This is a genomic window from Gaetbulibacter saemankumensis DSM 17032 (assembly GCF_000425645.1).
GTDB lineage: Bacteria > Bacteroidota > Bacteroidia > Flavobacteriales > Flavobacteriaceae > Gaetbulibacter > Gaetbulibacter saemankumensis.
This window is the reverse complement of sequence record NZ_KE384430.1, coordinates 1,326,442-1,384,112: the sequence shown is the minus strand read 5'-3', so window position 1 is coordinate 1,384,112 and position 57,671 is coordinate 1,326,442. Positions and strand designations below refer to the sequence as shown.

Below are 57,671 nucleotides of genomic sequence, written 5' to 3'. Positions count from 1 at the left end.
GCCAGCTATATGCAATATAATTCTCTTCTTCTCTATTAAAATAAAGTCCTGAAACTCTTAATTGTTTTGAAGCTTTAAACTCAATACCACCCTCTATGGTTCGGTCATCTTCAGGTTTTAAATCTGGATTTGGTCCCCATCGCCCGAATAACTGAGTTAACGAAGGTGTAATAAAAGATGTTGCATAAGAACCAAATATTTTACTGTATGAACCATTATCGTATTTCATAACATACGAAGGGTTTACGTTATAAATTACATGGTTACCATATTCACTATGATTGTTTAACCTAGCTCCGGCATTTATATTTAATCCGAAATCCGACACATATACCGCATTGATGTATGGGTCAATATTGGTATAACTCTCTACCTCATCAAAATCAACTCTATTTTCAATAGCATTCACCCCTATAATCGTATAAAATGTTTCATTAAAAACATACTTATTATATATATCGAATACTAAACTTTTAGATTTTGATTCTGAAGGAAAACTTGATATATACTCCCTATCAAATTCTGTATAAGCCGCATTTAAATTAATGCTTCCTTGATTATAGTTAAATTTTGATGACAACCCTATACGATCTTGTTTTGAAATAAATTCGTCATCTGTATCGATCATCCCAAAACTATCATCATAACCAGATTCGATATTAATGGAATTAGCAAATACATTTAAAGTAAACGTCTTTGAAAAAGCATACCCTAAATTAACATCTAAACCGTATTTTGAAAACGGATCTTTTTCGTCTGTACCAACCAGCGCAGACATCCCATTAGTAAACTGTTGACTAAACCCGGCTCTGTAAGTAAACTTTTCTAATGTTCCACCAAAAGCAACATTATTATGAAAATCGGAAATATTATATTTTTGATCGTCCTGTGTTTGATTTGTTCCTAGACTTGAAGCAAAGGTTCCACTGATTTTTTCGGAACTTGCCTTTTTTGTTCTGATACTGATAACTGCCGTTGCCGCACCACTTCCATAAAGTGTACTTGAAGCACCTTTTATAATTTCGATAGATTCAATTTGACTTAAATTTAATAATCGTAAATCGTAATCACCACTTATAAATGACGGATCAGCCATCTGTACTCCATCAATAATAACTAATACTTGACGATTGTTACCTCCACGAACATAAGTACCCAGATTTTGTCCGGCATTACTTCTACTACCATTGATTTCAATACCTGATTTTGTATTAATTAAATCGGCAACCGTTCGTCCTTGGTTTTTTTCTATCTCTTCGCGAGAGATGTTAATAACAGTTTTCCCTGAATTTTCACGTTTTAATTCAAATCTGGAATCCGTTATTACAACTTCATCTAACTCTTCCAGTTTTACTTCGCTTTTCTCTTGAGAAAATCCAAATAATGATACTCCTAAGCATAGAATACCTAATACTCTTGTTCTTTTTTTCATTTCTAATGAATAATAAATCGGAATCGTATGGTTTATCATACGCAAACTTTTATCCCGAAAGTTTAACTTAATTTGTTTGAATTTGGCAGGTCTCCTGACTTGCGTCTTCATGTTGGTCTTCCCAAAGAATATTCTTCAGTGACTAGAAGTGTTACATGAAGCTTTATAGCTTACAGTTGCGGGAACAGCTCTGGATTTCCACCAGATTCCCTTTTAATCCTTTCGATTTAAAACCGATTAGAACCTAAATTCGCTGCAAATGTACTACCTATTTTTATTCTAAAAACATTTTTTAGAAGTTATTTATTTAAAAAAGAATTAAGCTTTTAAAACGACGTTGGCAAAATTGTAATTACTCATTTCGGCCACGCCTTGCATTTCAACCGATACCTTCGCCTTAAAAAAAGGTGCATTAACCACGAGCGTATGAAACTCGCCATTTTCACCACAGGCATCGATGCCCATATGTTCTAATTCATCCACTAATTCACGAGTAATTGATCGTCCTAAAAAATCAGGTCCCAAAGCCTGATTACAAGAAACAATGATGGCTTCGATTCGTGCATCAATTATTTCTAAAACCAAAGCCTTTCGATCGCCTTGCCATAATGGTAAAACGGCTTCGAGATTAGCTGCCTGTGACACTTTTTCTTCCCAAGCTCGATGCGATTCAATATCAATATCACCAAAAACCGTATGACTTATTGGGTATTTTGTTACCAATGTTTGTAGTTGCTTTATATATTTACTTTCGTAATCTGCCCAAGTACTACTAAAAAAATGAATGGGTAAATTCAATGCCTTTGCTTGTGCTTCAAGGACTTCTTTTGTTATGCCGTGTGAACGAGAGCGATCGCCAAACTCATTCATAACATTTAATAAAACCGTTGGTCGATAGCCCAATTTCATGGCCTTATAAAATGCATAGCAACTGTCTTTACCGCCACTCCAAGAACACAAAAACTTCATTTATTCTTAATTTATCTACCAAAAGTAACCTTATGACCTCGGTATTACAAAAAAAATAAAGACCTTTGTCCCTCAATTTCATCACATGCATCGTATTGTTTTATTTTCAATTAGTCTACTCTTTTTTATGTCTTGTAGAGAGTCAAAAAAGGAACATAGTGCATTAGAATCGAAAATATTAAGGTCGGAAAACATTAAATATGCTACTGGATTTTCTATTAACTATTATGAGAATCATAAAGAAATCATTGTCACGTCTCCCTGGCCGAAAAGCACTGATACATTTCGATATATTAAACCTACAAGCAAACTATATTTCAAAGAAAACCAAGAAGGTAGTGTCATTATCAAGCACCCTATAAAAAACCTCGTAGTTATGTCCACCACAAATATTCCTGCATTAGAATATCTTAGTGTGGATAACAAACTGGTAGGGTTTCCTGGTACTAAATATATCTCTTCAGAAAAAACAAGATCCAGAATTGAACAAGGCGACATCAGAGATTTAAACAACGACCTGGAAATGAATATGGAAGTTCTACTTGATTTAAAACCAGATCTAATTATTGGCTATACAGTTAATGGCAATAATAAGTCTTTAAATCAAATTGAAAAATTCAATATTCCGGTTGTACTAGATGGTTCCTGGACAGAACAGCATCCGCTTGGTCGTGCAGAATGGATTAAATTTATTGCCGCTTTTTTTGATAAAAATGACATAGCTGATAGCATTTTCAATGAGATAGAATCCAACTACAATAACGCCAAACAATTAGCTTTAAAAACAAAAAAGCACCCCACGGTATTATCGGGTTCCATGTTTAAAGATGTCTGGCATGTACCCGGAGGAAATAGTTTTATAGCGCAATATTTTAAAGATGCCAGGACCAATTATATTTGGAAAGACGATAGTTCGACCGGAAGTCTACAATTAAATCTTGAAAATATGTTAGAGAAAGGGCAAACTGCAGATTTATGGATAGGTGCCGGATCCTACGAAAGTAAAAGGCACATGCTTTCTCAACATAAAGGATATGGTTATTTTACTGCCTTCAAGAACAACAACATTTACACTTACACGAATAAAATGGGATCTGAAGGTGGATTGCTTTTTTATGAGTTAGGTCCATTAAGACCCGATTACATTTTAAAAGACATTATTAACATTGCCCACCCTGAAGTATTACCAAATTATACGAACTTCTTTTTTAAACGATTAGAATAATTGCAATATCAAAATAAATATACGGTCACTTTAATAGCTCTGGGCATCCTGCTTATCCTGTGCTTTTTTGTAAATATTAGCCTTGGCTCTGTTTCTATTCCTAAAAGTGATATTTTTAACACCTTGTTTGGATCGACGGAAAACACGTCTTTGAAATATATTATCGTAGATTATCGCTTACCAAAAGCATTTACTGCTATGATTGTGGGTTCAGGTTTAGGCATTTCAGGACTAATGATGCAAACCTTATTTCGAAATCCATTGGCAGGTCCCTTTGTACTAGGCATTACTTCTGGAGCCAGTTTAGGTGTGGCTATTGTTACCTTAGGCGCTTCACTTTTTAGTGGTATTTTATTAGTCATGTTTACGACAAAATGGACTTTGGTTATCGCCGCTACCTTGGGTAGTTTCTTAGTTTTACTAACCGTACTTATTGTTTCCACAAAGGTTCGAGATGCTATGGCTATCTTAATTATTGGTCTTATGTTTGGAAGCATTTCTGCAGCCGTAGTTAGCGTGCTTTCTTATTTTAGTTCAGCCGAAGAATTACAACAATTTGTGTTTTGGGGCTTCGGAAGTTTAGGTAGTTTATCATGGCAGGAACTCTTCATTTTATTTATAATATATAGTTTCGGAATTATACTAAGTTTGGGCACTATAAAGAGCCTAAATTCCTTGCTACTTGGTGAAAACTATGCTAAAAGTTTAGGTCTCAACATTAAAAAAAGCCGTTTAATTATTATAATATCTACCAGTTTACTGGCTGGAACAATTACGGCCTTTGTAGGCCCCATCGCTTTTATTGGATTAGCCATTCCACATATTACCAGACAATTGTTTCATACTTCAAATCACAAAATTTTATTACCAGCTGTATTTCTACTTGGCGCTATAATTATGCTCATTTGTGATAGCATTGCCCAATTACCATCTAGTGATTACACCCTACCTATAAATGCTATTACCTCATTAATAGGCGCACCTGTTGTTATTTGGTTATTAGTAAGAAAACGAAAAATGATGTTCTAATGGAAGTTACAAACAAACATATCGTTTTAAACACCGAAAATTTAAGTATTGGTTATACATCTAAAAAAGAACAAACTATTATTGCCTCTGATATTAATATTAAGCTAGGGCAAGGCGAATTAGTAGGATTGGTTGGTGCTAATGGTATAGGTAAATCGACACTGCTTCGAACTCTCACCAAAGTACAAGACCCTATAAAAGGTCAAGTTTTTATTAATAGTATTCCTTTAGAAAAACAGAATGCTCTCGATTTAGCAAAAACTTTAAGTTTGGTGTTAACCGAAAAACTTATCTCTAAAAATTTAACGGTTTTTGAGCTTATTGCTTTAGGTAGACAGCCCTACACCAATTGGCTAGGAAGTTTTTCAAAAACAGATATCGATATGGTTTATAGGGCCATACGACTGATTAATATCGAATCTTTGAAAGACAAAAAATGCTTTGAATTAAGCGATGGGCAACTTCAAAAAGTCATGATTGCAAGAGCCTTATCTCAAGATACTGACTTAATTATTCTGGATGAGCCTACCACACATCTGGATATGTATCACAAAGCTTATATTTTAAAATTATTACAAAAATTGGCTAAGGAAACCAATAAAACCATCCTGTTCTCTTCACATGAAATCGACTTAGCAATTCAATTATGTGATAAAATGATTGTGATGACCGAGAGCCAGGTCGTTTCAGATGAGCCTTGTAATTTAATTTCCAATGGGCATTTCGAAAATCTGTTTCCTAAAGATTTAATTGCTTTCGACGAAAAAACTGGTAGTTTTAGAGTAAAAAAATAATTCTGAAAAAGTTATTCATTATTTTAAACTCTTTCAGAATTATTAGATTGAATCAATTTTTATGTTAGAAATTTAATTACTCAACAATATCTAAAGGTTTAGTTGTTTTCCATTCGCCACGAGTAAAATCTGGGAACCTCTGAGAGTCTCCATGTGACTTCACTGAAGCTTCGCTCAATGGACCTACAGCACTCCAAAAACAACCTTCATAAACATTTTGGTCCAATGGCTGACCTTTAAGTAGACATTCCACAATACGATAAAGCATCATGAAATCCATTCCTCCGTGACCTCCCATTTTCTGAGAAACTTCACCTAAACGTTTATATAACGGATGCTCATATTTTTCATAAATAGCATCCAATCCATCACCCTGAGCCCATTGATGATGATTATCGGTTACACCTTCAACACCTCCCTCTAAAGCAATTCGTGTTGGGAACCCTGCTAATGTTCCATTAGTTCCTTGAATTAAGTTATGTCTTGAATATGGTCTTGGACTAGTTTCATCCCATTGTACCATAATGGTACGTCCTAAACTTGTTTTAATAATAGAGGTATTGATATCTCCACCTATGAAATCTAATTGATTCCATTTATGATTATTATCGAAATGCTTCTTAGCATACAAATCCCTTCCCTTTGAAGGAGATGAAAATGAATTAATACGCTCGAAGTTATCTTCTCCTCTGGCTAAATTCATATACTGCGCAACAGGTCCTAACCCATGTGTTGGATATAAATTACCATTTCTTCTGGCATACTCATATGTCCTCCAAGAGCCTGTACCACGATCGGCTTGATTCATCTGTCCTCGTAATTCATGAATATATGCTGCTTCACCATGAAGCAATTCGCCTATAACACCTTGTCTACACATATTTAGGTATAACAACTCTTCGCGTCCATAATTCACATTTTCCATCATCATACAGTGCTTTTGTGTTTTCTCGGCTGTTTTCACAATATCCCACATTTCATTTATGGTTACTGCTATAGGCACCTCTACAAAGGCATGAGCTCCAGACTCCATGGATTGAATCGCCATTGGTGCATGCATACTCCATGGTGTAGCAATAACAACCATATCTGGTTTAACAGTGTCCAACATCTTTTTCCACTCATCTTCACCTCCAAAAAAAGTTTTCACATCCTTATGGCGTTGTCCTGCTCCAATTGCTTTACACTTATCTGCTGATTTTTTCGCCAGATCTTCATATAAATCACAAATTGCAACCATTTCAGTACCTTCTATAGTTGCTAATTGTCTAGCATGACCAGAACCTCGTGCTCCAACTCCTATAACAGCACACCGTACAACATCTAATTTAGGAGCTGCAAAACCTCCCATATAATTTTCTTTAAATGCATTAAAGGTCTCTTTATTATCTGCATTTAAAAGGTTAGGTAAAAATGCTAAACCTACTCCAGCCATTGATGATTTTTTTAAAAAATCCCTTCTATTAGTACTCATATGCTTTTATTTTTAATTATGCCCTAAATATACATACCATAACCGCACAAATAGGTGAGCAAATGGGTGAACAAATTTATTTTTTGACTAAAATATTTTTTTATCAAGTGCAATTTCTTTTATAAAATCCTGATATTCCACCATATATAGTTCTCCGTAAAGTAATTCATAATTTTTAGAAAAAGTTAAATAGGCGTCTTGGGCGAGTCCATGTTTTCCTAAAGAAATCCACTCACGTACTAAAATTTGCAAGGCATTTTCATTCAAACTATCAAATAAAAGAATCGTTTTTCCTATTATAATGCACAATTCTTTAGGTAAATTATTAGCTTGTCTAGCATATATTTCCGTTAATAAACTTTCAATTTCATTTGATAACTTAGCCTTAAAATAGTCAATCCATTCGTTATGGATACTTTGTAAAACATTCCCCTTTTTAATTAATTCAAGAAATATTTCCAAATCACCTATAGACACATCATCTTTTGATAACCCAATTTCCAAAATAGACCTTAAACGTAAATATTCAAAAACATCTATCTGAAAAGAATCATCATATACAACACTCCATTTATTTTCATTGAAAACCACTTCAATTCCCTCAACTTTAGATAATACCATTCGTAATTTACGTATGTTACCACTTCGGTTTTCTTTTGCCTTCGCTTTGGATACTCCCGGCCAAAACGTTTCGGTTAACTTATTTGTTGTCACCCCTGTACTATCTTCAAGCATAGAAAGAATTAAAAAAGACATTATTTGTTTATGGAGTGGTGAAAAAGAAGGAGCCTCAGTATTCTTTAATTCCAAGTAAAAATTTCCAAACAGACAAAGCTTATTTTGCTTTACCTGTTTCTGTTCTTGGTTTAATTTATACGCTGCTGATTTCGTTTTTAAAAACTTTATTCTTTTGTTTGTCCTTGATTTATTTCTGTAAATCAAAACTAGCATTCCCAAAACAACAAGCCCTCCAATTCCTAATGAAATTCCGATAAAATTAAAACTTCTATTGGATGAATTATCCGTAAATAATAGCTTTACTTCATTCGGAGCTAAACCACGATTCCAAACTTTTAAGTCATCTATAGCCCCAAAAAACTGCTCACCCCAAATATTATTCCCTACCACAAGAGATTTCTCTGATGGATTAATATCCAATGCCTCCACATCACCAATTTTATCTCCATTTAGATAAAACACTATTGAAGCTCTAGGATTATAAACAATCACTAAATGTTGCCACACTCCCACTTCAAGCGGATGAGCTACAACATGATCCTTTATGGTAGCCATAGTAAAATCCGGATTACCTTTTTTCAGCTTTACCGAAAATGCTAATCCAAACCCTAAGATCCCCATATATGAAGTATGCTTTTCAGGCTTAAGCCAAACCGAAATACTTATTGGTGTTTCAAAATTTAAATTATTCGCTTTAAAATAATCTATAAATGAATCTTCTTTATTTAAATATAAAACCGAACCGCGATTATCATCTTCTATAAAAGAAATATCCTTTTTAATAACTCTATCCCAATCTTTTTCCTGCGTATTTACAACATCATTATCAAAAGAAAAATCGTATTTCAGTTCATCTTCTATGGATACATTATAAGCCAGAAACATTCTTGGAGCATCTGATTGCCCTGTGTGATGAATCATTTCTGCGGGTGTAATTCTAAATCCATTTTTATATGGCGCAAGGACTTGTTGATTTGTTGTTAATGGAAATGAAAACTTGGCTGAAGTAATAACATTTGGTAAATTATTCCAGTAAATTTCATTTAGAAGCTCTCCTCCATACCTCATAACCCCTCGAAAGCGTCTTGTTCTATTCAAAGAGTCGGCTACGTGTTTTATTCTTTCAGTTTTTATATGATCGGCCAAAATGAAATTTGGAGATTTCCCTGTAGTTTTCCAAAACTCAAAAACCTCTCTAAATAATAAGCTGTCCGATGTCGCATTGCTCTTAAAAACTACAAATTTATCTAACGGATTTACAGTGAATCTATCCAAATATTTTCTTTTCTTTTGAATTCGTCCAATTGAAGATTCAGTTAGATCTTGATTAAAAACTACAATTAATCGTTTATCAATTTCCTTTAGTTTCTCAATATTAACATCCTTATTTTCAGTTACAAAAAAAACATCATTGGAATACTCAAAACTTAGATCATGCATTAATTGAGTTTTATCTAAATCACCTCTTAAAACAATAGCAACAACCTCGTCCTTGTTATCATTTAAAAAATTCTGAAGAGTGTCTAAAACTGATTTTAAAGAGCTCTTTTCTTTTGAATTTAAAACGGTATAATGAGATTGATTCTTAACTATTTCCAAAAAGAAAGCTCTAGTACCTTGTTGTAAATTATTAATGGAATCAATAGAGTATTCACTAGCGAAGACATAATCTATTGTTGTTAAATAGTTTTGCCCTAACATCTCAATATTTATAAACAAAACCACAAATATTACCCACAAAAGATTATGGCATATTATTCCACGAAATCTATCTAAAACAAATATTAACAATCCCATTTCCAATAAAGTCTCAATTAAAATCTCAAAAACATAATTTATCTTACAAAATCATTGCTTCAAAAGTCATTTCTAAACAACCCATAAGATATAAACATTTAGTAAAGAAATGTAAAGACTACGGAATACCAAACTCTAAAAGCCAGAATTTACTATTTTTACCCAAATTGAATAAATAACATGAACGACAACCTAATTCTTATTCTGGCCATTATCCTTTCGGCTGGTATTGGCGCCTATGTAGGGATGCTTATTAACAAATTAAAATCTAAAGGCGAAAAAAGCACCTTAGAAGAACGTAATAACAACTTACAGCAACAGATTACGGAATTAAAACAATTATCTGAATTGGAGCAAAGAAAACAATCTGAAAATTTCAATCAGCAATCAGATAACTTTAAAGAAACCATTTCTAAAATTGAAAAGGAACGTGAAGACATACGTCGTGAAAAGGAGTTTTTAAATTCTGAACTCGCGCGAAGAAACGCCGATTTTGAAAATCTGACACAGAAAAATCAGGAGCAAAAAGCAGAAGTCGAAAAGCTTCAGGAAAAATTCACCAAAGAATTTGAAAATCTGGCTAACAAAATATTAGACGAGAAATCTGAAAAATTCACGCTTCAGAATAAGGAAAACATCAAAAACATTTTAAACCCGTTACAGGAAAAGATAAAAACCTTCGAGGAAAAAGTCGATACTACTCAAAAAGAAAGCATCAGTATGCATTCGGCATTAAAAACCCAATTAGAAGGTTTAAAAGAACTCAATCAGCAAATCACCAAAGAAGCCACCAACCTAACCAGAGCCCTTAAAGGCGATAGTAAAATGCAAGGAAACTGGGGTGAATTGGTATTGGAACGCGTATTAGAAAAGTCGGGATTAGCTAAAGACAGAGAGTATTTTGTTCAGCAAAGTTTTACCCGAGACGATGGATCTCGTGTTCTGCCTGATGTTGTTTTACATCTGCCTGATAGTAAAAAAATGATTATCGATTCGAAAGTTTCTCTAGTGGATTACGAACGTATGGTTAACGCCGACGACGATGAAAAATCAACGTATTTAAAATCACATATCAATTCTATTAAAAAACATATCGATCAGTTATCTGAGAAAAATTATCAGAATTTATATAACATTGATTCGCCGGATTTCGTGCTCATGTTTATCCCTATTGAACCTGCATTTGCCGTGGTTGTAAATGAAGATAACAGCATTTATAATAAAGCCTTCGAGAAAAACATTGTTATTGTTACGCCTTCCACACTTTTAGCTACGTTAAGAACTGTAGACTCTATGTGGACAAATGAAAAACAGCAACAAAATGCTATTGAAATTGCCACTCAAGCAGGACGATTATACGATTCTTTTGTAAATCTTACCGAGGAATTAATTAAAGTTGGAAATCAAATCACTACCGTTCAAAGGTCGTATGAAAGTGCGATGGTAAAACTTACCGGTAAAGGTAATCTGGTAAAACGTGTTGAAAATCTAAAAAAACTGGGAGCTAAAGCTACTAAAAGTCAAAATGAAAAGCTTTTAAAGCGTGCCGAGGAAGAGTAATACTTTAAAACACTTTCAACAATTGTTTCTAAATTAGAACTGTACTGTTTATTTAACCATTACATTTTTTTCAAGGCAGCTGGCCTTTATTATTAATTACTTTTTTATAAGCCAGTTAATTTAGAAACTCCCTAAAAACAAAATGGCCTTTATGCCACTGAAAAATATATAAGTATATTCGAATAAACTAACAGAATTTAAAATCAACAACATACTAAATATTACTATTACCAATGTTTAAAACTATAGAAGAATCGCAAGTAACCATCACCCAACTTATGCTACCATCACACTCAAATTTTAGTGGTAAAATACATGGAGGGTATATACTAAGTTTAATGGATCAGATTGCATTTGCCTGCGCCTCGAAACATTCAAACAATTATTGTGTAACAGCATCTGTGAATAAGGTAGATTTTTTAATTCCGGTAGAAGTAGGTGAACTATTAACATTAAAAGCATCTGTTAATTTTACTGGAAAAACCTCAATGGTAATTGGAGTTCGGGTAGAATCTGAAAACATTCAAACGGGCGAACGCAAACATTGCAACTCCTCATATTTTACTATGGTGGCCAAAAACGACGAGGGTAAAAATGTACCTGTACCAGGAATTATTTTAAAAACTCGCGATAGTGTCCGCCGGTTTGCAAGAAGTATTGAGCGCCAACAACAAGCTAAACGTCGCTCGACAAAATATAATTCATCAGAATTTAAGTTAGAAGATTACATCGATATTGTGAAGGAACAGAATGTGAAGGTTGAGCTGTAGTTAATTAATAACCAAAAGGTCACGTAACACAAATCTTTTAGTTAAGGTATTGTTGATATTTTTAAAATTAGGGATAGGAATTTTAAGATGTAACTTGTTATATTAGCATAGCATTTAAAATAAACCCAAAATCTAAAAAAAATGAATTTTAAAAATTTAAAGACCTACTTATTCATTGGTATTTCAATCATTTCATTAACATTTTTACAAAGTTGCAGTGACAACGATGGAGAAAACACATCTCGTGTTCAATTAAAATTAGTCGATGCTCCTGGCGATTACGAGGAGGTTAATGTTGTTATTACAGATATTCAATACAATACCACTTCCAATGAAAATGGCTGGCAAAGTTTCGCTGCTGCGGAAGCTTATCCTATTGAAGTTGATTTAACAGAACTTATTGCAGGTAATAGTCTTTTATTAACAGATCAATTGATCCCATCTGGAATGATGAAACAAATCAGACTGGTTTTAGGAGATGGTAATACCCTTAAAATAGAAGGAAATGAAACCATGATTCCTTTAAACACTCCAAGCGCACTGCAGTCTGGATTAAAACTAAACCTAAATACTGAATTGGAAGGCGGTTTTACCTATACTTTCATTCTTGACTGGATTGTTAGTGAATCTATCGTTGAATCTGGTAGCACAGGCTCGTATAACCTTAAACCTGTTATTAAAGTTAATGCAGAAGTAAACTCTGGTTCTGTTAGCGGAATTGTAGTTGAAAACATTGAAGAAGTTGTAACGGCACTTGAAAACGTTATTGTAGAAATTTACAATAGCGAAGAGGTTAAAGTTACAGATACTCTAACCGATGTAAACGGTAACTTTTTATTCCAAGGACTGGCAGCAGGAACCTACAAAATAAAAATTACAAGAGAAGGATACAATGAGTATAGTGCAGAAACAAATATAACTGTTGGTGAAGTAACCGAAGCTGGAACCATTGTTTTAACTAAAGTTACCCCATAAAATTTATATAAATTTACAACTCTTATAAAGGCTTTTAAGTTAGTATACATTAATATTATTCTTAAAAGCCTTTATCTATTATGTATCTTAATTTAAAGTGACAGTTGATACGTAAGATTCCATTTTTTTTGAATGTTATTTTTTTTTCGCTATATTTAATAGAAAAATGCAAAGAAGGTATTATATATATATTCTTGCCTTATTCATTTTAGGACTCTATTTTGGTTACAATTATGTATACCAGGATCACAGAAATATTGAAACAGAATCTGCCGATTTTGTGATTGAAGCTACTGCGTTTAGTGAAGCATTTATACTTTCCCCAGATCAATCAGAGCTTAAATATATTAACAAAACCATTGAAGTTTCGGGTATTATAACCGACTTAAATCAGTCGGACATGACATTAAATAACAATGTCTTTTGTCAGTTTAAAAAAGACATTCAACCTCCCCAAAAAACAAATACAATTGTCAAAATTAAAGGACGTTGTATTGGTTACGACGATTTATTAGAACAGGTAAAACTGGATCAGTGTAGTGTAATTGAAGATTAATTTAAACAACTACCGCATGAAAACATTTCTACTACTTTTTGCATTAACCTTTTGGGGAACACAATCACAAACCATCCACGATCTTAATTGGGACATATCAGTTGGTTCTAACCTGAATAGAACTGTTAAAGTTGGAGAATCTGTTAGATGGACTTGGACTGACGATTTGCCACATTCTGTGATTAGTAAATTCGGAAGTACACAAGCATTTGCTAGTGATATACTTACAGGAAATGGAAACACCTATATATTTACATTCACTCAGGTAGGCACTAATCCTTATGTTTGTGGTGTACATTCTAACATGGGAGGAACCATCACAGTTGAAGAAGCCTTAAGTAATGAAAAGTTTGCAATAAAAAACATCTCCTTATTTCCCAATCCTGCCGAAGATATTTTGACACTTACCATACCCAATGGTGTAAATTTAAAAGCGATTTCTATTTACAATATTCTTGGCAAAGAGGTTATTAATAAACCGTATTTGGGTAATAAGATTAATATTTCTAATTTAACCACAGGGATGTATTTATTGAAACTAAGCACGTCCAATTCAGATATAACCAAACGCTTTTATAAGCATTAAACTTTAAAACTTAATTACTAAACTACTTTATGTATGAAACACCTACTTATTTTTCTTTTTTGTATTCCCTTGCTAGCACAAGCTCAAGAAGATTTATTAGCTGAAATAGATAACGATTCTATGCAACAGCAGGAAATTCAGGCTGCGTTTAAAGGATTAAAAATTGTTAACTTCGAATCTACTAAATTAGTTGCAAAAGGAGATTTTACCTTTGTGGTAGCGCACCGCTTTGGAAGCTTAAAGAATGGTTTTGATAGCTTTTTTGGTTTGGATGATGCTGTAACCCGATTGAATTTTATTTTTGGTATTACCGATGGATTTAACATTGGTATCTCAAGAAGTTCCTTTCAAAAAATATATGAAGCATCAGCAAAATACCGTTTTATAAGTCAAAAAAATAATGGGTTCCCTTTAACCTTAGTTGGTTACAATTCCGTGCTCATAAACACAGCTCTGGAAAAAGACAATCTGCCTTTATTGGAATTTAAACACCGTGTAGGATATACGGCACAATTGCTAATATCAAGAAAATTTAATTCAAAGCTATCCTTAGAGCTAGCTCCTACATTCTTCCATGATAACTACGTAGCCATTAACGAACAAGAGAACTCTCAGTTTGCCTTAGGACTTGGAGGTCGTTATAAATTAAGTAAGCGTATGTCTCTGAATATTGACTATGGCTGGCATCTCAATCGAGCAGACACCTCTCCTTTCAGGAATCCCTTATCGATAGGGGTTGATATTGAAACCGGCGGCCACGTTTTTCAAATGCATTTCACAAATGCACAAGGCATGAATACCAATTCTTTTCTCGGACAAAGTACTGGAGATTGGAGCGATGGAGATATTTATTTCGGATTTAATTTAAGTCGTGTATTTTAAACCCCTATACTATGAAACTCAAACTTTTATTTATTGTAATAACTACCATTTTACTGTTCAACTGTGCTAACGACAGCGAAGATGATTTAATAGACCCAACTCCAATACCAGCGGTTGTAACCTATGATGCTGATATTAAAAGCATCATCGATATCAATTGTATAAGCTGTCATTCCGATCCTGCAACTAGTGGTGCTAGTATACCTTTAACAACATATAACCAGGTTAAATCTGCTGTTGAAAACAATAACTTAATAGGTAGAATTAATGGTGATGGTCCAGGAGGGATAATGCCACAAGGTGGCCCTAAATTACCACAAAACACTATTGACCTCATCGAAAAATGGCAAACAGATGGCCTATTAAAAAATTAATTAACTTAAAACAACAACACTATGAAAACGAAACTGTTTATCCTTCTATTTACCGTGTGTGCACTAGCTTTTAACTGTTCAAGCAGCAGTGACGATGATAACTCTGGAACTCCAAACCCCAATCCTGATCCAGATCCACAGCCTAATGAAAAAGTTACTTATGATGCCGATATTAAAAGCATTTTAACTAGTAATTGTATTTCTTGCCACGGTAGTACACCTACCCAAAATGCCCCCATGTCTTTAACGACCTACAGCCAAGCAAAAAATTACATTGATGGAATTATAGATCGAATTAATAGAACGGGGGCAGGCAAAATGCCTCCTTCAGGTCAATTATCAACAGCACAGAAACAAGCTTTTGAACAATGGAAAACCGACGGTCTACTGGAAAACTGATCATGGCTATCCTAGTCATATTTTCTAATTAAATAAAAAATTCATAAAATGAAACACCTACTATATTTTATTGCTTTTTTAAGTCTTAATATCTACTCCCAAGAAAAGTATTTAACCCGTTCTGGCAAGGTTAATTTTGAAGCTTCGGTACCCTCTTTCGAAGAGGTTAAGGCCGAAAATAATTCAACTACCGCTATTTTGAATACTGCAAACGGAGAATTTGCTGCCTTGGTATTAGTTAAGGGTTTTAGATTTAAAAATGCCTTAATGGAAGAACATTTTAATGAAAATTATGCCGAGTCTGATAAATTTCCAAAGGCCTCTTTTAAAGGAACAATAATCAATTTTTCGGTAGATAAATTAAATAATGAAAAGACCTTTAAAATCAATGGGGAATTAACCTTTCATGGTAAGACCAAAATGTTTGAAAACATAGCGGTCGATTTAAAAAAAGATGGTGAAATGATTAACATGACAGGGAACTTCAAGACAGAAGCTTCAGAATTTGATATAAAAATTCCGAAAATAGTTAGTAAAAAAATTGCCGAAACCATTGATGTACAATTCGATTTTAATCTGAAGAAAAAATAAATCTAGTTTTGCTATCTTTAGGAATAAAATCATTAACATGAAAAAATTCCTTTTTAAAGCTTTAGCTATAATAATAGTTATATTAATCGGTTATTTCTGTTTTATCTACTTTGTTCCGTATAGTGAAGGCGTACGCTCTGGTGATCTAATTAAATTTAGTAAGAAGGGTGTTATTTTTAAAACCTGGGAAGGTGAATTAAGTCAAGGAGTTTCCGAAGAAAGCAGATTTGTATTCTCGGTTCACAAACATGATATAGACATTATAGAGGCACTTGAAGATTTACAAGGTAGATTTGTTAAACTCAGTTATGTTGAAAAATACCGTTCGTTCTTCTGGATGGGCGATACAAAATACTTTATAACAGGGGTTGAAGAAGATAAAGATCGACAGACCCTTTTTAGTCAATAAAAAAAAGCCGCTTTAAAAGCGGCTTTTTTAGTCATTTATTATTTACTCAAATACATGGTACGTCTTGAGTATAAATCGTAAAATTCATCGTCTTTAAGACTATCAATAAACAAGATACTTTCTCCTGTACTTTTCATTTCAGGTCCTAATTTCTTGTTTACGTTAGGGAATTTATTAAAAGAGAAGACTGGCTGCTTAATTGCATAACCTTCTAATTGTGGATTAAAGTTAAAATCTTTCACTTTCTTATCTCCTAACATCACTTTCGTTGCATAATTTACATATGGCTCTCCATAAGCCTTCGCTATAAACGGTACCGTTCTGGATGCTCTTGGATTCGCTTCAATAATATATACTTTATCGTCTTTTATAGCAAACTGAATGTTTATTAAACCAACGGTATTTAATGCTAATGCAATTTTCTTAGTGTGGTCTTTAATTTGCTGCATTACTAAATCACCAAGATTAAATGGCGGTAATGTAGCGTTACTATCACCTGAGTGAATTCCACAAGGCTCGATGTGTTCCATAATACCTATGATGTAAACATCTTCGCCATCACAAATAGCATCTGCCTCTGCTTCAATCGCACCATCTAAGTAGTGGTCTAATAATAGTTTATTATTAGGGATGCTTCTTAATAAATCAACCACGTGCTTTTCAAGCTCTTGTTTGTTAATTACAATCTTCATTCCTTGTCCTCCTAATACGTACGACGGTCTTACAAGGATTGGGAAATCTAATTTATCGGCAACTTTTAAAGCTTCTTCAGCAGACTCCGCCGTATCGAACTCCGGATAAGGAATGTTATTCTCTTTCAATAAAGTCGAGAAACTTCCTCTGTCTTCTGCTAAATCTAAAGCTTTATAGCTTGTTCCTATAATTTTTATACCATAACGGTCTAATTTCTCAGCAAGTTTTAACGCGGTTTGACCACCTAACTGAACAATAACACCTTCAGGTTTTTCATGCTTAATGATATCGTAGATATGTTCCCAGAATACAGGCTCGAAATATAATTTATCGGCGGTATCGAAATCGGTCGAAACCGTTTCGGGGTTACAGTTAATCATGATGGTTTCATAACCAGCTTCAGAAGCAGCCAGTACGCCATGCACACAACAATAATCAAACTCGATTCCTTGACCAATTCGGTTAGGACCAGAACCTAATACAATAATTTTCTTCTTATCAGAAACAACACTTTCATTATCGGCATAACGCTTACCATCTGTTGTTTCCATATCACTTTCAAATGTCGAGTAATAATATGGTGTTTTCGCTTTAAACTCGGCTGCACAGGTATCTACTAGCTTGTAAACACGGTTAATACCTAATTCTTCACGTTTATTGTATACCTGACTTTCTAGACATCCTAACATGTGAGCAATCTGTCTGTCGCCGTAACCTTTTTGCTTAGCCTCCAGCAAAAGCTCTTTATTTAAATTGTCTATCGTATAAGTAGATATCTCCTTCTGAAGTAAGAATAACTCTTCGTATTGCTTTAAGAACCACATATCAATCTTAGTGATTTCGTGGATTCTACTTAAAGGAATACCCATAGCAATAGCGTCATAAATCGTGAATACACGATCCCACGAAGCATATTGAAGTTTTTCTAAGATTTGATCATAGTTTTTATTCTCTTTACCATCGGCACCTAAACCATTACGCTTAATTTCTAATGATTGTGTAGCTTTATGAAGTGCTTCCTGGAATGAACGACCAATACCCATAACCTCACCTACAGACTTCATTTGAAGCCCTAAAGTTCTGTCTGATCCTTCAAACTTATCAAAGTTCCAACGAGGTATTTTAACAATTACGTAGTCTAATGTAGGCTCGAATAACGCCGAAGTAGATTTTGTAATCTGGTTTTGTAACTCATCAAGGTTATAACCAATCGCTAATTTTGCAGCTATTTTTGCAATAGGATAACCTGTTGCTTTACTTGCCAAAGCCGAAGAACGCGATACACGTGGGTTAATTTCAATAGCGATAATGTCCTCTTGATCATCTGGGGACACGGCAAATTGCACGTTACAACCTCCAGCAAAATCACCAATACTACGCATCATAAGGATAGCCATATCACGCATTTTCTGGAAAGTTCTATCACTTAAAGTCATAGCCGGAGCTACTGTAATAGAATCTCCTGTATGGATTCCCATTGGATCCATATTTTCAATAGAACAGATAATAACTACGTTATCATTAGCATCTCGTAAAAGCTCTAATTCGTACTCTTTCCAGCCCATCATGGCTTTATCAATCATTACTTCATGGATTGGAGAAATTTCTAATCCGCGAGTTAACAATTCATCAAAATCCTTCTCTTCATATACAATCGCAGCTCCTGCCCCACCTAAAGTAAAGGAAGAACGAATACATAATGGAAAACCAAATTCTTGAGCTATCGTTTTTCCTTCTAAATATGAAGTTGCTGTTGCCTGAGGAGCCATTTTAACTCCAATTTTCTCCATCAACTCACGAAACTGCTCTCTATCTTCAGTGATATTAATAGCATCGATATCAACCCCTATAATTTCAACATCAAAATCTTTCCAGATACCCTTTTCATCAGCTTCAATACATAAATTTAATGCTGTTTGTCCTCCCATTGTTGGCAATACAGCATCAATTTGAGGGTGTTCTTTTAAAATCTTAACTATCGACTTCGTTGTTAGTGGAAGTAAATACACATGATCAGCCATTGAAGGGTCTGTCATGATGGTCGCTGGATTCGAATTAATTAATATGGTTTCAATACCATCCTCTCTTAATGAACGCAGCGCTTGAGTACCTGAATAATCAAATTCACACGCTTGTCCAATAACAATAGGTCCTGAACCAATTATTAAAATAGATTTAAGTTTTGAATTTTTTGGCATTTCTAAATTATGTATTGAATTTTAATAAGTTACAAAATTAATAAGTAAGTAGCCATAAAAAAAGGCGTTACACCTAAGTAACACCTTTATTTATTAACAATTATTAATCATTATTTTTTATGTCTTGCTTCAGTTGATACAGACAATTTCTTTCTTCCCTTAGCTCTTCTACGAGCAAGTACTTTTCTTCCATTAGCAGAAGCCATTCTCTCTCTAAAGCCATGCTTGTTTCTTCTTTTTCTTTTTGATGGCTGAAACGTTCTTTTACTCATTGTCTTATATCTTTAAAAACTGAATTGTACTTTATCTTTATTTTACTCTTTGGGTTCCTCCAAAACTGAGCGCAAATATACGAAGAGTTTTTACTTTGACAAATCATATGATAAAAATATTTAAAATTATTTTACGTGAGATTTAAAAAATAGAATGAGGCTTTATTTAATAGGGGAAACGCCTACTTTTTGTTTATTAGGTATAACTTAATTTTGACAAAATTTTAGTTTCTTTGCAATCTAATTTAAACCAAGCTAAATAAAAAAATAGCGCACAAACAATTCAAATACACCTATAATGTATAATAAAATTATAAAACTTATAATTGCCATTGGTATTTTTGGCTATGCCATTTATCAATTTGTAGAAGGAAATATTGGTAATGGTATCATGTTTATTCTACTTTCTTTAATATTTGTGTTTTTATACTTTAAAAATGAATTTATCCTTTTAGCCTTTTTAAGATTACGTAAACAAGATTTTGAAGGTGCTAAGAAATGGTTAGATAAAATTAAAAATCCTGAATCGGCCTTAGTAAGAAAACAACAAGGATATTACAACTACTTACATGGTTTAATGGTTTCTCAGTCGAATATGAATGATGCCGAAAAATATTTCAAAAAAGCCATTTCTTTAGGGTTGTCTATGGACCATGATTTAGCCATGGCAAAACTAAATTTATCTGGAATTGCCTTTTCTAAAAGGAGAAAACAAGAAGCTCAACGTTTATTATCGGAAGCTCAAAAATTAGACAAGCAAGGGATGCTTACCGATCAAATCAAAATGATGAAAGAAAATATGAAACGAGCACAGATGCCCAATCAACATTTTGGCACTGGTGGTTCTGTAAGACAACAAAAAAGAAGGAGCAAATAACTCCTTCTTTTTTTTATCATATTTTTCAGCAAAACGATTTAATTAATATTGTAATAACCATCCTTTGGTATTTCAATCTCATATTGCTTTCTTGACTTATTATTAAGTTTTGGCTCTCTTAACCAGGGGTTGTGCAGTTTTAATATCTTATAATTAATTCCAAAGTTCTCAGCAAACTTAGTAAAATCGGTAACTGCGGTATCTACTTTTACCTTATAGGTAGGCACATTACTATATAAATCTTTTTCTCTGAAGTTAAACCCATACTTACTAGGATGTGATAGTATCTCTTTTAAAGCCACTATCCGAAATACATAACGTCCAGTTTCTTCACCTAATAATAAATCATAATAATCGGTGACGTTTTGTTCCGCCAATCGTCTTGACACTCCTGAAACTCCGGCATTATATGCCGCTGCAGCCAAAGTCCAAGTACCTAATTCTTCCTTAGACTTTAATAAATACTTACAAGCTACTTCGGTAGCCATTTCTAAATTATAACGTTCATCAACATTATCATTAACTTCTAAGCCATTCTCTCTAGCCGTCGCTGGCATAATTTGCCACACGCCACGCGCTCCTGCAGGAGAAACCGCATTCGTTAATCCACTCTCAATAACAGCTAAATATTTAAAATCGTCTGGTACGCCATACTTTGCCAAAATAGGCTCAATGATTGGAAAATATTTTTTCGCTCGTTTAAACATAAGTAGTCCGTTAGATTGCCAATAAGTATTTACTAACAACTCCCTATCCATACGCTCTAAAATATCAGGATTATTTAAAGGTAATGGTTCTCCTGAAAAATTTAAATTATCAGGTATTTGAAGCGCATAAACGTTATAATCGTTTATAAGTTTCTTCTCGAAATTCTCATCGGTTGGTGCATCTTGGAGGGCATAAATAAATATTGCACATAAACTTAATAACCCTACAAACGCCAAGGCTTTTTCTATAATCTTCATCGCTAATAAGTTTTAGGATAAAATTACTTAATTTCAAGAGGTTTCTGAAATAATACGAGGCAAATTTTCATTAAACCACTTATATTTATTTATTATCATGATATGGGTACCTCCTTTTAACACCATACAATCTTTAATATGCTTTATCGGGAAGACTTCATCTTTATCACCATGAATATGAATTAACCCAGAATCGGGAACATCCTGATTCCAGCAAACCATCTGTTCTATGGCCCAACTTAAATACCTGCTATCATTGACAGAAAGGTACATTTTATAAAGTTCAAGCCGCTTTCTAACATTAGCTCCAAAGGCATAGTCGGCGATAACATCTAATTTGCTTACTAACTGTGTTGGCACCAACTTATATGCCCTGGTTACCTTTGCTATTCGCATTTTCGTTGGCAATTCATCTTTCGATTTTACACTTGAAACAATAATAAGCTTCTTAACCTGCACTATTTTTGCCATTTCCTGAACCAGAACACCTCCAAATGACACGCCTAGTAATACAATATTATCGTGTATAATAAATTCACACATACGATGGGCATACGCTTCTAGCGATTCTTCATTTTTTGGAATGATCCATGATAAATAATGAATTTCAAACTTATCCTCAGGTAATTTTATATATTCAAAAATCTTAGGATTGGCTGCCATTCCAGGCATTAAGTAAACATGTAACAGGTCTTCTCTCATTAGTCAAACTCAATCTAAAACATTATCACAGAAATATAACCATTTATTTATTAAGGATTTATAAAAGCCTTAAAACCTCTTTCACGATTATTTTTTGTATCTTTGCAAAACAAATTTATACAAATAGTCCTCACTATTTTCAAGTTTCTATAGAAATAAAACAAGATAAACATGGTTGATGCAGCAGAACTAATAGACAACGATTTTTTACGCCAATTTGAACTAAAAATTGATAATCACTTAGCAAAAATTGAATATTCACTGCAGGAGCGAAAAATCTTTTTAACTAAACTTGTTATCCCTGATGAAATAAAAGAAGAAAATTTTAGTAAGGAGTTTTTAGCAGCAGTTTTTGAAAAAATTCATGAGCGAAACTTAAGTGTTGTCCCAACAAGCCCCGACATTGCAAAGTTTGTTAGAAGTAATAGAAAATATAAACGAATGCTACCCGTAGGAGTTAGAATTTAAACCTTTACAAAAAAAGCAAAACCCCGTAACCTTTGGTTACGGGGTTTTGCTTTTTAATATCATGGCTATCACATTTTAGTATACTCTAATCGTAAATCCTTTTCAAACAATACCCGTGAATAATTCGCATTATAAATTTTAACAGCTCCTTTAAAAACACGAACTAATTGATTTCCCTCTAAAGTAGCCATTGTTTCATCAATCATTATATTGTTTCCTGACACAGCGTAATTTGCCGCCATCCCAACAATGCCTTCCGCACATTCTACTGAATAGCTAAAAGAATTTAAAACTTCATCGGTTAAAGCTATTTTAATTTCGGAATGAAACGTATTATCAGATTCAACAACACCTTGATTATTGAATATTAAAACCTCATGGGTATCACAAGGAACCTCTTCTAAGATATTTACACTTGAAACACCATCATTATTATAATCAACAGGAATACCAACAGACCAGGAAGTTAATTTCCATGAGCCCTCAACAGAAAAAGTTTCTTCATCTGATGAACAGCTTGTTAAAAAAATAAGTAGTACACTTATTTTTAATATTGAGGTTAAGAGTTTCATACAATTTGGGAATTATACTTTGTAAATGTATCGTTACCTAAGTCAACACCGTAAAAAACCGGCTAAGATGTATAAAATTCGGATGAAATTTTAAAAAATGAGATTTTAAGATACTAATTCAGGCTCAAAATCGAATCGCACCAACCCATCTTCATCAATATCAGTAAGTTTTACAACATGTAATGTATTGACTAATTCCGGATTCCATGGTGCCTTTACCTTTACATAATTCTCTGTAAACCCATGTATATAACCTTCCTTATTCTCACTTTCAAACAATACCGTTCTACTTGATCCTATTTGACTCTCATAAAAGGCTCGGCGCTTTTTTACCGATAAACCACGTAGCATTTTACTACGCTTACTTCGTATTTTTTGAGGGACAATACCATCCATTTCAGCAGCTTCCGTATTATCCCTTTCAGAATAAGTAAACACATGGAGATAGGAAATATCTAATTCATTTAAAAAATTATAGGTTTCTAAAAAATGTTCATCGGTTTCCCCAGGAAACCCAACAATAACATCCACTCCAATGCAAGCGTGTGGCATGACTTCACGAATTTTTTCAACGCGATCGACATACAACTCACGCAAATAGCGACGCTTCATTTTTTTAAGTATATCGTTACTTCCACTTTGAAGTGGTATATGAAAATGCGGAACGAAGGCTCTGGATTTAGAAACCAGGTCAATAGTTTCATTCTTCAACAAATTAGGCTCAATAGATGAAATTCTAAGGCGCTCTATGCCTTCCACTTTATCTAATTCGGTTACCAAATCTAAAAAGGTGTGTTCGTGTTTTTTATTTCCAAACTCCCCTTTACCATAATCTCCAATATTAACACCCGTTAAAACAATTTCCTTAATGTTTTGAGCCGAAATTTCCCGAGCATTTTTTAACACACTATCCATAGTATCACTTCGTGATATACCACGAGCTAACGGAATAGTACAGTAGGTACATTTGTAATCGCATCCATCCTGTACTTTTAAAAAGGCCCGCGTTCTATCTCCAATAGAATACGACCCTACATAAAAATCGGCCTCTTCAATTTCACAGGAATGCACTTCTCCAAAATCATTCTTAGAAAGATCGTTTAAATAATCTGTTATTTTAAACTTTTCGGTAGCCCCCAATACTAAATCTACCCCATCCACATCTGCCAATTCCTGAGGTTTCAACTGCGCATAACACCCTATTGCTGCTACAAAGGCATCCGAATTAGCTCTTTGCGCCTGCTTTACGATACTTTTAAAACGTTTATCGGCATTTTCTGTTACCGAACAGGTGTTTATTACGTATATATCGGCTTTTTCGGAAAACTCTACTCGATCGAAGCCTTCGGTTAAAAAGCTTCTAGAAATTGTAGAAGTTTCAGAAAAATTAAGCTTACAGCCCAGGGTATAAAATGCAACTTTCTTTCTCATTTATGCTTTTGTCATTTCCGCAAAGAGGTAAATCTGATTATATTTACTTCTTTTGTTTAAAAGAGTGCAAATTTACAACTTATTAGCAACATGTTAAAACCAATTACCAAACATTTAATATTCTATTTATCAATATGTTGCATTGTTAGTTTTTATACTTCTTGCACAAAAAACAAATCAAACGTAAAAGATCATCTTGTTTTTCGATATAATGAACACAAAAATATTGGCTCCTTAGACCCTGTATTCTCAAAGGATATTGCAGATATCTGGGCCACGAATCAGTTGTTTAATGGACTGGTTCAAATGGACGAACAACTTCATGTTCAACCGTGCATAGCAAAAAACTGGAATATTTCAGAAGACGGACTTACCTATAATTTCAATTTACGTAGCGATGTGTTTTTTCATAAGCACGAATTATTTGGTAAAGATTCTACCCGCACCGTAATCGCTAAAGATTTTGAATACAGTTTAAATCGCTTATTAGATAAGTCGGTAGCCTCCCCTGGAAGTTGGGTATTAAATAAAGTAAAATCTTTTAAAGCTATAAATGACAGCATTTTTCAAATTCATTTAAAACAACCTTTCCCGGCATTTCTAGGATTACTAACCATGAAATACTGCTCGGTTGTTCCGAAAGAAATTGTAGAACATTACAAAACCGACTTTCGTTCGAATCCTATTGGTACGGGACCATTTAAATTTAAACGCTGGGAAGAAAACATAAAACTTGTTTTTAGAAAGAACAAACTTTATTTCGAACGGGATTTTGAAAACAAACAACTCCCCTACCTTGAAGCCATAGCCATTACTTTTTTACCAGATAAGCAAAGTGAATTTTTACAGTTCACTCAGGGCAATATTGATTTTGTTTCCGGATTGGATGCTTCTTATAAAGATGAGATACTCACGGCTGATGGACAACTGAGATCACAATACCAGCCCCATGTAAATATGATTCGTGGTCCTTATTTAAATACGGAATATCTGGCATTTTATTTGGATTCTGACATTCCTGAAATTCAATCGGAACTTATCCGTCAGGCTATAAACTATGGCTTTGACAGAAAAAAGATGATGATTTACCTACGAAACGGCATTGGTATTCCGGCAAATGGTGGGTTCATACCCAAAGGATTACCCGGATATAACAACTCGATTGGATATAGCTATCAACCGGAAAAAGCAAAAGCCTTGATTACGCAATTTAAAAATGACAGTAGAAATAACACGCCCGAAATAACCATAACAACTACCAGTAATTATTTAAGTTTTTGTGAATACATCCAGCGAGAATTGCAAAAAACAGGATTAATAGTAAATGTTGATGTTATTCCACCAGCCAGTTTAAAAGATGCTAAAGCTCATGGTAAATTAAATTTATTTAGAGCCAGTTGGGTAGCAGATTACCCGGATGCCGAAAACTATTTATCGCTTTACTACAGCAAAAATTTCGCGCCGAATGGCCCTAATTACACCCATTTTAAAAATGAGTTATTCGATGCATGGTATGAGCAAGCATTTAAAGAAACTCATCCTAAAAAGCGTGAATTATTGTACACTAAAATGGACTCTTTAATATTATCTGAAACGCCCATCGTTCCACTATTTTATGACGAAGTCGTTCGATTTACAAGAAAACATATAAATGGTTTAGGTATTAACCCCATTAATTTGTTAGACCTAAAAAGGGTGAAAAAACAATAATTTAGAAACAAAAAAAGAGTTCCCATAAAATGAAAACTCTTTCTTGTAATTGTGGTATAAGACTAAAAATTAATTCTTAATCACTTTTATAGTTTTAGTATTATTATTTTCTGATACCAATTTTACTAAATATACACCCCTAGCCTGAGAAGCTAAGTTTATAGTGCTTTCCATAGCATTTGGAGATACATTATATACTTCCTGACCTACCACATTGTATACCACTACATTTTTTATAACTACTGGAGCCTGTACATGTAATACATCTTTTACTGGGTTTGGATAAAACTTGAATTTACCCTCCTCAAAATCAATAGATGAAAGAGTCCCTATAGTAACACTAGCTTGAAAAGTGTCAAAAACAGTTGTAATAGGAGGAATAGGAGGCAATATAAACTCACTTGTAACAAATGTAAAATTGTACTCACCTGACTCAGAAGGATTAGTAATCAAACCTTTTACCTGTACTTCAAATTCTGAACCTGCAGGATAATCTTCGGAAAGCATAGTAACATAAATTTCATTAGAATTTACATATCCATTATAATCTGTACCAGAAATCAAATCAACCCCATTTAATTTTACGACCAGGTTTTCTATCGGTAAAGCACTTGTAATATCACTAGGCCAAGCAATATATTTACCCGCTGGTGTTATATTAGCACGCTTTAATTCAAATAGCCTCTTCCCAGCACTTAGCTGTAATTCTGTTTCTGTAGTATAATGGAATGTATAATCTGTTAAAGCTCCTAATGTAGGGTCTGCGACAGTTACCGTCGGGGCTTTTACTATCATAACAGTACCTGCAAAACTTTCTATATCATAATATTTAAAATCACTGAAACTTAAATATGCCGTTCCAAAATTAAATGTGTAATCTCCACTAATTGCAGGATTAACTATAGCCTGTTTAATCTCAACTTCAAATTTAGTACCTACAGGCAGAAGTTGTTTTTTAGTATTAACTCCAATTTGATCAGAATTATTACTAATCGCAGTAGTATAATCTTCATTATTCACCAAAGGAACACCATTAACTTTTACATTAATCTCGTAATTAGTTTTATCAAAATTTGGATAATTAGCTGGTGCAATATCATCTAAATAAATATTAAAAAGACGAATATTTGCAACAGGAGACACTTCAGTTGTGATCTGATATTTAAATGTGTAATCTGCCATTACGTCCGTCGATGCATCTGAAACCTCTACAATACTTCCAACATATACTGCATCTTGAAAAGCGTCAATTGGCGTTTCACTAGAGGTACTTGTCTGAAAAGAAACGTTATACTCCCCAACATTTGATGGATTTGTAATTAATTGCTTTAATTCCACCTTCAATATAGAACCTGCCGGTACATCGATTAACGCATCAATATAAATCTGTGATGCAGAAACATTGGCATCATAATCAGTTCCAGCAGTTAATTCAGCTCCGTTTAACGTAACAACTACGTTTGTTGCCGTTAAAGGGTTCCCTGGTGTCTGAAAATCTGCATACACTGCAGGCGCAATATCATCTTTGTTTAAAGAAAACAAGCGATCTCCATTTGCCGTAACCACGTCAGATACCGTGGTATACAAAAACGTATAATCCGTTAAAGCATCTACAGTCGTATCAGCCATATAAACTGTGTTAGTTGCATTTACAAATGTAGCTTGAAAGCTGTCTATAGTATTTTCTCCCGCCAAGGTAAGACTATAGGTTCTAAAATCAAATGTATACGCTCCAAGACCTATAGGGTTGCTATAGGCACCACTAATTTCAACCTGTAACTCATCTCCAGCAACAAGATCTACATTGGTCTGTATTCTAACTCTTGAGAAATCACTATCGGTATTAGTACTTAGACTCACAGTATAATCTGTAGCATTTGTTAGCAAAACCCCATTTCTCCATACTTTAAAATTACTACTGGTTAACCCTAATTCTTGAGGCAATGCGGTTGGATAACCTCCAACAGGAGCAGTATCTGCAAAAACAAAGTCAAATAAATAATTAAACCCTGTAGGTGGAGCGATGCCAGGCAAATCAGTTGCTAAAGTATAGTTAAACGTATAATCTGCTGGAGCACCAGGTGTAGGATCCGACACAGTTACAGTTTGTGCATTGGATAATTGAAAAAATAGGATGCATAACAAAGTGGCTACCCATCCATACATAGTGGAATTTTGTTTCATAATGAAAAATTTAATTAGTTAATTACAACACCTCCTTGAGAGGTATTTACAGGTAGTACTTAAAAAAATGTTAAATGGGTGGAAAAAAAATTATTTTTTTTAATTATTTTTTAATTATTTATACCAGCCCCCATAAATAAAGCAATAGAACACCATTATTATATTAAATAATACAATATTTCACATAGTTTCAAGCTTTTTAAGCAAAATCCATCAAAAAATAAGTCATTAACATTTCATTAGGAAAACATCTTCAAAAGGAAAGAATACTATTCAAATAAAATCTTAACCTCTGCGGTACTTTTTAGTTTCCTCGAAGACATGCTCTAAGATAGCTTTATCAACATCGGTTAAGGCTTCTTCACGTCTAGACAACACCAATTCCGCCACTTCAAAAGCTTTTTTTGTTACATAGGTAGTAAATCCTGAATGACCACCCCAGGAAAAGCTGGGTACAAAATTTCTTGGGAATCCACTCCCAAAAATATTCGAGCTAACCCCAACAACGGTTCCCGTATTAAACATGGTACTAATACCACACTTACTATGATCACCCATCATAAGTCCACAAAACTGCAGACCTGTTCTAGCAAAACTTTCTGTTTCGTAGTTCCAGAGCCTAACTTCGGCATAATTATTTTTAAGATTCGAATTATTGGTATCAGCACCTAAATTACACCACTCCCCGATAACGGAATTCCCCAAATAGCCGTCATGACCTTTACTGGAATTTGCAAATAATACAGCATTATTAACTTCTCCTCCAACTTTACATTGCACACCAATAGTAGTCGGCCCATAAATTTTCGCTCCCATTTTAACAACAGCACCTTCACAAATAGCCAATGGACCACGCACCATAGAGCCTTCCATTATCAAACTATCCTTACCTATATAAATAGGTCCTTTCGTAGCATTTAATATGGCACATTCTACCGCAGCCCCTTCTTCGATAAATATATGTTCTGCTCCCATCACATTATTACTGCCAGGGATTGGAATAGAAGTACGACCTTTGGTTAACAGATTAAAATCTTCCTGAATAGCTTCAGCATTTTTTGAAAATATATCCCAGGTATATTCAATTTTAATTACCTCATCATTATACTCTAATGCTTCATAAGTATCAAAATCAATATCCTCTTGTGTATCCTTTGTATAAAATGCAATAACATCTTCATCCTTAAAAATAGCTTGATTCTCTTTAAGATCCTTAACCATTTCTATCAATTCCAAATTTGGCAAATACGATGCATTAATCATAACATTAGCATCCATTTCAACCATAGGAAATTTATCCGACAAATAGTCTTCTGTTATTGTAGTGGTAGTGGTATCCAAATAAGCTTCCCATTTTTCTCGAATCGTTAAAATGCCAATTCTTATATCAGCTACTGGTCTTGTAAAAGTGAAGGGTAGTAAGTTATTACGTGACGGACCATCAAAAAGGATGTAATTCATACTCAAAAAAAATAGGTTAAATTCAATATATAGAGCAACTTACTCTAATCCTGAATTCGGTTACACAGCATATCAAAAGTAGGTTAAATGTAGAATATAAAAAAGCCTTCAATATTAAAAATACCGAAGGCTTTCATTATATGGTAACTAAGATTATTTTTTAAACTTAGCGTATTTGTTTTTGAATTTATCAATACGACCAGCAGTATCTACTAATTTAGATTTACCAGTGTAGTATGGGTGCGATGTTCTTGAAATCTCCATTTTGACAAGTGGATACTCAACACCTTCAACCTCAATAGTTTCGTTAGTGTTTGCAGTAGATTTTGTTAAAAACACATCGTCGTTAGACATATCTTTAAATGCTACAATTCTATAATTCTCTGGATGTATACCTTTTTTCATCGCTTAAAGCTTTAATTCTTTTCAATTTTGGAAGTGCAAAAATAAGTAATTTTTATAATTTTGCAATGCTTTTCTATATTTTTTTATTATTCTATTTCATAGAACACATTAATAATGAGAAAGGCTTACTTTTATACTCACAAAATAAACTTATTTTCATGGAAAAATCAACTAAATCCTCAGCAATTAATTTCGGCCTGTATTTAGGTGCCTTATTAGCTTTATTAACGGTTTTAGCCTATGCCATTAACCTAGATTGGTTAACCAATATGTGGTTTGGCTTATTTATAATATTTGCTATTATTACTTTAGGAATTATTTCTGTAGCAAAAGTAAAGCAACTTCAAAATGGCTTTGCCACGTTTAAAGAAGTTTTCACAGCATATTTTATTACCATAATTATTGGATTAACGATAAGCACGTTTGTTTCCTATTTACTTTTTAATTTCATTGACACAGAAGCAGCCGATGTTTTAAAACAAAAAACCATTGAAAAAACAGTAGACATGCTAAAAGGATTTAACACGCCTGCTGAAGCGATTGCCCAATCTGTTGAACAAATTGAAACGCAAGATCAATATTCATTAGGAAGCATATTAAAAGGACTTGCAGGATATACCGTATTTTTTAGCATCATCGGACTAATTGTTGCGGCAGCCATGAAAAAAAATCAACCGGAGACCGAATAAATTCTGTAATTTTGAAGCTCTAACATTTTGAAAGTCTCTAAATGAATATATCAGTAGTCATACCACTACTTAACGAACAAGACTCTTTAACAGAATTACACGATTGGATTGCAAAAGTCATGCAATCCAATCATTTTTCATATGAAATCATCTTTATTGATGATGGCAGCACCGATAAATCCTGGCAAACCATACAGGATTTAGCATCGAAAAATCCTGCTGTAAAAGGCATTCGTTTTTTAAAGAATTTTGGTAAGTCGCAAGCCTTACATGCCGGCTTTGATAAAGCAGAAGGTGATGTGGTCATTACCATGGATGCCGATTTACAAGATAACCCAGATGAAATTCCGGAACTATATGCCATGATAGCACAGGGTAATTTTGATTTGGTTTCTGGCTGGAAGAAAAAACGTTACGATTCTGTTATCGCTAAAAATTTACCATCCAAGCTATTTAATTGGGCGGCTAGAAAAACCTCAGGCGTAAAACTCAATGATTTTAATTGCGGATTGAAGGCTTATAACATTGTTGTAGTAAAAAATATTGATGTTAATGGTGAAATGCACCGTTATATACCAGTGTTAGCTAAAAATGCCGGTTTTACCAATATTGGCGAAAAAGTAGTACGGCACCAAGCCAGAAAATATGGCGTTACCAAATTTGGCATGAACCGCTTTATAAATGGTTTTCTAGATTTAATTACCATTTGGTTTATTTCTCGTTTTGGAAAACAACCCATGCACTTATTTGGTGCCTTAGGTGTACTCATGTTTATAATTGGTTTCGCCTTTGCTATATATCTGGGGATTGATAAATTATTTCTTAATCCTACAGGTCGACTTATTACAGAAAGACCCCAATTTTTCCTATCACTTTCAACTATGATTATCGGAACCCAGTTCTTTGTTGCAGGCTTTCTAGGAGAAATTATATTACGAACCAAACAAGACAAAAAACGCTATTTGATTAAAGATGAATTGAATTTAAATTAATAACTTTAACCCTTCAATTCTCATCAAACCAACAGATTAATATTTTACAAAAATTTACATTTATTACATATCATGATACATATCGAACCAAAAATTTTAGAACGTATAAACACTTGGTTAACCCCTACTTTCGATAATGAAACTCAAGAGATTATTAAGGATAGTATAGCTAATAATCCAAAAGACATCCAAGAGAGTTTTTATAAAGATCTAGAATTCGGCACGGGTGGTATGCGAGGTATCATGGGGGTTGGCACCAACCGCATTAATAAGTATACGCTTGGAAAAAGCACACAAGGACTAAGTGATTATTTGAACAAATTGTTTCCAAATGAAACTCCTAAAGCCGTAATTGCTTACGATTGCAGACACAATAGTAAGTCATTAGCCAAAGTAGTAGCCGATGTATTCTCGGCAAACGGCATTGAAGTTTATTTATTTGAAGACTTGCGTCCAACACCAGAATTATCCTTCGCTGTAAGACATTTAAATTGTCATTGTGGTATTGTATTAACGGCTTCTCATAATCCACCTGAATATAATGGTTACAAAGTTTACTGGCAAGATGGTGGACAGTTGGTACCGCCTCAGGATGGTGAAATTATTAGTGTGATTAACGATCTGCAATACAGTGATATTAAATTTGAAGCCAATGAGAATCTTATAACTTTCATTGGAAAAGATGTGGACGATGCCTTTATTAACGAATCTGTAAAACAAGGAAGTGTTGCAGCTTCACAAGAAGCCAAAGATAACTTATCGATCGTTTTCACTTCCCTTCATGGAACTTCAATCACAGCAGTCCCTGAAACACTAAAACGTGCAGGGTTTAAAAATATTCATATTGTAAAAGAGCAGGAAGTTCCTAATGGAGATTTTCCAACAGTAAAATCGCCTAACCCAGAAGAACCGGCAGCTCTAAAAATGGCTCTAGAACTCGCTGAAAAAGTTAATGCCGATATTGTTATAGGAACCGATCCTGATTGTGACCGACTAGGCGTTGCCGTAAGAAATTCTAATAACGAATTACAATTACTTAATGGAAATCAAACCATGCTCATGATGACTGATTTCTTATTAAAACAATGGAAAAAGGATGGTAAAATAGAAGGTAAAGAGTTTATCGCTTCAACCATCGTATCAACACCAATGCTTAATACACTTGCTAAGGCTTATGGTGTAGATAGCAAAATTGTATTAACAGGATTTAAGTGGATTGCTAAACTTATTAAAGATTTCCCTGAATTAAACTTTATTGGTGGTGGTGAAGAAAGTTTTGGATTTATGGTTGGTGATTTTGTACGCGACAAAGATGCTGTTACATCAACATTATTAGCATGCGACATTGCGGCCTATGCGAAATCTCAGAACAGCTCGTTCTTTAACGAATTAATTAAACTTTATTTAGAGCACGGCTTCTACAAAGAAAAATTAGTCTCGTTAACGAAGAAAGGTATTGAGGGTGCTGAAGAAATTAAACAAATGATGGTTGACGCTCGTGAAAATCCATTTACCGAAATCAACGGATCTAAAGTGACAAAAATTGAAGACTACCAGTCATCGACTTCCAAAGATATGATTACAGGAGCCATTACTCCAATAGACATCCCAAAGTCCAATGTACTTATATATTATACCGAAGATGGAAGCCAGGTAGCCTTAAGACCAAGTGGAACAGAACCTAAAATCAAGTTCTATGTAAGCGTAAATACCACTTTGGATTCTGCTGAAAATTTCAACGCTACCGAAGGGGATTTAGACACCAAAGCAGAAGCTATTTTAAAAGACATGAAATTAATTTAATAAGCCATATCTTTGCAAAATCTACATGCTTTTATGATTTTCATAAAAGCATGTTTTATAAATAAACATTTCTTTTTTAATGAATCAATTTATTAATATCCTAAAGTATGCCAAACCATACAAGAGTTTTGCTTTAGGACACATTATTTCGAACGTTTTATATGCCTTGTTTGGAGCCTTATCTTTTATAGCCCTGATTCCAATGTTAGATATATTGTTCGAAAAGAAAGACCCTGCTAACATTATTACTGAACCAGTTTATACGGGTATTTCTGATTTAAAAGATTATTACAAAGATTATCTGGCATATCAGGTAAGTTTACATGCCGATAATGAACCTCAGAAAGCACTTCTGTTAGTTGTAAGTTTAATTATCGTACTGTTTTTAGCTAAAAACATCTTTGGCTATTTAGCAAATTATTTCATGGTCTTTTTAAGAAATGGTGTTGTACGTGATTTAAGAAATGCCGTATACTCTAAAACCGTAGACCTGCCTCTATCCTATTTTTCAGAACAAAAGAAAGGAGATATCATGGCACGTGTTACTAACGATGTGGCTACATTACAATATTCTATGCTACCTGTTTTAGAGCTTATCGCCAGGGAGCCACTTATGATTCTTTTCACCATTATCATGATGCTTCTTATTAGCACAAAACTCACCTTATTTGTTTTTGTATTTATTCCGCTATCTGGTATAATTATTTCAAGAATAGGAAAAAGCTTAAAGCGAAAATCAGATCGTGTTCAACAGGAACAAGGTGTTATTTTATCTACATTAGAAGAGACATTAACCGGATTACGTATAATAAAAGGATTTAATGGAGAAAATAAATTCATCAAGCGATTTGAAGATTCTACATCAAGATTTTATCATTTTTCAAACAAATTATTAAACCGTCAGAATCTGGCTTCCCCTACTAGTGAATTTTTAGGAATTCTGGTGATATCGATTCTACTGTGGTATGGCGGACAATTAGTTTTAGTAGAAGGCACGTTAGATGGTAGTTCATTTATCGCTTATATGGGATTAGCCTATAATATTATGGTGCCAGCTAAAGCCATTTCAAGAGGATTATACAATATAAAACAAGGTAATGCGGCTGCAGAGCGTATTCAGGAAATCATTGATTCACCTAACCCTTTAAAAGATAAAGAAAATGCCCTTATTAAAACTGGATTTGATTCTGATATTAAATTTGACAACATCTCGTTTAAATATCAAAATGAATATGTTTTAAAGAACTTCTCTTTAAATATTAAAAAAGGAGAAACTGTCGCTCTTGTCGGGCAATCTGGCAGTGGAAAATCGACCATTGCCAACTTAATTACCCGTTTTTATGATGTTAATAAAGGTGCTATTTTAATTGATGGCACAGACATTCGTGATTTAAAAACAACATCACTTAGGCAACAATTAGGTATTGTAACACAAGATGCTATTTTATTTAACGACAGCATCAAAAACAACCTGAAATTAGGTAAAGACGATGCTACAGATGAAGAGGTTATCGATGCTTTAAAAGTGGCCAATGCCTGGGAATTTGTTAAGACCTTACCAGATGGAATAGAAACAAATATTGGTGATGCAGGAAACAAACTTTCTGGCGGACAAAAACAACGATTAAGTATTGCTCGTGCTGTTTTAAAAAGTCCTCCAATCATGGTTTTAGATGAAGCTACTTCAGCATTAGATACGGAAAGCGAACGACTAGTTCAACTAGCACTAGAGAATATGATGAAAAACAGAACCTCTATTGTTATAGCACACCGCTTATCTACCATTCAAAATGCCGATAAAATTATCGTATTAAACAAAGGTGAAATTGTAGAACAAGGACAGCACAGTGAATTAATTGCACAAAAAGGTGTTTATCAAAAATTAGTTGAAATGCAAAGTTTTGAATAATAACATAAACATTTACAAAACAAAAAAGGATAGAGATTTGGGTTTCTATCCTTTTTTTGTTCTTTGTCAGACTTGGGGACATCTAACATCATAAGTAGGTTTCTGATACAAACATAAAACAAAAAAACAGTTCCCACAAGAAAAAACTGTATTTTATCGTTATTTTTTGGCTTTAATCGGTTAGTTTGTTTTTTTTTATAATAAATAGATTACAAATATTTCCTTTTGAATAAATTAAATTTCCTTTAAACTTTTAGTATTTTTATTAGTCTAACATCCAAAGCATTTTTGTGATTGACGAGTTGCAACTAGTAGAACAATTAAAATCGGATACCGATAGAGAGCAAGCTTTTAGAGAATTAATAAGACTCTATAAAGAACGTTTGTATTGGCACATTCGGAATATTGTAAAATCTCATGACGATACCGATGATGTGCTACAAAACACTTTTATAAAAGTTTACAAAAACATCGATAACTTTAAAGGCGAAAGCCAACTATTTTCATGGATGTATCGTATTGCAACCAATGAATCCATTACTTTTATAAATAAACAAGCCAAAAGACTTCAAACCACAAATGAAGAAGCACAATTATTAGCCATTAATAATTTAAAAGCTGATGAATATTTCGAAGGTGATGACATTCAATTTAAATTACAAAAAGCCATAGCCACACTACCCCAAAAACAACAACTAGTTTTTAACATGAAATATTTTGATGATTTAAAATTTAAAGAAATATCAGAAATTTTAGAGACCAGTGAAGGTGCTCTAAAAGCAAGCTATCATATAGCTGTAAAGAAAATACAAGGCTATCTTACCAAAGATTAAACCTTTAGAAAAAAAAGAAGTCTTATATAAAGATGAAAGAAAAAGATTTACATAGCATAAAAAGGACTGGTTTTAAAGTACCCGAAAATTATTTCGACACCCTTGAAGATTATCTTGTTGATGAAATAAAACTAAAAACCCAAACCACAAACCAAGGCTTTAAAGTACCAGATAATTATTTTGATACTTTAGAAGATTCGATTTTGACTCAAATAACCAAAACAAAGAAAACCAGGGTAATTTCAATTATAAATAAAAAACAATTAGCCTACCTTTCTGGTATTGCTGCAGCTATTGTAATATTATTTAGCATAACATTCAATAATAAAAACACTGTATGGAGTAATTTAGATATTGATACTGTAGAAAACTATTTAATTAATGAAAATATTGTTGATTCGTACGAAATAGCATCTCTATTATCAGACGATGATATTGATGATTTCTCCCCTGTGAACCTTGAAATTGATTCTGAAGATTTACAGGATTTTATTTTTGAGAATATAGACCTTGAAGATATCATATCGAATTAATATCTTAATATTTAAAATTATGAAAAAGATATTCACCCTAGCCATTATAATAGCATTATCCTTCAGCTCATTTGGACAAAATCACCATGAGCGCATAAAAACGTTAAAAATAGCATACATAACAGAACAACTTAATCTATCTGAAAAAGAAGCCCAAGAATTCTGGCCAGTCTACAATACGTTTGAACATGAGTTTTTCAAATTAAGAGAGGAATTAAACAGAATAAGAAGAACCTTTAACCCAGATAAACTCACCGAAGCTGAAGCTAAATCAATTTTAAACGATATTAAAGTAATAGAAGACAAAAAACACATCCTGCGAATTAAAAATCTTGAAAATCTATCAAATATAATTCCGGCCAAAAAAGTCTTACTACTTAAAAAAGCAGAAGACGAATTTAAACACAAAATGTTTGAACAATATCGAAAACGAATGGGGCAACCTAGAAAATAAAAAAAGGAGCTATTTAGCTCTTTTTTATTCCCTAAAAGTCACTTTAGAAATCCTTCCAGAACCGGCAACATAAGCTTCTTTGTTATTTATAAACCGTATAGTATAATAACTTTCATCACTTAAATGTTTCCAGGTTAAACCGCCATCATTACTATAATCTATACCCTTAAATCCAACTGCTACCAATTCCTTTCCTTCCCCTTTAGGAATATACTGCACACAACTTCTGTATCCCGGGTTTTTATTGGCTGCCACCAATTCCCAGGTCTTGCCCCCATCTACTGTAAGCATTTTATTAGCACTATCAATCTCAGGGTTCATGTAATCGCCACCAATAGCAAAACCAATATGCTCATTATAAAAATCAATAGAATAAATACCTTCAGTATCCCCAGCCTTAACTATAGGTGTTTTAATAAGCTTCCAAGACTTCCCTTTATCTTCAGAATAATAAATATTACCATGGGTCGTACCAATCCATGCCTTATTACCCAAAACTTTTATGTTGGTATTACTCGCTGCAAAGGCCCCTTCACCTGCTTCTGCACCAGGTAATTCTGAACAACTTATTTTCATCCATGTGGCTCCTCCATCACGTGTAATAATTATTGATAAACATCCATTTACATAATCTCCAACAGCTATTCCTTCTCGATTATTCCAAAAAGTCATCGCATCGTAAAACACTCCTTGTCCTTGTTCTTCATAAACCAAAGTCATTTTACCAGAATCTCCTGTCTTATACAACAATGCAGGATTTTCAATACTCAACATAAAAAAATCCGTCGCAGTATGTGCCACCGCTCTAAAATGTAAATTCAAACTATCGTGCCTCTGGATGTTAGTTTGAAACATTTTTGTTTTAGGGCTGTATAGTCCATAAGCCCCGTTATTGGCAGCAAAAGACAAGCTTCCATCGTTTAAAATATCAATCGCACGTACACTTAATAAAGAATCTTCCAGTAAGGTAACAAACTCGACACCATTGAATGTTCGTGGTTTAAATTTATCTTCCGATTTACATGAAACTATGAATAAACAACCAATAAACGTATATAAAAAAGCTCTCATTAAATTTAATTTGGTTTAAAAATAGTAAAGCATTCCTAATTATCGGTTAACAGATTTAACAAATCGACTTTTTAAGTGTAACTTTGCAGCCTTATTTATACAAGATGCGATTACACAGAAATTTATGTTTTGCCGTTATAGACGGATTGACTTTAATTTTTAACGAAGGAAAATATGCCGATAAGGTGATTCAACAGCTCTTAAAACGTGATAAGCGTTGGGGCGCTAGAGATCGTGCCTTTGTAGCGGAAACAACCTACGACATAGTACGTTGGAAACGTTTATATGCTGAAATCGCAGAAGTTAAAGAGCCGTTCGACCGAGATAATATTTGGCGTATGTTTGCCGTTTGGGCAACACTTAAAGGTATTAAACTACCGGATTGGAAATATTTTGAAAACACCCCAACTCGCAAAATAAAAGGACGTTTTGACGAACTATCTAAAATTAGAAAATTCAAAGAATCAATTCCTGATTGGATTGACGAATTAGGTGAAAAAGAATTAGGAACCAAAGTTTGGACTAAAGAAATTGCCGCTTTAAATGAACAAGCCGATGTTGTGCTTCGTGTTAATACCTTAAAAACAACTAAGGAAAAATTACAGTCCGAATTATTCGATGTAAATATTGAAACAGAGTTTCTTGAAGATTATCCAGACGCTTTAAAACTTAAAGAGCGGGCAAATGTATTCTCAACCGAAGCATTTAAAAATGGTTTTTTTGAAGTTCAAGATGCGTCATCCCAGTTGGTTGCTCCTCTATTAGGCATAAAACCTGGTATGCGCGTTGTAGACACATGTGCTGGCGCGGGAGGCAAAACCTTGCACATTGCTTCAATTATGGAAAACAAAGGGCAGGTTATTGCTATGGATATCTATGGTAATAAACTGAATGAATTAAAACGTCGTGCAAAACGCAACGGAGCCCATAATATTGAAACACGTGCGATCGAATCGACAAAAGTGATAAAAAAACTTTACGATAAAGCCGATAGAGTTCTTATCGACGCCCCATGTTCTGGTTTAGGTGTGCTACGTAGAAACCCTGATGCCAAGTGGAAATTGCAGCCTGATTTCATTGACAAGATTAAAAAAACCCAACAAGAAATTCTTCAGCAATACTCAAGAATGGTAAAACCCGGCGGCCAATTAGTATATGCGACTTGTTCTATATTACCATCTGAAAATCAGCAACAAGTTGATGATTTCTTAAAATCTGATTCCGGAAAAGATTTTATATTTGTTAAAGACAAGAAAGTATTGTCTCACAAATCTGGATACGATGGCTTCTATATGGCATTACTAGAGAAGAAAAAGTAATTTAGGCTTACTAGTAAGTTATTCCATCCATACCCTAATGAAAAACAGGATTTGGATGAAACAACTTTATACTATTATTTTCACCTTTATTTCTGCTTTTGTTTTTAGGCAACAAGCCTATTACAACAGTATAGACTTTAGTAAAACCGGTTTAGCTTTAAAACAGGATTTAGCAGACCTAATTACAACCACGCATACCAACATACTTTCCTATGGGTGGGATGCCACGAAGGCTACAGACATTAACCCTAGCAACAGCACTAAAGTACTTTTAGTATATGGATGGGAAAATGGCAGTGATATTGATTGCACCAACGATTTAGAAAGAGACATTAACAGTAACGGTGGGAATTCCTGTGACTACAACCGAGAACATGTTTACGCCAAATCTTTAGCAACTCCCGTTATGGATAATTCCGGTCCGGGTGCAGATGGTCATCATATTAGAGCTTCTGATGTTCAAAGAAATGGCACTAGAGGAAATCAAAAATTCGCTTCAGGATCTGGTAATTTAGGTAATGTAACAGGCGGATGGTATCCCGGTGATGAGTGGAAAGGTGATGTAGCAAGAATCATCATGTACATGTATTTACGTTATGGCGACCAATGTTTACCCATTAATGTTGGAGTTGGAAGTGCCGTGAGTACACCTGATAGTATGATTGATTTATTCCTACAATGGAATTCAGAAGATGAAGTTTCTAATTACGAAATACAGCGTAATGAGTTTCACGAAAATACTTTAAACACTTATGCTCAAGGCAACAGAAATCCTTTTATTGACAATCCAGCTTTAGCAACGGCAATTTGGGGAGGACCAGAAGCTACCGACACTTGGGGGAACATTCTTAGCACCGAAAGTTTCTTTGTGAATACTATTAAAATTTACCCAAACCCTAATCAGGAAAATTATCTAAACATACAAACAAAACAACCCACACAGGTAGAATTCTATAATGCAATAGGTCAGTTATTAAGTAAAACAAATATAAGTACCAACAATTCAAAAATTAACATTACTCATTTGAAAACTGGAATTTATCTAGTAAAACTAACAACAGAATCTGGCACATTAACCAAAAAACTTGTTAAACGCTAAAAAAATAATTCTAAGCTTCCTTTTACTTAAAGGACCGTTTTTTTTTAATTTCAAATTATGGACGCCAATTTCAAAACCTATCTTTCAAATATTTTAAATACTCAAATAGAGGGTCTTCAACCAATTTCTGGCGGTGATATTTCTTCGGCTTTTGTTATTTCAACAATTAACCACTCCTATTTTTTAAAAATAAATTCCTCAGAAAATGCTTTGCAGTTATTTCAATCGGAAGTAAACGGACTAAAATCAATACAAAGCACCAACACGATTAGCACACCAAAGGTTTTCCATTGTGACATCTACCATGATTACGCGTTCTTAGTTTTGGAATACATAGAAACAAAATCAGCTACAAATTCAGATTTTGAACTTTTAGGAACCCAACTAGCAGATTTACACAACTCCTTTACTGAAGATTTCGGACTAGACCAAAATAACTTTATTGGTAATTTACCACAATCAAACGCAACACATGAAACTTGGGTTGAATTTTACATTAAAGAGCGCCTAAAACCTCAACTGGACTTAGCTGTTAAAAAAAACCTATTAAAACCATCAGAATACCCTTCAGAAAATCGAATCTTTGAGACTTTAGAATTATTATTAAATAACTTGAAACCCTCATTACTACATGGCGATTTATGGAGTGGTAATTATTTAATATCAAAAGATGGCATACCTTATCTCATAGATCCTGCTGTATATTATGGCCATAATGAAGTTGATATTGCCATGACTAAACTTTTCGGGGGTTTTGGAAACAGTTTTTACCAAGCTTATTACTCTATTCATCCCACGAATGAATATTCTAATGCACGCATGGACATTTACCAGCTTTACTATCTATTGGTGCATCTAAATTTATTTGGGAGTTCATATCACGCTTCTGTTATAAACATTCTAAAAAAACACTTTTAATTCCCTTGTTTAATACCTTGTTAATAATAGTCTAGGCTTTCCTAAAAAAAGCAGATTTAAATGACTAAAAAAGTGTATTTTTGCAATTTAAAATTTCAACCATAACATATCTAAAATGATTCATTTCTTTGGAAACGTAACCGGCAAAGTATTTGCCGTTCAAACAACAAAAGAATTATCTACCGAGAGTATCTCCAAATTAAACTGGCTTTTTGGCAATCAACCTAAAATAAATCAAACATCTTTAGATGCATATTTTGTAGGTCCAAGAGCTGCTATGATAACGCCTTGGAGTACCAATGCTGTTGAAATCACTCAAAACATGGGGATTTCAGATATTATAAGAATTGAGGAGTTTGAAGCTGTAAGTGAAGATTTCAAGGATTACGACCCTATGATTTCAGAAAAGTTTAATGGCTTAAACCAAGAATCTTTTACTATAAATATCGAGCCAGAACCTATTTTAGATATCGAAGACATTGCAGCTTACAACATTCAGGAAGGACTTTCTTTAAGTGATGAGGAAGTAGAATATTTAGAGAATGTTTCTAAAAAAATTGGACGTCCATTAACCGATTCTGAAGTTTTTGGATTCTCTCAAGTGAATAGTGAGCATTGTCGCCATAAAATATTTAACGGTACGTTTATTATAGATGGTGAAGAAAAGCCAACTTCTTTATTTAAATTAATTAGAAAAACATCTGAAACAAATCCGAACACCATAGTTTCGGCTTATAAAGATAACGTTGCTTTTATTGAAGGTCCAAAAGTTGAGCAATTTGCTCCTAAACGTGCAGATATTCCTGATTTTTATACCATTAAAGAATTCGATTCTGTTATTTCATTAAAAGCAGAAACTCATAACTTCCCAACTACTGTAGAGCCTTTTAATGGTGCAGCAACTGGTTCTGGAGGTGAAATTCGTGATAGACTAGCAGGAGGAAAAGGCTCTTTACCTTTAGCTGGAACCGCGGTATACATGACGTCTTACTCACGTTTAGAAGAAAACCGACCATGGGAAAAAGCTGTAGAAGAACGTGATTGGCTATACCAAACACCCATGGATATTTTAATTAAAGCATCGAATGGAGCTTCTGACTTCGGAAACAAATTCGGGCAACCATTAATCTGTGGTTCTGTATTAACTTTCGAACATGAAGAAGATGCGCGTAAACTTGGTTTCGACAAGGTTATCATGCAAGCTGGTGGTATTGGTTATGGCAAAAAAGATCAAGCTTTAAAAGACACCCCTCAAACAGGTGATAAAATAGTTATACTTGGTGGTGAAAACTACCGTATTGGTATGGGCGGTGCGGCTGTATCAAGCGCCGATACAGGAGAATTTGCTTCAGGCATCGAATTAAACGCTGTGCAACGTTCTAATCCGGAGATGCAAAAGCGTGCTGCAAATGCCGTTCGAGGTATGGTTGAAAGCGAAGAAAACTTTATCGTATCTATACACGATCACGGAGCTGGTGGTCACTTAAACTGTCTATCTGAGTTAGTAGAAGACACCGGTGGAAAAATCGACTTAGATGCGCTTCCTGTGGGAGACCCAACGCTATCAGATAAAGAAATTATTGGTAACGAATCTCAAGAACGTATGGGACTAGTTATTGGCGAAAAACATATTGACACCCTTCAACGTATCGCCGAGCGTGAGCGTTCTCCAATGTATACCGTTGGTGATGTAACTGGCGACGATCGATTTACTTTCGAATCGAAATCAAACGGTCGCAAACCTATGGACTTAGGCATGGAAGATATGTTTGGTAGTTCACCAAAAACAACTATTACCGATTCAACTATTAACAGAAATTATAGCGACGTTAACTATACTTCAAATAAATTCTATGATTATTTAGATCAGGTTTTACAATTAGAAGCTGTAGCTTGTAAAGACTGGTTAACAAATAAAGTAGACCGCTGTGTAGGTGGTAAAGTAGCTAAACAACAATGTGTTGGACCTTTACAAATCCCACTTAACAACGTTGGTGTAATGGCCTTAGATTTTAAAGGCAAAGAAGGTATTGCAACCTCAATAGGACACTCTCCTATTTCAGGTTTAATTAACCCGGTTGCAGGTAGTAGAAACTCTATAACTGAGTCTTTAACTAATATCATCTGGGCACCATTAAAAGATGGTTTACAATCGGTTTCTCTTTCAGCAAACTGGATGTGGCCCTGTAAAAATGAAGGTGAAGATGCTCGACTGTATGAAGCTGTTGAGGCCGTTTCAGAATTCGCGATCGATTTAGGAATTAACGTACCAACCGGTAAAGATTCCTTATCGATGAAACAAAAATACCCTAACGAAGATGTTATTGCTCCTGGTACCGTTATTATTTCGGCTGCAGGTAGCTGTAACGATATTAATAAAGTGGTAGAGCCTGTATTTAAAAAGAATGCAGGTAACATTTACTATATTAACATCTCTCAAGACAGCTTTAAACTTGGTGGTAGCTCGTTTGCGCAAGTTGTTAATAAAATAGGGAAAGACACCCCTAATGTTAAAGATGCTGCATATGTTAAAAATGTATTTAACACGGTTCAAAATTTAATAAAAGAAGAACAAATTGTAGCTGGACACGACGTTGCTTCCGGAGGTTTAGTGACTACTTTATTAGAAATGTGTTTTGCCGACACGCATATTGGAGCCGAATTAGATGTCACCGCTTTAGCTGAAAAAGATTCATTCAAAATATTGTTTGCTGAAAATGCAGGTATTGTAATTCAGGCTAAAGACGATTCGATTGAAAGCGTTTTATCTGAAGCAAACATAGCATTCTTTAATATTGGTAAAGTTACAGTATCGGACACTTTAAGTGTTATTAATGGTACAGACGTGTTTACTATGACTGTATCTCGTTTACGCGATGTTTGGTATAAAACGTCTTATTTATTAGACCAAAAACAAACGGCCAATGGATTAGCTCAAGATCGTTTTGATAATTATAAAAATCAACCACTTAAATACACTTTCCCTAAACATTTTACAGGAAAATTACCTGAATTAAACGGGAACAGACCAAAGGCTGCTATATTACGAGAAAAAGGTAGTAACTCGGAACGCGAAATGGCAAATGCTATGTACCTTGCTGGTTTTGATGTAAAAGATGTTCACATGACTGATTTAATTTCTGGTCGTGAAACGCTCGAAGACATTCAGTTCTTAGGAGCTGTTGGGGGCTTCTCTAACTCTGATGTTCTTGGATCGGCAAAAGGTTGGGCAGGCGCGATTAAATACAACGAAAAAGCAAATAAAGCGATTCAGAACTTCTTTAATCGGGAAGATACATTATCTGTTGGTATTTGTAACGGATGTCAATTATTTATGGAGTTAGAAGAGATTAACCCAGACCATGAGATTCATGGTAAAATGGTTCATAACAATTCTCATAAACACGAAAGCTCTTTTACCTCTGTAAAAATCCAAGAGAACAATTCTATCATGCTATCAACTTTAGCTGGTACTACTTTAGGAGTTTGGATTTCTCATGGTGAAGGTAAATTTAGCTTACCTTATAGCGAAGATAAATATCATATCGTTGCTAAATACGGATATGAAGGTTATCCACACAATCCAAATGGTTCTGACTTTAACACGGCCATGATGTGTGATAAAACAGGGCGCCATCTAGTTACCATGCCTCATATTGAACGCTCAACGTTCCAATGGAACTGGGCTAATTACCCTGATGGCAGACGAGATGAAGTTACACCTTGGCTAGAAGCTTTTGTAAATGCAAGACTATGGATTGAAAACCATTAGTTCTTAACCATTATAAACTAAAAAGCCTGAGATTATCGTATAATCTCAGGCTTTTTTGATTAATTACGAATTAGTCATCGAGAATTATAATGTTGCTTTTATAGCGGCCTGCGCTGAAACTAATCGGGCAATTGGCACACGGTATGGCGAACAACTTACGTAATCCATACCGGTATGGTAACAGAATTCTACAGAACTAGGTTCTCCACCATGTTCACCACAGATACCAACTTTTAAGTTTGGTTTTGTACTTCTACCTCTTTCAGTTCCAATTTTAACTAATTGTCCAACGCCTTCCTGATCGAGTACTTCAAACGGATCAACTTTTAAAATACCTTTTTCGATGTATATTGGCAAGAACTTACCGGCATCATCACGGGAATATCCAAAAGTCATTTGAGTTAAATCATTAGTTCCGAAAGAAAAGAAGTCTGCTTTTTCAGCAATTAAATCGGCCATTAAAGCGGCACGAGGAATTTCAATCATAGTTCCAACCAAATACTCAATTTTATCATTTCTTTCTTCAAAAATAGTATCAGCTGTATTTCTAATTATAGATTCCTGTTCTTCAAATTCTTTAACAGTTCCAACTAATGGCACCATTATCTCAGGCTTACAAATAATACCACGCTCTTTTAAATTAAGCGCTGCTTCAATAATGGCACGTGTTTGCATCTCAGTAATTTCCGGATAGGTATTACCCAAACGACAACCTCTATGCCCTAACATCGGATTAAACTCTTCTAATTCGGCTACTTTATTTTTTACCGCTTGAAGCGAGATATGCATTTCTTCGGCCAATTCTTTTTGAGTTGCTAACTGATGCGGCACAAACTCGTGTAATGGGGGGTCTAACAATCGAATGGTTACCGCCAAACCTTCCATAGCTTCAAAAATACCTTCAAAATCTTCACGCTGCATAGGCAATAATTCTTCTAAAGCTTGCTTACGTCCTTTTACGGTATCAGCCAAAATCATTTCACGCATAGCCTTGATACGGTCCACTTCAAAAAACATATGTTCAGTTCTAGTAAGACCTATACCCTGAGCTCCAAACCCTCGAGCCACTTTAGCATCATTAGGTGTATCGGCATTGGTACGTACTTTCATAACCCCATACTTATCTGCGAGCTCCATAAGTTCGGCAAATTCGCCACTTAATTCTGGTTCTTTGGTTGCTACTTTACCTTCAATAATATTACCAGTAGAACCATTTAATGAAATCCAATCACCTTCGTGATACTCATGATCTCCAACTGTAAGGGTTCTGGTTTTGTAATTTATTTTTAAAGCACCTGCTCCAGAAATACAGCATTTACCCATACCACGTGCTACCACGGCGGCATGTGAAGTCATGCCTCCTCTTGCAGTTAAAATACCTTTGGCAATATTCATACCCTCTAAATCTTCTGGCGAGGTTTCTATTCGAACTAAAATGCTACTTTTAAATTTGCTCGCTTCATCTGCGAAAAAGACTATTTTACCAGTTGCTGCTCCTGGTGAAGCTGGCAACCCCTGAGCTATAATATTAGCTCGTTTTAGAGCTTTAGGATCGAATACCGGGTGTAATAATTCATCCAACTTATTTGGTTCCACTAATAACAAAGCCTCTTTTTCATCAATCATACCCTCTTTAAGTAAATCCATCGCAATTTTTACCATGGCCGCTCCGGTTCGCTTACCATTTCTGGTTTGTAGAATCCACAATTTTCCTTCCTGTATAGTGAACTCCATATCCTGCATATCACGATAATGTTTTTCTAAAATATCCTGATACTCATTTAACTCCTTAAAAATGCCAGGCATCAATTCTTCCAGAGAAGGATAATTTTCCGCACGATCTTCTTCTTCTATTTTAGCTAATTCTGCCCAACGCTGAGAACCTAATTTCGTAATTTGTTGTGGCGTACGAACACCCGCAACCACATCTTCTCCTTGTGCATTGATTAAATACTCACCATTAAAGACATTTTCTCCGGTACCGGCATCACGTGTAAAACAAACACCTGTTCCAGAATGATCACCCATATTTCCGTAAACCATGGCCTGAACATTTACAGCAGTACCCCAGTCAGCAGGATATCCGTGCATATTTCTATAATATACTGCACGATCGCCATTCCAACTATTAAACACAGCAATAACAGCTCCCCACAATTGATCCCAAGGATTTGTTGGAAAATCATGTCCTGTGCGCTTTTTAACCGCGTCTTTGAAGTCGTAAACCAAATCCTGTAAATCCTGAATAGAAAATTCAGTATCTAATACTATACCGCGTTTTTCTTTTAGATGCTCCATGATTTCTTCGAATGGATCGATATCTTCTTTCGATTCAGGTTTCATACCTAAAACAACACCTCCGTACATTTGGATAAATCGACGGTAAGAATCCCAGGCAAATTTTTCGTTATTTGTTTTCTTAGCCAATCCAAGAACTACTTCATCATTCATTCCTAAATTTAAAACCGTATCCATCATCCCTGGCATGGAAACACGGGCTCCAGATCTTACTGAAATAAGCAACGGATTATCTTTATCTCCGAACTCACTTCCCATAGCCGATTCTATATTAGCAATAGCTTCTTCGACTTCATCTTTTATCATTTCGAAAACCGCTTCCTTTCCTAACAAGTTATATTCTGTGCAAACCTCTGTTGTAATGGTGAATCCAGGTGGCACCGGAATCCCTATAGCACTCATTTCAGCTAAATTAGCTCCTTTACCTCCCAGTAAATTTCGCATTGAACTATTACCATCGGCAGATTTGTTTCCAAACTTAAAAACCCGCGCTTTTACGTTTTCAAGTAACTCCATAATATAATAATTTTCTAATTTTTACTATATAAATGTAAGTCCAATAAATAAGGTTTTTTATGACATAAATCATATACCTAACTGTAATAAAAAAAACCTGAGAAAATTTTAGTTTCACAGGTTTCTTTTAAAATAATTAAACTAATTTGTTTAAGTATCACTAAGCATATTTCAAATCCTTATACATCTTTTTATAAGCTTTATTTACTGTACGTTTCATTAACAATGATACAATAAATGCTATAACGAATAAACCAGCAAAAACTTCTAAGGTTACATCCAAGGATCCTGTGGTATTTTTAACCACATCATAAACAGTTGGACCTACAACACCAGCAAGTCCCCAGGCTGCCAACACCATACCATGTATAGCGCCTAATTGCTTTGTCCCGAAAAGATCTCCTAAAAAAGCTGGTAAAGTTGCAAAACCACCCCCATACATAGTAATTACAGTAAACAATACTACTAAAAATGTGATCTCCATTGATAATTTAGGTAAAAAATAAAAAGCTAAAATCTGAAAAGCAAAAAATAAAACAAAAGTGTTTGCTCTACCTAAATAGTCTGAAAGACTTGACCAAAAAAGCCTACCTAATCCATTAAAAACTCCAATCAAACCTACTACAGCTGCCGCTTCCATAGGCGTGTAATTTAATTTTTCCTGCATCATCGGGCTTGCTGCCGATATAATAGCAATACCACCTGAAATATTTATAAACATCATAATCCAGATGTAATAAAATCTTGTTGTTTTTAAAGACGCATTAGCATCAATATTTGCCATATCGGCCTTTATTACTTTCCCTTCTCCAGGTTTAAAACCTGCTGGCAAGTAGCCTTCCGGAGGTCTTTCTATATAACTTGCTGAAGACAAAATAAGAAGCATATAAATAACACCTAAAATGTAAAACGCATTAGCAACCCCTACCGCATCGAACAAACTTTGCATTACAGGACCAAATATTAAAGCAGCGAATCCAAAGCCCATAATAGCCATACCCGTAGCTAAACCACGTCTGTCGGGAAACCACTTCACCAAGGTACTAACAGGTGTAATATACCCTAAACCCAAGCCTATACCTCCAATGACACCATAACAAAGATAAAACAAGGTTAACGATTCCAACTGAACGGCTAAACCAGAACCTAAAATTCCGACACCATAAAACAGACCTGCGGTTGTACCACTAACTCTTGGACCAACTTTCTCTACCCAACGACCTAAAAATGCTGCCGATAAACCTAGCAGTAAAATAGCTATTTTAAATGCCCATTTTATCACACTACCATCAACATCAAAAACATCTTTAACAGGATTCGTCATCACTGAATAAGCGTAAACGGATCCAATAGAAATATGAATACCTACTGCTGAAGCAGCTATTAACCAACGATTTTTTAATTTTTGTGTCTTCATGACTTAATTGTATATAAGCGCTGTATTATCAGCTCATTTTTTAATTTACCTTAACCTCTTTAAAATACTCTTTTAGAATACTAACCGCCTGTTGAATTTCCTCCTTAGTGTTTTCTCTAGCATCCTTTAGTTCATAATCCCATCCTAAAGCTTCCCACTTATGAATACCTAATTTATGATATGGCTGAAGCTCAATTTTTTCAATGGTTTTATAATCCTTAAAATAATTACCCATTTCATGTAAAAGTTCCGGTCTATTTGTAATTTCCGGAATAAGTACATAACGCAACCACATGGTTTTACCTGAAGCTTCACGGTGCTTAGCAAATTCGAAGGTTGTTTCTTTATTTCTTTGCCCCGTTAATGCTTGATACCCTTCTTCTGTCATGTGCTTGATATCCAACATCACTAAATCGGCATAATTATCTAATAAATCGATAGCAAAATGATTCAATAAACGTCCATTCGTATCTAAATTGGTATGAATACCTTCCTCTTTCAATCGCTTAAAGAAAGGAATTAAGGCTTTTGATTGTAATAAGGGTTCACCTCCTGAAACAGTCACGCCACCTTTTCTTCCAAAATAAGGTTTCAAATTAATGGCCATTTGCACTAACTCTTCAACCTCATATTCTTTTCCTCCTGTCGTGTTAATAGTATCCGGATTATGACAATACAGACATTTCAACTTACATCCCTGTAAAAACATCACAAAACGAATGCCTGGCCCGTCATGCGTTCCGAAGGATTCTAATGAGTGAACTCTTAATATGTTATCTTCAGTTTTAATTGGCTTTAATTTTAAAAGAAACATCCAAGAAAGCGTTCTAAAACTACTTTCTTAGATGTTTCAAATGATAAAAAAACTACATTGATTCGTGGAAAGAACGTGTAATGACTTCTAGTTGCTGTTCTCTTGTTAATCTAACAAAATTAACGGCATAACCTGAAACACGAATTGTTAATTGTGGATATTCTTCAGGGTGCTCCATAGCATCCATTAACATTTCTTTATCGAGAACATTTACATTTAAATGCTGCGCACCTTTAATAAAATATCCGTCGATGATACTCGTTAAGTTTTCAATCTTATCTTCATCTGATGCTCCTAAAGATTTTGGAACCATTGAGAATGTGTTTGAAACCCCATCTAAAGAATTCTTATAATCAATTTTAGCTACCGAATTTAAAGAGGCTATTGCTCCGTTACAATCGCGCCCATGCATAGGATTTGCTCCAGGTGCAAAAGGAATACCACTTGCTCTACCATCAGGTGTTGCTCCTGTTTTCTTCCCGTAAGACACGTTTGATGTAATGGTTAAAACAGATAACGTTGGTTCTGCATCTTTATAAACTGGTAATTGCTTTAATTCATTATTGAAATCGGCTACAGCATTGGCAGCTAAAGTATCTACACGATCATCGTCATTTCCATATTTAGGGAATTCACCTTCAATTTTAAAATCGACAGTTAATCCTTCTTCATTTCTCACAGGTGTTACTTTGGCATATTTTATAGCTGAAAGTGAATCTGCTACAATCGACAACCCGGCAATACCATAAGCGATATTTATTGATGGATTTGTATCTATTAAAGCCATTTGAGCTTTTTCGTAATAGTACTTATCATGCATGTAATGAATAATATTCATCGAATCGTTATACACACGTGCCACATCCTTCATAGCTATTTTAAAGTTAGCCATTACAGTATCAAAATCAAGCGTATCTCCTTCTAACGGCTCAATACCTTCAACAACTAACGTCCCCGTATTTTCGCAACGTCCACCGTTAATGGCTAATAATAATGTTTTAGCCAGGTTTGTTCTAGCTCCAAAGAACTGAATTGACTTTCCTAAACTTTGGTAAGACACACAACATGCAATTCCATAATCATCAGAACCACGCTCGGCTCGCATTAAATTATCATTTTCAAACTGAATTGAAGAGGTATCTATAGATACTTTAGCACAAAATTCTTTAAAGTTTTGTGGTAAATCTTTAGACCATAGTATCGTCATGTTTGGCTCAGGTGATGGTCCTAAATTATACAAAGTATTTAAGAAACGATAGGAAGTTTTAGTCACTTTGGTTCTTCCATCTTCAAACATACCTCCAATAGCTTCTGTTACCCAGGTAGGGTCTCCTGCAAAAATCTCATCATAAGCACTCATTCTTAGGTGGCGCACCATGCGTAACTTCATTACAAACTGGTCGATATATTCCTGAGCTTCAACTTCAGTAATTAAACCTTCTTGTAAATCTTTTTCAATATAAATATCTAAGAATGTTGACACATTACCTAAAGACATGGCTGCACCATCTTGTTCCTTCACAGCCGCTAGGTATGCCATATAAGTCCATTGTACCGCTTCCTGAGCATTTTGAGCTGGACGACTTAAATCTAAACCATAATTTGCACCCAATTCAAGCATCGCTTTTAATGCCTTGATTTGCTCAGATACTTCCTCTCTTAAACGAATAACCGACTCGGTCATTGGTCCAGTAATATTCTCTAAATCTTCTGTTTTATTTTCTATAAGATAATCAATACCATATAGAGCTAAACGACGGTAATCCCCGATAATTCTTCCACGTGCATAATTATCTGGCAGTCCTGTTAAAAATCCAAGAGAACGGTATTTTCTAATTTCATCATTATAGGCATCAAACACACCATCGTTGTGTGTTTTAACATATTTTGAAAATAATTCGGTTAAATTTTCATTTGGTTGAACACCTTGCTCTGCAAGAGCCTTTTGAACCACTTTAAATCCTCCGAAAGGTTTCATGGCACGCTTTAATAACTCATCAGTTTGTAAACCTACAATAATTTCGTTGTCTTTATCAATATATCCAGCTGCAAAGGAGCTGATCGTTGAAATCGTTTCTGTATCAACCGAACGCACCCCATTTCTTTGACGTTCTTCCTGAGTTGCTTTCTTACAAACTTCCCATAGTTTTAAAGTTCTCTCGCTTGGTCCTACTAAAAAATCGCCATTTCCAAGGTAAGGTGTTATGTTTCTTAAAACAAAACCTCTAACATCAACTGTCTTTTTGGAAACATCTCTATTTAATTCTTGTAATTCCATTTTTTATAATTTAAATGTTGTTTTTTTATCACTAATTATCACTACAAATTTACGCTGAGATAAAACTTAAAAAACTGATATTTATCAGCTATACACAGTATTGGAATAGATTAACCTTTCGAAAACGTTTGAATTTGCTTTTCGTTAATTCATAAAATTTAACCGAATATCATTTTCTATAATTTTTATTTACCTTTTTAAGTTGTTTTTAAGTATTTAATCATGTTTTTAATTTAAAAATTATTAAACTCATAAAAACAACAGCATCATTCTTTATTTAAAAAATTAAACCAAGAATAATATGACACAGATCGTTTCGTACTGTTAAATGATTTATAAATTTTCTTAAAATACTGTTTTAAAGCCTATTCACTCTTTATGAAAATAACATTTAATTACGTACTTTGCATTGTTATCTTTTACCAATAAACTAATGACAGAGGTTACCAGGATTTTTGATTTTCCGCAATATCAACTTGAAAAATATAATTTAAAGAATGCGTTCTCAACAAAACACAATGGTGTTTGGGAATCATTGTCTTCAGAAGAATTTATTGCTCATGCAAACGCTTTAAGTCGAGGGTTACTAAAACTTGGTGTAAAACCTAATGATAAAATAGCCGTTATTTCATCGAATAACCGTACGGCATGGAATGTATTAGATATTGCCGTTTTACAAATTGGAGCACAGAATGTCCCTATTTACCCAACTATTTCGGCTGATGATTTTGAATATATCATAAACCATTCTGAATCTACATACTGTTTTGTTTCAGACCAGGAAGTAGTGGATAAAATTAACACTATAAAAGACAATACTAAACTTAAAGGTGTGTACACTTTTGATGAAATCCCCAATGAAAACTACTGGAAAACACTTCTTGATTTTGATAACGACGCCAAAATTGATGAAGAAATAAAGGCCATTAAAGATTCTATAAAACCCGAAGAATTAGCCACTATAATTTACACTTCAGGAACCACTGGAAAACCTAAAGGGGTGATGTTATCACACAAAAACTTAGTTTCAAATGTATTGGACAGTACCCCACGCGTACCATTGGAACATGGTAATTCCAGAGCTTTAAGCTTCTTACCGGTTTGTCATGTTTTTGAACGCATGATTCTATATTTATATCAGTATTGCGGTATCGAAGTATATTTCGCCGAAAGTATAGACACTATGAGTGATAACTTGAAAGAAGTGAAACCAGAAATTATGACCGCCGTTCCTCGATTATATGAGAAAGTTTACGATAAAATAGTAGCAAAAGGAGCAGAATTAACTGGAATAAAAAAAATACTTTTCTTTTGGGCTATTAATTTAGGACTGAAATTTGAACCCTACGGTAAAAATGGCTTTTGGTACGAATTCCAATTAAAAATTGCCAATAAGGTTATCTTTAACAAATGGCGAGAAGCCTTAGGAGGAAACATGAATACGATGGTGTCTGGAAGTGCCGCACTGCAACCAAGACTAATTCGAGTTTTCTCTGCTGCAAAAATGCCAATATTGGAAGGCTACGGACTTACTGAAACTTCACCTGTAATTTCTGTAAACTGCCCGTTTAATGGAGGTATTAAAATAGGTACAGTAGGCCGCGTTATAGACCACGTAGAGGTGAAAATTGCCGACGATGGTGAAATTTTGGTTAAAGGACCTAATGTCATGATGGGCTACTACAAAGATCCTGAAAAAACAGCTGAAGTAATGACTGGCGATTATTTTCATACAGGTGATATTGGTGAATTGGATAATGATAATTTCCTGACTATTACCGATCGTAAGAAAGAAATGTTTAAAACATCTGGTGGTAAATATGTTGCACCAGCTCTATTAGAAAACAAATTTAAACAATCTCGATTTATAGATCAGGTTATGGTTATTGGCGAAGGCAAAAAAATGCCGGCAGCATTAATTCAAATTAACTTTGAATTTGTAAAAGAATGGGGTAAACGTCATAACATTGAATTTGAAAATATTTCCGATATCATAAATAACACAAAATTGCTTAATCGTATACAAACGGAAATAGATATAGCCAATAGAGACTTTGGAAAATGGGAACAAATTAAAAAGTTTAGAATTACTCCGGATATATGGTCCATAGAAGCGGGTCACCTGACACCTACCTTGAAGATGCGACGCAAAATTATCCTGGAAAAATATAAAGACTTAATAAATTCTATTTACAGCAGTTAACTTCTATATTTATTATCTTTACTTATTATTAGATTACCTCAAAATTACATGTAATTTATTATGCATGCATAATAAATTTTTCATATATTTGGTTCAACTGACCAGATAATATGAAAGATAAAACGATCGATTACGTATTGCGAACCACTTGGCTCGCTGTACAAAAAATGTACAACGAAGAAGCTGCTAAAATAGACAGCACGATGGCAACTGGATTTACGCTTTTAAGCATAGACCCAGAAAAAGGAACTCCTTCAACGGCATTAGGTCCTAAAATGGGCATGGAAGCAACAAGCTTATCCCGAATTTTAAAAACCATGGAACAAAATGGTTTAATAGAAAGACATCCAAATCCAAATGATGGACGGGGAGTTATCATCCGTTTAACCGACTTCGGACAAGAAAAAAGGGTATTCTCGAGAGAGAAAGTTTTAACCTTTAATGACGCTATAAAAAACAATGTCTCCAAAGAAAAACTCGAACACTTTTATGAAGTAGCTGAGGTTATAAACGAGATGATTTCGAACAAACGAATTTACAATCAAAAAGATACGCTATAAAATGAGCAAACGTCGCATAAAGAAAGTTGCAATTATTGGTTCCGGTATTATGGGAAGTGGCATTGCATGTCATTTTGCTAATATTGGTGTTGAAGTTCTTTTACTGGATATTATTCCTAAAGAACTTACCGACTCTGAAAAATCAAAAGGTTTAACACTGGATGATACGGTGGTTAGAAACCGCTTGGTTAATGATGATTTACAAAAAGCCTTGAAATCGAAACCTTCACCTATTTACCATGCATCCTTTTCCAAAAGAATAAGTACAGGAAACCTGGAAGATGATATCTCCAAAGTCGCTGATGCCGATTGGATTATGGAAGTGGTCATAGAGCGATTAGACATCAAAAAAACGGTATTTGAAAAACTAGAAAAGTACCGCACACCAGGAACACTCATTACTTCGAACACTTCTGGTATTCCTATTCAGTACATGAGTGAAGGACGCAGTGAAGACTTTCAGAAACATTTCTGTGGTACACACTTTTTTAATCCACCAAGATATTTAAAACTTTTTGAAATTATCCCAGGTCCAAAAACTTCGCCTGAAGTATTAGATTTTTTAAATGGATATGGCGAACAGTTTCTTGGAAAAACTTCAGTAATAGCAAAAGACACTCCGGCCTTTATTGGAAATCGTATAGGTATTTTTGGAATACAAAGTTTATTTCATCAAGTTAAAGAACTCGATTTAACCGTTGAAGAAGTCGACAAACTTACTGGTCCTGTTATAGGCAGACCAAAATCGGCTACCTTCCGTACGGTCGATGTGGTTGGTTTAGATACCTTAGTGCATGTTGCCAACGGGTTATATGAAAACTGTCCAAACGATGAAGCGCATGAATTATTTAAGCTACCCGATTTCATCGAAACCATGATGAAGAATAATTGGCTCGGTAGCAAAACAGGACAAGGCTTTTATAAAAAAGAAGGCAAAACCATTAAATCTTTAGATTTAAACACTCTAGAGTATCGCGACAAAAAATCAGCAAAATTTGCCACCCTAGAGCTTACCAAAACGGTAGATAAGGTGATAGACCGGTTTAAAATTTTAATCACTGGTAAGGATAAAGCAGGTATATTTTATCGTAAAAATTTTTCAGCGCTTTTTGCCTATGTTTCTAATAGAATTCCTGAAATAACTGATGAATTATATAAAATTGATGATGCCATGAAAGCTGGTTTTGGCTGGGAACACGGGCCATTTCAAATTTGGGACGCCATTGGCGTTAACAAAGGCATAGAATTAATTGAAGCCGAAGGACTGAGCGTTGCCAATTGGGTAAAAGACATGCTTTCTTCTGGTATTGAATCCTTTTATAATGTTAAACAGGGAGCGACTTATGCTTACAATATATCAAATAAATCCTATGATAAAAAACCAGGGCAAGATGCATTCATAATATTAGACAACATTAGAAAGTCGAAAGAAGTCTTTAAAAATTCTGGTGTGGTTATCGAAGATTTAGGAGATGGCATTTTAAATTGTGAGTTTCAATCTAAAATGAACACCATTGGTGGCGATGTTTTAGCCGGATTAAATAAAGCTATTGATCTAGCAGAAAAAGATTTCGAGGGATTAGTAATAGGTAACCAAGGAGCCAATTTCTCAGTTGGCGCGAATATAGGCATGATATTTATGATGGCCGTAGAACAAGAATACGATGAATTAAATGCAGCCATAAAATATTTTCA

Annotated in this window: 48 protein-coding genes and 1 riboswitch (2 of these 49 only partly in view); of the genes, 30 read left to right on the top strand and 18 right to left on the bottom strand. The window is 34.4% G+C overall.

The genetic code is table 11. The features are described from left to right. On the bottom strand, positions 1–1,432 hold the 5' portion of the coding sequence (locus tag H611_RS0112830) for a TonB-dependent receptor plug domain-containing protein (protein ID WP_027138759.1). 416 nt of this gene lie to the left of the window's left edge; the window shows 1,432 of its 1,848 coding nt (coding positions 1–1,432); the start codon lies at positions 1,430–1,432; its stop codon lies beyond the left edge, outside the window. A 67-nt stretch (positions 1,433–1,499) separates the two neighbouring features. Continuing rightward, positions 1,500–1,685, bottom strand: a riboswitch (cobalamin riboswitch). Positions 1,686–1,750: 65 nt separating this feature from the next. Further along, complete coding sequence (locus H611_RS0112825; RefSeq protein WP_027138758.1) at positions 1,751–2,401, bottom strand: Dph6-related ATP pyrophosphatase; 651 nt, start codon at positions 2,399–2,401, stop codon at positions 1,751–1,753. A 127-nt stretch (positions 2,402–2,528) separates the two neighbouring features. On the opposite strand from H611_RS0112825, the gene H611_RS0112820 reads away from it, so the two are divergent. The 3 genes from H611_RS0112820 to H611_RS0112810 are packed head-to-tail and all read left to right on the top strand — an operon-like array spanning position 2,529 to position 5,449. Then, on the top strand, positions 2,529–3,626 hold the full coding sequence (locus H611_RS0112820; protein ID WP_051238810.1) for an ABC transporter substrate-binding protein: 1,098 nt from the start codon (positions 2,529–2,531) through the stop codon (positions 3,624–3,626). After that, positions 3,627–4,655, top strand: coding sequence for a FecCD family ABC transporter permease (locus tag H611_RS0112815; protein ID WP_035483848.1), 1,029 nt, complete (start codon positions 3,627–3,629; stop codon positions 4,653–4,655). Then, positions 4,655–5,449, top strand: a complete 795-nt coding sequence (locus H611_RS0112810; protein WP_027138755.1) for an ABC transporter ATP-binding protein — start codon at positions 4,655–4,657, stop codon at positions 5,447–5,449. The genes H611_RS0112815 and H611_RS0112810 overlap by 1 nt, the downstream gene beginning before the upstream one ends. Before the next feature lie 76 nt (positions 5,450–5,525). Here the strand turns inward: H611_RS0112810 and H611_RS0112805 are convergent, their stop codons facing one another. Continuing rightward, on the bottom strand, positions 5,526–6,923 hold the full coding sequence (locus H611_RS0112805) for a Gfo/Idh/MocA family protein (protein ID WP_027138754.1): 1,398 nt from the start codon (positions 6,921–6,923) through the stop codon (positions 5,526–5,528). Positions 6,924–7,010: 87 nt separating this feature from the next. Beyond that, positions 7,011–9,362, bottom strand: a complete 2,352-nt coding sequence (locus H611_RS0112800) for a LamG domain-containing protein (protein ID WP_027138753.1) — start codon at positions 9,360–9,362, stop codon at positions 7,011–7,013. Positions 9,363–9,638: 276 nt separating this feature from the next. Here H611_RS0112800 and rmuC point away from each other — a divergent pair, with 276 nt between their 5' ends. From rmuC to H611_RS0112750, 10 genes are all read left to right on the top strand, one after another. Continuing rightward, positions 9,639–11,018: a DNA recombination protein RmuC gene (rmuC, locus tag H611_RS0112795; RefSeq protein ID WP_027138752.1), complete on the top strand. Its 1,380-nt coding sequence runs from the start codon at positions 9,639–9,641 to the stop codon at positions 11,016–11,018. Between the two features lie 233 nt (positions 11,019–11,251). Continuing rightward, positions 11,252–11,788 (top strand): acyl-CoA thioesterase, encoded by a 537-nt coding sequence (locus tag H611_RS0112790; RefSeq protein ID WP_027138751.1) that lies wholly within the window; start codon positions 11,252–11,254, stop codon positions 11,786–11,788. Positions 11,789–11,929: 141 nt separating this feature from the next. Next, the gene (locus H611_RS0112785; RefSeq protein ID WP_051238809.1) at positions 11,930–12,763 is read left to right on the top strand and encodes a DUF4382 domain-containing protein; all 834 of its coding nucleotides are present in this window, start codon (positions 11,930–11,932) and stop codon (positions 12,761–12,763) included. Positions 12,764–12,929: 166 nt separating this feature from the next. Beyond that, positions 12,930–13,319 carry an OB-fold protein gene (locus H611_RS0112780; RefSeq protein ID WP_027138749.1) on the top strand — a complete coding sequence of 130 codons (390 nt, stop codon included), beginning with the start codon at positions 12,930–12,932 and terminating at the stop codon, positions 13,317–13,319. A gap of 16 nt (positions 13,320–13,335) precedes the next feature. Beyond that, positions 13,336–13,905 carry a T9SS type A sorting domain-containing protein gene (locus H611_RS14575; protein ID WP_051238808.1) on the top strand — a complete coding sequence of 190 codons (570 nt, stop codon included), beginning with the start codon at positions 13,336–13,338 and terminating at the stop codon, positions 13,903–13,905. A 33-nt stretch (positions 13,906–13,938) separates the two neighbouring features. After that, a complete protein-coding gene (locus tag H611_RS0112770) occupies positions 13,939–14,787 on the top strand; it encodes a DUF5777 family beta-barrel protein (RefSeq protein WP_027138748.1) in 849 nt (282 codons plus the stop codon). Positions 14,788–14,798: 11 nt separating this feature from the next. Next, positions 14,799–15,161, top strand: a complete 363-nt coding sequence (locus tag H611_RS0112765) for a hypothetical protein (RefSeq protein ID WP_027138747.1) — start codon at positions 14,799–14,801, stop codon at positions 15,159–15,161. Positions 15,162–15,182: 21 nt separating this feature from the next. Then, positions 15,183–15,560 (top strand): c-type cytochrome, encoded by a 378-nt coding sequence (locus H611_RS14335; protein WP_051238807.1) that lies wholly within the window; start codon positions 15,183–15,185, stop codon positions 15,558–15,560. Between the two features lie 48 nt (positions 15,561–15,608). Further along, positions 15,609–16,151, top strand: a complete 543-nt coding sequence (locus H611_RS0112755; protein ID WP_027138746.1) for a YceI family protein — start codon at positions 15,609–15,611, stop codon at positions 16,149–16,151. Positions 16,152–16,188: 37 nt separating this feature from the next. Next, complete coding sequence (locus tag H611_RS0112750) at positions 16,189–16,560, top strand: hypothetical protein (RefSeq protein ID WP_027138745.1); 372 nt, start codon at positions 16,189–16,191, stop codon at positions 16,558–16,560. Positions 16,561–16,598: 38 nt separating this feature from the next. Here H611_RS0112750 and carB read toward each other — a convergent pair whose 3' ends face one another. Both carB and rpmH read right to left on the bottom strand, forming a co-directional pair. Continuing rightward, a complete protein-coding gene (gene carB / locus H611_RS0112745) occupies positions 16,599–19,451 on the bottom strand; it encodes a carbamoyl-phosphate synthase large subunit (protein WP_027138744.1) in 2,853 nt (950 codons plus the stop codon). A gap of 110 nt (positions 19,452–19,561) precedes the next feature. Next, positions 19,562–19,723: a 50S ribosomal protein L34 gene (rpmH, locus tag H611_RS0112740; protein ID WP_019387117.1), complete on the bottom strand. Its 162-nt coding sequence runs from the start codon at positions 19,721–19,723 to the stop codon at positions 19,562–19,564. Positions 19,724–20,021: 298 nt separating this feature from the next. Between rpmH and H611_RS0112735 the strand changes: the two genes are divergently transcribed. After that, on the top strand, positions 20,022–20,600 hold the full coding sequence (locus tag H611_RS0112735; RefSeq protein ID WP_027138743.1) for a tetratricopeptide repeat protein: 579 nt from the start codon (positions 20,022–20,024) through the stop codon (positions 20,598–20,600). A 38-nt stretch (positions 20,601–20,638) separates the two neighbouring features. On the opposite strand, the gene H611_RS0112730 is transcribed toward H611_RS0112735, so the two are convergent. Next, the gene (locus tag H611_RS0112730) at positions 20,639–21,565 is read right to left on the bottom strand and encodes a lytic transglycosylase domain-containing protein (RefSeq protein ID WP_027138742.1); all 927 of its coding nucleotides are present in this window, start codon (positions 21,563–21,565) and stop codon (positions 20,639–20,641) included. 33 nt (positions 21,566–21,598) lie between these two features. Continuing rightward, entirely contained in the window at positions 21,599–22,267 is a 669-nt protein-coding gene (locus tag H611_RS0112725; RefSeq protein ID WP_027138741.1) for an alpha/beta hydrolase family protein, read from the bottom strand. Positions 22,268–22,438: 171 nt separating this feature from the next. On the opposite strand from H611_RS0112725, the gene H611_RS0112720 reads away from it, so the two are divergent. After that, entirely contained in the window at positions 22,439–22,735 is a 297-nt protein-coding gene (locus tag H611_RS0112720; RefSeq protein WP_027138740.1) for an N-acetyltransferase, read from the top strand. Positions 22,736–22,803: 68 nt separating this feature from the next. On the opposite strand, the gene H611_RS0112715 is transcribed toward H611_RS0112720, so the two are convergent. Together H611_RS0112715 and mtaB are read right to left on the bottom strand one after the other, a co-directional pair. Beyond that, the gene (locus H611_RS0112715) at positions 22,804–23,307 is read right to left on the bottom strand and encodes a hypothetical protein (protein ID WP_027138739.1); all 504 of its coding nucleotides are present in this window, start codon (positions 23,305–23,307) and stop codon (positions 22,804–22,806) included. Positions 23,308–23,412: 105 nt separating this feature from the next. Further along, positions 23,413–24,738, bottom strand: a complete 1,326-nt coding sequence (gene mtaB, locus H611_RS0112710; protein ID WP_027138738.1) for a tRNA (N(6)-L-threonylcarbamoyladenosine(37)-C(2))-methylthiotransferase MtaB — start codon at positions 24,736–24,738, stop codon at positions 23,413–23,415. A gap of 90 nt (positions 24,739–24,828) precedes the next feature. Here mtaB and H611_RS0112705 point away from each other — a divergent pair, with 90 nt between their 5' ends. Then, positions 24,829–26,448 (top strand): ABC transporter substrate-binding protein, encoded by a 1,620-nt coding sequence (locus H611_RS0112705; RefSeq protein ID WP_027138737.1) that lies wholly within the window; start codon positions 24,829–24,831, stop codon positions 26,446–26,448. A gap of 69 nt (positions 26,449–26,517) precedes the next feature. Here the strand turns inward: H611_RS0112705 and H611_RS0112700 are convergent, their stop codons facing one another. The 3 genes from H611_RS0112700 to H611_RS0112690 form a co-directional block, all read right to left on the bottom strand. After that, positions 26,518–28,632, bottom strand: a complete 2,115-nt coding sequence (locus H611_RS0112700; RefSeq protein WP_027138736.1) for a T9SS type A sorting domain-containing protein — start codon at positions 28,630–28,632, stop codon at positions 26,518–26,520. Positions 28,633–28,917: 285 nt separating this feature from the next. Then, on the bottom strand, positions 28,918–30,093 hold the full coding sequence (locus H611_RS0112695; protein WP_027138735.1) for a GlmU family protein: 1,176 nt from the start codon (positions 30,091–30,093) through the stop codon (positions 28,918–28,920). 153 nt (positions 30,094–30,246) lie between these two features. After that, entirely contained in the window at positions 30,247–30,498 is a 252-nt protein-coding gene (locus tag H611_RS0112690; RefSeq protein WP_027138734.1) for a type B 50S ribosomal protein L31, read from the bottom strand. Positions 30,499–30,656: 158 nt separating this feature from the next. On the opposite strand from H611_RS0112690, the gene H611_RS0112685 reads away from it, so the two are divergent. The 7 genes from H611_RS0112685 to H611_RS0112655 all read left to right on the top strand — a co-directional run bounded on the left by H611_RS0112685 (position 30,657) and on the right by H611_RS0112655 (position 37,711). Beyond that, positions 30,657–31,187 carry a DUF4199 domain-containing protein gene (locus H611_RS0112685; RefSeq protein WP_027138733.1) on the top strand — a complete coding sequence of 177 codons (531 nt, stop codon included), beginning with the start codon at positions 30,657–30,659 and terminating at the stop codon, positions 31,185–31,187. A 41-nt stretch (positions 31,188–31,228) separates the two neighbouring features. Further along, entirely contained in the window at positions 31,229–32,179 is a 951-nt protein-coding gene (locus tag H611_RS0112680) for a glycosyltransferase family 2 protein (RefSeq protein WP_027138732.1), read from the top strand. Positions 32,180–32,251: 72 nt separating this feature from the next. After that, complete coding sequence (locus tag H611_RS0112675) at positions 32,252–33,982, top strand: phospho-sugar mutase (RefSeq protein WP_211223800.1); 1,731 nt, start codon at positions 32,252–32,254, stop codon at positions 33,980–33,982. A 79-nt stretch (positions 33,983–34,061) separates the two neighbouring features. Continuing rightward, positions 34,062–35,891: an ABC transporter ATP-binding protein gene (locus tag H611_RS0112670; protein WP_027138730.1), complete on the top strand. Its 1,830-nt coding sequence runs from the start codon at positions 34,062–34,064 to the stop codon at positions 35,889–35,891. Positions 35,892–36,181: 290 nt separating this feature from the next. After that, positions 36,182–36,724, top strand: coding sequence for an RNA polymerase sigma factor (locus H611_RS0112665; protein ID WP_027138729.1), 543 nt, complete (start codon positions 36,182–36,184; stop codon positions 36,722–36,724). Positions 36,725–36,756: 32 nt separating this feature from the next. Next, positions 36,757–37,257: a hypothetical protein gene (locus tag H611_RS0112660; RefSeq protein ID WP_027138728.1), complete on the top strand. Its 501-nt coding sequence runs from the start codon at positions 36,757–36,759 to the stop codon at positions 37,255–37,257. Between the two features lie 19 nt (positions 37,258–37,276). Beyond that, positions 37,277–37,711, top strand: a complete 435-nt coding sequence (locus tag H611_RS0112655; RefSeq protein ID WP_035484006.1) for a hypothetical protein — start codon at positions 37,277–37,279, stop codon at positions 37,709–37,711. A gap of 24 nt (positions 37,712–37,735) precedes the next feature. On the opposite strand, the gene H611_RS0112650 is transcribed toward H611_RS0112655, so the two are convergent. Then, a complete protein-coding gene (locus tag H611_RS0112650; protein ID WP_027138726.1) occupies positions 37,736–38,782 on the bottom strand; it encodes a WD40/YVTN/BNR-like repeat-containing protein in 1,047 nt (348 codons plus the stop codon). Between the two features lie 104 nt (positions 38,783–38,886). On the opposite strand from H611_RS0112650, the gene H611_RS0112645 reads away from it, so the two are divergent. From H611_RS0112645 to purL, 4 genes are all read left to right on the top strand, one after another. Next, positions 38,887–40,101 carry an RsmB/NOP family class I SAM-dependent RNA methyltransferase gene (locus H611_RS0112645; RefSeq protein ID WP_027138725.1) on the top strand — a complete coding sequence of 405 codons (1,215 nt, stop codon included), beginning with the start codon at positions 38,887–38,889 and terminating at the stop codon, positions 40,099–40,101. Positions 40,102–40,156: 55 nt separating this feature from the next. Further along, positions 40,157–41,200: an endonuclease gene (locus tag H611_RS14330; protein ID WP_051238805.1), complete on the top strand. Its 1,044-nt coding sequence runs from the start codon at positions 40,157–40,159 to the stop codon at positions 41,198–41,200. Positions 41,201–41,257: 57 nt separating this feature from the next. Continuing rightward, the gene (locus H611_RS0112635) at positions 41,258–42,118 is read left to right on the top strand and encodes a fructosamine kinase family protein (protein ID WP_027138724.1); all 861 of its coding nucleotides are present in this window, start codon (positions 41,258–41,260) and stop codon (positions 42,116–42,118) included. 115 nt (positions 42,119–42,233) lie between these two features. After that, positions 42,234–45,890 carry a phosphoribosylformylglycinamidine synthase gene (gene purL, locus H611_RS0112630; protein WP_027138723.1) on the top strand — a complete coding sequence of 1,219 codons (3,657 nt, stop codon included), beginning with the start codon at positions 42,234–42,236 and terminating at the stop codon, positions 45,888–45,890. Positions 45,891–45,974: 84 nt separating this feature from the next. Here purL and ppdK read toward each other — a convergent pair whose 3' ends face one another. The 4 genes from ppdK to pflB all read right to left on the bottom strand — a co-directional run bounded on the left by ppdK (position 45,975) and on the right by pflB (position 53,213). Further along, positions 45,975–48,704 carry a pyruvate, phosphate dikinase gene (ppdK, locus tag H611_RS0112625; protein ID WP_027138722.1) on the bottom strand — a complete coding sequence of 910 codons (2,730 nt, stop codon included), beginning with the start codon at positions 48,702–48,704 and terminating at the stop codon, positions 45,975–45,977. A 160-nt stretch (positions 48,705–48,864) separates the two neighbouring features. Beyond that, positions 48,865–50,121: an L-lactate MFS transporter gene (locus H611_RS0112620; protein WP_027138721.1), complete on the bottom strand. Its 1,257-nt coding sequence runs from the start codon at positions 50,119–50,121 to the stop codon at positions 48,865–48,867. 40 nt (positions 50,122–50,161) lie between these two features. Beyond that, positions 50,162–50,935: a pyruvate formate-lyase-activating protein gene (pflA, locus tag H611_RS0112615; protein WP_051238804.1), complete on the bottom strand. Its 774-nt coding sequence runs from the start codon at positions 50,933–50,935 to the stop codon at positions 50,162–50,164. Between the two features lie 52 nt (positions 50,936–50,987). Further along, a complete protein-coding gene (gene pflB, locus H611_RS0112610; RefSeq protein ID WP_027138719.1) occupies positions 50,988–53,213 on the bottom strand; it encodes a formate C-acetyltransferase in 2,226 nt (741 codons plus the stop codon). A 433-nt stretch (positions 53,214–53,646) separates the two neighbouring features. Here pflB and H611_RS0112605 point away from each other — a divergent pair, with 433 nt between their 5' ends. The 3 genes from H611_RS0112605 to H611_RS0112595 form a co-directional block, all read left to right on the top strand. Next, a complete protein-coding gene (locus H611_RS0112605) occupies positions 53,647–55,416 on the top strand; it encodes an AMP-dependent synthetase/ligase (protein ID WP_027138718.1) in 1,770 nt (589 codons plus the stop codon). A gap of 110 nt (positions 55,417–55,526) precedes the next feature. Further along, positions 55,527–55,976, top strand: a complete 450-nt coding sequence (locus H611_RS0112600; protein ID WP_027138717.1) for a MarR family winged helix-turn-helix transcriptional regulator — start codon at positions 55,527–55,529, stop codon at positions 55,974–55,976. A gap of 1 nt (position 55,977) precedes the next feature. Beyond that, positions 55,978–57,671, top strand: the 5' portion of a protein-coding gene (locus tag H611_RS0112595; protein ID WP_027138716.1) for a 3-hydroxyacyl-CoA dehydrogenase/enoyl-CoA hydratase family protein. It continues 700 nt past the right edge of the window; 1,694 of the gene's 2,394 nt are visible here — the first part of the coding sequence; its start codon is at positions 55,978–55,980; its stop codon lies off the right edge, out of view.

Bases quoted from the DNA above. Each gene is read 5' to 3' on its own strand.
- pflA (WP_051238804.1), bottom strand. From the start codon at position 50,935: ATGTTTCTTTTAAAATTAAAGCCAATTAAAACTGAAGATAACATATTA.
- H611_RS0112645 (WP_027138725.1), top strand. From the start codon at position 38,887: ATGCGATTACACAGAAATTTATGTTTTGCCGTTATAGACGGATTGACT.
- H611_RS0112780 (WP_027138749.1), top strand. From the start codon at position 12,930: ATGCAAAGAAGGTATTATATATATATTCTTGCCTTATTCATTTTAGGA.
- H611_RS14330 (WP_051238805.1), top strand. From the start codon at position 40,157: ATGAAACAACTTTATACTATTATTTTCACCTTTATTTCTGCTTTTGTT.
- H611_RS0112650 (WP_027138726.1), bottom strand. From the start codon at position 38,782: ATGAGAGCTTTTTTATATACGTTTATTGGTTGTTTATTCATAGTTTCA.
- H611_RS0112765 (WP_027138747.1), top strand. From the start codon at position 14,799: ATGAAACTCAAACTTTTATTTATTGTAATAACTACCATTTTACTGTTC.
- H611_RS0112670 (WP_027138730.1), top strand. From the start codon at position 34,062: ATGAATCAATTTATTAATATCCTAAAGTATGCCAAACCATACAAGAGT.
- H611_RS0112605 (WP_027138718.1), top strand. From the start codon at position 53,647: ATGACAGAGGTTACCAGGATTTTTGATTTTCCGCAATATCAACTTGAA.
- H611_RS0112800 (WP_027138753.1), bottom strand. From the start codon at position 9,362: ATGTTAGGGCAAAACTATTTAACAACAATAGATTATGTCTTCGCTAGT.
- H611_RS0112720 (WP_027138740.1), top strand. From the start codon at position 22,439: ATGGTTGATGCAGCAGAACTAATAGACAACGATTTTTTACGCCAATTT.
- rpmH (WP_019387117.1), bottom strand. From the start codon at position 19,723: ATGAGTAAAAGAACGTTTCAGCCATCAAAAAGAAAAAGAAGAAACAAG.
- H611_RS0112700 (WP_027138736.1), bottom strand. From the start codon at position 28,632: ATGAAACAAAATTCCACTATGTATGGATGGGTAGCCACTTTGTTATGC.
- H611_RS0112685 (WP_027138733.1), top strand. From the start codon at position 30,657: ATGGAAAAATCAACTAAATCCTCAGCAATTAATTTCGGCCTGTATTTA.
- carB (WP_027138744.1), bottom strand. From the start codon at position 19,451: ATGCCAAAAAATTCAAAACTTAAATCTATTTTAATAATTGGTTCAGGA.
- H611_RS0112785 (WP_051238809.1), top strand. From the start codon at position 11,930: ATGAATTTTAAAAATTTAAAGACCTACTTATTCATTGGTATTTCAATC.
- rmuC (WP_027138752.1), top strand. From the start codon at position 9,639: ATGAACGACAACCTAATTCTTATTCTGGCCATTATCCTTTCGGCTGGT.
- H611_RS0112810 (WP_027138755.1), top strand. From the start codon at position 4,655: ATGGAAGTTACAAACAAACATATCGTTTTAAACACCGAAAATTTAAGT.
- ppdK (WP_027138722.1), bottom strand. From the start codon at position 48,704: ATGGAGTTACTTGAAAACGTAAAAGCGCGGGTTTTTAAGTTTGGAAAC.
- H611_RS0112730 (WP_027138742.1), bottom strand. From the start codon at position 21,565: ATGAAGATTATAGAAAAAGCCTTGGCGTTTGTAGGGTTATTAAGTTTA.
- purL (WP_027138723.1), top strand. From the start codon at position 42,234: ATGATTCATTTCTTTGGAAACGTAACCGGCAAAGTATTTGCCGTTCAA.
- pflB (WP_027138719.1), bottom strand. From the start codon at position 53,213: ATGGAATTACAAGAATTAAATAGAGATGTTTCCAAAAAGACAGTTGAT.
- H611_RS0112680 (WP_027138732.1), top strand. From the start codon at position 31,229: ATGAATATATCAGTAGTCATACCACTACTTAACGAACAAGACTCTTTA.
- H611_RS14575 (WP_051238808.1), top strand. From the start codon at position 13,336: ATGAAAACATTTCTACTACTTTTTGCATTAACCTTTTGGGGAACACAA.
- H611_RS0112750 (WP_027138745.1), top strand. From the start codon at position 16,189: ATGAAAAAATTCCTTTTTAAAGCTTTAGCTATAATAATAGTTATATTA.
- H611_RS0112805 (WP_027138754.1), bottom strand. From the start codon at position 6,923: ATGAGTACTAATAGAAGGGATTTTTTAAAAAAATCATCAATGGCTGGA.
- H611_RS14335 (WP_051238807.1), top strand. From the start codon at position 15,183: ATGAAAACGAAACTGTTTATCCTTCTATTTACCGTGTGTGCACTAGCT.
- H611_RS0112725 (WP_027138741.1), bottom strand. From the start codon at position 22,267: ATGAGAGAAGACCTGTTACATGTTTACTTAATGCCTGGAATGGCAGCC.
- H611_RS0112600 (WP_027138717.1), top strand. From the start codon at position 55,527: ATGAAAGATAAAACGATCGATTACGTATTGCGAACCACTTGGCTCGCT.
- H611_RS0112790 (WP_027138751.1), top strand. From the start codon at position 11,252: ATGTTTAAAACTATAGAAGAATCGCAAGTAACCATCACCCAACTTATG.
- H611_RS0112660 (WP_027138728.1), top strand. From the start codon at position 36,757: ATGAAAGAAAAAGATTTACATAGCATAAAAAGGACTGGTTTTAAAGTA.
- H611_RS0112635 (WP_027138724.1), top strand. From the start codon at position 41,258: ATGGACGCCAATTTCAAAACCTATCTTTCAAATATTTTAAATACTCAA.
- H611_RS0112735 (WP_027138743.1), top strand. From the start codon at position 20,022: ATGTATAATAAAATTATAAAACTTATAATTGCCATTGGTATTTTTGGC.
- mtaB (WP_027138738.1), bottom strand. From the start codon at position 24,738: ATGAGAAAGAAAGTTGCATTTTATACCCTGGGCTGTAAGCTTAATTTT.
- H611_RS0112675 (WP_211223800.1), top strand. From the start codon at position 32,252: ATGATACATATCGAACCAAAAATTTTAGAACGTATAAACACTTGGTTA.
- H611_RS0112825 (WP_027138758.1), bottom strand. From the start codon at position 2,401: ATGAAGTTTTTGTGTTCTTGGAGTGGCGGTAAAGACAGTTGCTATGCA.
- H611_RS0112695 (WP_027138735.1), bottom strand. From the start codon at position 30,093: ATGAATTACATCCTTTTTGATGGTCCGTCACGTAATAACTTACTACCC.
- H611_RS0112770 (WP_027138748.1), top strand. From the start codon at position 13,939: ATGAAACACCTACTTATTTTTCTTTTTTGTATTCCCTTGCTAGCACAA.
- H611_RS0112690 (WP_027138734.1), bottom strand. From the start codon at position 30,498: ATGAAAAAAGGTATACATCCAGAGAATTATAGAATTGTAGCATTTAAA.
- H611_RS0112820 (WP_051238810.1), top strand. From the start codon at position 2,529: ATGTCTTGTAGAGAGTCAAAAAAGGAACATAGTGCATTAGAATCGAAA.
- H611_RS0112705 (WP_027138737.1), top strand. From the start codon at position 24,829: ATGTTAAAACCAATTACCAAACATTTAATATTCTATTTATCAATATGT.
- H611_RS0112655 (WP_035484006.1), top strand. From the start codon at position 37,277: ATGAAAAAGATATTCACCCTAGCCATTATAATAGCATTATCCTTCAGC.
- H611_RS0112715 (WP_027138739.1), bottom strand. From the start codon at position 23,307: ATGAAACTCTTAACCTCAATATTAAAAATAAGTGTACTACTTATTTTT.
- H611_RS0112620 (WP_027138721.1), bottom strand. From the start codon at position 50,121: ATGAAGACACAAAAATTAAAAAATCGTTGGTTAATAGCTGCTTCAGCA.
- H611_RS0112755 (WP_027138746.1), top strand. From the start codon at position 15,609: ATGAAACACCTACTATATTTTATTGCTTTTTTAAGTCTTAATATCTAC.